The organism is Marinobacter sp. (assembly GCF_035268745.1).
Lineage (GTDB): Bacteria > Pseudomonadota > Gammaproteobacteria > Pseudomonadales > Oleiphilaceae > Marinobacter.
In genome coordinates this window covers 1-40,911 of the sequence record NZ_DATFKH010000241.1, presented here as the reverse complement: position 1 = coordinate 40,911, position 40,911 = coordinate 1, and the positions used below count along the sequence as shown (strand labels likewise).

Genomic DNA, 40,911 nt, shown 5'->3' with positions numbered 1-40,911 from the left:
CTGTTGTTACTGAGGGACCGACGCCAGTTGCGCACCCTCAGGGAGCGCCACGATGCCAACCACTACCACCGGGGCGGCTTGCTTGAGTGGCGGCGAGTTGAAGAGCTGTTCAAGGACATGGAGCGGGAGAACCAACTGATCTTGCATGCAGTGGGAGAAGGCATTTACGGCGTGGATGCGGAGGGGCGAGGCACCTTTGCCAACCCGGCGGCCGAGCGGATGCTGGGATGGCGAATTGACGAACTCATGGGGCGGGTCCTGCACCGCGTTGTGCATCATTCCCACGCGGACGGCAGCCTCTACCCCCTCAAAGACTGCCCGATATACGCCGCCTTCCGCGATGCCAGCGTGAAGCGCGTGGGCGAGGACTGGTTCTGGCGCAAGGACGGCAGCGGCTTCCCGGTGGAATACACCAGCACACCGATCCTGGACAACGGGCATCCGGTGGGCGCAGTGGTTGTGTTCCGGGATATCTCCGCCCGCCAGGAAGCCCAGAAAGAACTGCAGAAAGCGCTGGAGGAAGTGGAGACCCTCAAACACCGGCTGGAGATGGAGAACGCCTATCTGCAGGAGGAACTCAGCGCCGAGTACCACTTCCATGAAATCTTCGGCCAGAGCGGGGCCATCAAAGCCATCGTAAGCCGCATCGGCATGGTGGCGCCCACGGATGCCAACGTACTCATCACCGGTGAATCCGGCACAGGCAAGGAGCTGATCGCCCGTGCCATTCACCAGTCCAGCAGCCGGCGCGACCGCCCCCTGATTCGGGTGAACTGTGCGGCCATCCCCAAGGATCTGTTCGAGAGCGAGTTCTTCGGCCACATCAAGGGCGCTTTCACCGGTGCCGTCAGCGACCGCGTGGGCCGGTTTGAGCTGGCCGATGGCGGCACTCTGTTCCTGGACGAAGTCGGTGAAATTCCGCTGGAACTTCAGGGCAAACTGCTCCGGGTACTCCAGGATCAGCAATTCGAGCGTGTGGGCGAAAACAATACCAGGGCGGTGGATGTTCGTGTGATTGCCGCCACCAACCGGGACCTGAAAGCGGAAGTCCAGGAGAAAACCTTCCGGGAAGATCTCTATTTCCGCCTCAACGTTTTCCCCATCGAGTCAGTGCCCTTGCGCCGGCGCCTCGAGGACATTCCCATTCTCGCCCAAGAGTTTCTGAACCGGGCCTGCCAGAAGTTCAACCGGCCTCTGTTGGCCCTGAAAGAACGAGATGTTGAAACCCTGAAAGCCTACCACTGGCCGGGCAATGTGCGGGAGCTGGAGAATGTGATCGAGCGCCAGGTAATCACCGCCGACGGCCGGCTGGATCTGGATCTGCCGGGGCCGGAATCGGCAGCCCGGTCCACCACGGCAGAAGCGCCCCCCGCGAGACATTACAGCGGCGAATTGATGACGGAACAGGAGCTGCGTGAACTGGAGAAGCAGAACCTGACTCGGGCCCTCACCATGAGCAGTGGCCGTGTCTTCGGCGATGACGGCGCGGCGGCCATGCTGGGCATCAAACCGACCACCCTGACCTCGCGCCTGAAAAAGCTGAAGATCGAACCGAGAGAATTCCAGGTCAGGCCGGAGTAATGCCCACCTGGTTCAGGGCGTAGGTCACCACAATCCAGATCAGCATCACCAGCGGCAGGTAGCGACCAACCAGGTACATACGCCACTCCCACCAGCGGCTCTGGGTACCCAGCACCGTCCGGATCTTCTCGGGCGGAATAAACCAGCAGAACATGGCCGCCCCCAACACCCCCGAGAAGATGATCACATTACCTCCGGCCACCCGGTCGATCACATCCAGCACCGGTTCACCGGCGATGTTCCATTCCAGCGGCGTGAAACTCAGCGCCGAAGCCGTGCCCAGTACCAGCATGACCAGGGTGACAAGACTGACGGCTTTGCCATTGCTGAGCCGGAACTCTTCCGCCACCGCGGCGATCATCACCTTCAGCCCGGCCAGGCTGGAACTGAACGCCGCCATAAAGAACAAACCGAAAAACAGCGTGCCCACCCAGTAGCCACCAGCCATATCCTCGAATACCCGGGGCATGGTCACAAACGCCAGCTGACTGCCCTCCGTCGGCTCCATACCCAGACTGAACACAAACGGGAAGATCATCCAGCCCGCCAACAGCGCCACACTGGTCTCCGTACCTGCCACAATCAGACACGCCCGGGGCACGTGGGTCTGCCGGGGGATAAAACTGCCATAAGTCACCAGGTAGCCCTGACCAATCGCCAGAGTGTAAAACGCCTGCCCGAAGGCAAACGCCCACAGCTTGCCGTCCGCCAGCCGGCTCCAGTCCACCTGGAAAAAGAAATCCTTGGTCTGCTCCCAGCCCGGCGTGCGGCTGGCGAAGATCACCAGACCGATCATCACAATGATCAACACCGGCATCAGAATCTTCGACATCAGCTCGATGGCGGTCACATCCTTGGCCAGAATGATCGCCCCCAGCACGGTCACGGCGAAGAAATACCAGAGCGAGTTATACCCGGCGGTAAAATCCCCAAACACCCGGAGATTGTCTGTCGCCGCATCCAACGCATAGCCCAGGGTCCAGCCGGTAATCACCAGGTAATAGCTGGTAATGGCCATGGTAATGAGCACCACAAACCACCCGTACACCACCCCGAAACGATTCACCTGCCGGTAAGTCTGAACCGTACTGCCCTTGGAAAGACGTCCCGCAGACACTTCCAGAATCATTATGGGCAAAACCACCACAATCAGCGCCAGCAGATAGGCCACCACAAAAGCGCCGCCGCCGTTCTCCCCCACCATGTACGGAAAACGCCACAGGTTACCTAGCCCCACAGCGGCGGCCGCCATGGAGGCCACAAATGCAGGCTCCGAGCTCCACTGCTTGCGGGATTCCTCAATAAATTCGTGGCGCTTTCGCACGGGGATTCTTTCTCCAATGCCGGGGACGTTCAATGCATTGAAGGCTAGCAAATCATGGGTTGGGCCGCATGATTGATATCAACTTGGGGTCTCTGGGAATAGCAGACCTGCTTTCTTGGGGGATTGGCCGGCGGTGGGGATAGATATTCGGGAGTCCGTAGGTCGGATTAGCGTAGCGTAATCCGACAACATCTGTTGGATTACGCTACGCTAATCCAACCTACAAGGTCACAGGAAACCCAAGGGGGCATTCACTCGCGATCCCACCAAGGTATACCGGCCACCCCGCAGCCCGCCCCCAAACAGGCAGGCTACGTAGGGACGCTATCAAATCAATTCAATAGCAACTGCAGTCCCCTCGCCACCACCAATACACAGCGAAGCCACACCACGTTTCAGACCACGTTGCTTCAGGGCATTCATCAGGGTAACGATGATCCGCGAACCGGAAGATCCGATCGGATGGCCCAGGGCACAGGCGCCGCCATGGACGTTGACCTTGTCAGCCGGCAGTTTCAGCTCATTGATGGCCGCAAGGGTAACCACGGCGAAGGCTTCGTTGATCTCGAAGAGATCCACGTCGTCCACGGTCCAGCCCGCTTTCTTGAGCACCTTCTCGATGGAACCGATGGGCGCCAGGGTAAACTCGGCCGGCAGTCGGGCATGAGTGGCATGAGCCACGATGCGGGCCTGGGGAACCAGGCCACGGGCGTCAGCTTCGGCGGCGGAGGCCAGAACCAGCGCAGAGGCGCCGTCGCTGATGGAACTGGAGTTGGCGGCTGTCACCGAACCGTCTTTGGCAAACGCTGGACGCAAGCTCGGGATCTTCTCCGGTTTGGCGTTGCCCGGCTGTTCGTCGATCTCGACCAGGGTTTCACCCGCGCGGCTTTCAACGCTTACCGGAACAATCTCATCACGGAACCAGCCGTTCTCGATAGCGGCCAGGGATTTCTGCAGGGAGCCGATGGCAAATTCGTCCATAGCCTGGCGGCTGATGTCGTATTTATCAGCGGTGCGCTGTGCGAAGACACCCATCAGGCCGCCTTCGTAGGCGTCTTCCAGACCGTCCAGGAACATGCTGTCCATCACCTGGCCGTGGCCCATGCGCATACCGGCGCGGGCTTTGGGTAGCAGGTACGGCGCCTGGCTCATGTTTTCCATGCCGCCAGCAATCATGATGTTGTTGGTGCCGGCCTTGATCTGGTCGTGAGCCATGATCACGGCCTGCATGCCGGAGCCGCACATCTTGTTGATGGTGGTGCAGCCGGAGCTGTCCGGGATACCGGAGGCGCGCGATGCCTGGCGGGCCGGGGCCTGGCCCAGGCCGGCGGGCAGTACGCAGCCCATGATCACTTCCTGGACATCCGCCGGCTGGAGGCCGGAGCGCTCAATGGCGGCCTTGATGGAGGTGGCGCCCAGGTCCGGGGAGCGCACGGAGCTGAGGGAGCCCATCATGCCGCCCATCGGTGTTCTTGCAGATCCTGCAATGACTACGTCGTTGTTGCTCATGGTTTTCCTCACTTAATCAGGCTTTGCCCAGCACAGAGCGGGCAATAATTTCTTTCATCACTTCCGAGGTGCCGCCGTAAATGCGCTGCACCCGCGCGTCGATAAAGGCCCGGGAAATCGGGTATTCAGTGGTGTAACCGTAACCGCCAAACAGCTGCAGGCAGCCGTCGGCCACGCGGCACTGCATTTCGGTGGCGCTGTACTTGGCCATGGAGGCGGTCGGCGCATCCAGTTCGCCCAGGTCATACTGGTCAATGCACTGGTCCACGAACGCCTTATTGACCCGGTAATCGGTTTCCATACGGGCGATTTCAAAACGGGTGTTCTGCAGTTGGGCCAGTTTCTGGCCGAACAGTTCCCTTTCCTGGGCGTAGGCGATGGTCAGGTCCAGGGCGCCACGGGCGGCGGTCACGCCGAGGGCGCCGATCACCAGACGTTCCCGGGGCAGTTCCTTCATCAGGTACACAAAGCCCTGCCCTTCTTCGCCGAGAAGCGCGGAAGCCGGGATGCGCATGTCGGAGAAGAACAGCTCGGAGGTATCCCCTGAGTGCTGGCCGATCTTGTCCAGGTTGCGACCTTTGCTGTAGCCCGGCAAAGAGGTGTCCACCAGGAACAGGCTGATGCCGCGGGCGCCAGCTTTCGGGTCGGTCTTTGCGGCGACGATGACCATGTCGGCGTGCTGGCCGTTGGTGATGAAAGTCTTGGAGCCGTTCAGGATGTAGTCGTCGCCATCCTTCACCGCACTGGTGCGGATGGCCTGCAGATCACTACCGGCACCAGGCTCGGTCATGGCGATGGCGCCAACGGCTTCGCCGGAAACCAGCTTGGGAAGCCATTGTTGCCGTTGCTCTTCATTGCCCATGTGGCTCAGATAGGGGGCAACAATGTCCGAATGCACCATCACGTTGGTGGATAACGCGCCGAATCCCATGCGGGCGAGTTCTTCACCCACCACCACGGAAAACTGGAAGGGTGCTCCGATGCCGCCCCACTCTTCTGGCACATCCACACACAGCATGCCGGCGTTGCCCAGGGTGTTCCAGAGCTCACGGGGTACAAGACCGGACTTTTCCCAGGCTTCGTAATGTGGCGTCACTTCTTTTTCCAGGGCCTTGATAACAGACTCCCGGAACATCGCCAGTTCTTCTTTATCAACAGACACGGTCATGTATGTCTCCTGCAATTGAATGCTTCACTTGGGCGCCATGCGAAGCGCGCAGTCCAGACGAATCACTTCGCCATTGAGAATCGGGTTGCGCACCATCTGGTCCACCATCATGCCGAACTCTTCCGGCTTGCCGAGGCGCTTCGGGAACGGCAGCGTGGCTGCCAGGCTTTCCTGAACTTCCTCGGGCATACCCGCCATCATGGGTGTCATGAACAGGCCCGGTGCAATCGTATTTACACGGATGCCTTCGCGAGCCAGCTCACGGGCCGACTGCAGGGTTAGCGATACCACACCGCCCTTGGAGGCACTGTACGCAGCCTGGCCAATCTGGCCTTCGTAGGCGGCCACTGAAGCCGTATTGATGATCACACCGCGCTCGCCATCGGCGTTGGGTTCGCGCTGGGCCATATCTGCAGCCGCCAGGCGCAGGATATTAAAGGTGCCAATCAGGTTGACCTGAACAACCTTGCTAAAGTTCTCCAGAGGCATCACGCCCTCACGGCCCAGAATCTTCGAGGCCGTGGCAATACCAGCACAATTCACCGCAATGCCGCACGGGCCGTGCGCCTCACGGGCGGCGTTGATGGCCGCTTCGGCGCTGTCCGGGGAACTCACATCGCATTTCAGGAAGATACCGCCGATATCCGCGGCCACCTTTTCACCCTGCTCCTGCTGAAGGTCAAGAATAGCCACCTTGCATCCGGATGCCGCCAGCGCACGGGCCGCACCCTCGCCCAGCCCGGAAGCACCGCCTGTTACAATCGCTGCCACATTTTTGAATTCCATCGTTCACTCCCCTTTTCAGGATTCTGTTCGTTAAAAATCGGACCCTAAAACTACTTTACGTTTACGTAAACTTTATCTAACCTAAGTCTAAAAAGGAAATCCCAATGGACATTAAACAGACATACAGCATCAGCGAGCTCGCCAAAGAGTTCGACGTGACAACCCGGAGCATCCGTTTCTACGAAGATCAGGAACTGCTCAAGCCCACGCGGCGCGGGCAGACACGGATCTTTAGTTCAAAGGATCGCGTGCGTCTGAAGCTCATTCTTCGGGGCAAACGCATGGGCTTTTCCCTGGCCGAAACCAAAGAGCTGTTCGACCTGTGGGACGAGACCCTCAGCGGCAACGAGAAACAGCTGCTCAAGATGCTGACCATCCTGGAAAACAAACGGGCTCAGCTGGAACAGCAGAAGAACGATATTGCCCAGGCAGAAATGGAAATGGATACAGCTGAAGCCCGGTGCCGGGAAGCCCTGGCCGAGCTGCAGAAGAAAAAGAAACAGCAGGCCCCGGTAAAAGAAGAAGCCAGGCAGACCGCTGAAAACTAATGAATGACAGAAATCAAAGGTAGCCAACGATGAAATCACAATACTCAGAGCTCAACTTCGGCCTCGGCGAGACCATCGACATGCTCCGCGAGCAGATCAACGGCTTTGCGGCTTCCGAAATCGCACCACGCGCCGAGGAAATCGACCGCAACAACGAGTTCCCCATGGACCTGTGGCGGAAAATGGGCGACATGGGCCTTCTGGGTATCACCGTGAGCGAAGAATACGGCGGCTCCGACATGGGCTACCTGGCGCACGTTATCGCTATGGAAGAAATCAGCCGTGCTTCCGCCTCCGTTGGCCTCTCCTACGGTGCCCACTCCAACCTGTGTGTGAACCAGATTCACCGTAACGGCACTGAAGAACAGAAACAGAAATACCTGCCCAAGCTCGTGAGCGGCGAACACGTTGGCGCCCTGGCCATGTCCGAGCCCAACGCCGGCTCCGACGTCATCTCCATGAAACTGACCGCCAAAGACGCCGGTGACCACTACGTCCTGAACGGCAACAAAATGTGGATCACCAACGGCCCGGACGCGAACACCTACGTCATCTACGCCAAGACCGACACATCCGCCGGCTCCAAAGGCATCACCGCCTTCATCGTAGAACGCGACGCCCCGGGCTTCAGCCGCCACCAGAAACTCGACAAACTCGGCATGCGCGGCTCCAACACCTGTGAACTGGTTTTCCAGGACTGCCAGGTACCCAAGGAAAACGTCCTCGGCGGTGTTGGCAACGGCGCCAAAGTCCTCATGAGCGGCCTTGATTACGAGCGCCTGGTTCTTTCCGGCGGTCCTTTGGGCATTATGCAGGCAGCCATGGACGTAACGGTTCCCTACATCCGCGAGCGCAAACAGTTCGGCCAGGCCATCGGCGAATTCGAACTGGTACAGGGCAAAGTCGCCGACATGTACACCTGGATGAACACCGCAAAATCCTACGTCTACATGGTTGCCATGTCCGCCGACCGCGGCGCGGAAACCACCCGTAAAGACGCAGCCGGCGCGATTCTCTACTCCGCCGAAATGGCCACCAAAATCGCCCTGGACGCCATCCAGCTGCTCGGCGGTAATGGCTACATCAACGAATACCCGACAGGCCGCCTGCTGCGCGACGCCAAACTGTATGAAATCGGTGCCGGAACGTCCGAGATTCGTCGGATGCTGATCGGTCGCGAGCTGTACCTGAACAATTAAACAGCCGCTGATCACATCGATTTACGGAAGATAACTCCCTCGGTACGCCGAGGGCGTGGCGGGTGTTCCTCCCGGGAATGTCTGCGGCCATGGATGGCCGCAGTCAAGCGCACATGGACGTGCTCGTAGCGTTTCCCGGGAGGAACACCCGTCACGCCCGGATGCCCCCGAATAAGAAGGCAGGGAAAATGACCATACTCCAAAGCAAAATCAATCCGCGGTCCGAAGAGTTCCAGGCCAACCAGGAATCCATGGCCCAGGCCGTAGCCGACCTGCGGGACAAAGTTTCCACCATCCAGCAAGGCGGCGGTCCCGACTACCAGAAGCGCCACACCGACCGTGGCAAGCTGCTCCCCCGCGAGCGCATCAACCGCCTCCTGGACGACGGCTCTCCCTTCCTGGAAATCGGCCAGTTTGCCGCCTACAACGTCTATGGCGAAGAAGTCCCTGCAGCTGGCGTGATCGCCGGCGTGGGCCGTGTCTCCGGCACCGAATGCATGATCATCGCCAACGACGCCACCGTTAAAGGTGGCAGCTACTACCCGTTGACGGTGAAAAAACACCTGCGCGCCCAGGAAATCGCCCTGCAGAACCGCCTGCCCTGCATCTACCTCGTAGACTCGGGCGGCGCCAACCTGCCACGGCAGGACGAAGTCTTCCCGGACCGCGACCACTTCGGCCGCATCTTCTACAACCAGGCCCGCATGTCTGCCGACGACATCCCCCAGATTGCCGTCGTCATGGGCCTGTGCACCGCCGGTGGCGCCTACGTGCCCGCCATGGCGGACGAATCCATCATCGTCCGCAACCAGGGCACCATCTTCCTGGCCGGCCCGCCGCTGGTAAAAGCCGCCACCGGTGAAGTAGTAACCGCCGAAGACCTCGGTGGCGCCGACGTACACTGTAAAATCTCTGGCGTTGCCGACCATTATGCCGAAAACGATGCCCACGCCCTCGAAATCGCACGGCGCAGCGTCTCCAACCTGAACCGTCGCAAGCCCACCGACGTGGAAATCCGCAAGCCCAGGGCTCCGCTGTACGACGCCGAAGAAATCTACGGCATCGTCGGCACCGACCTGCGCAAACAGTTTGACGTGCGCGACGTGATCGCCCGCACCGTCGACGGCTCCGAGTTTGACGAATTCAAACGCTATTACGGTCAGACCCTGGTTACCGGCTTCGCCCATATCCACGGCTACCCGGTAGGCATCATCGCCAACAATGGCATTCTGTTCAGCGAAGCCGCCCAGAAAGGCGCCCACTTCGTCGAATTATGCTGCCAGCGCAACATCCCGCTGCTGTTCCTGCAGAACATCACCGGCTTCATGGTTGGCCAGAAATACGAATCCGAAGGCATCGCCAAGCACGGCGCCAAGATGGTTATGGCGGTGGCCTGTGCCAACGTGCCCAAGATCACCGTACTGATCGGTGGCTCTTTCGGAGCGGGCAACTACGGCATGTGCGGCCGCGCCTACAGCCCCGACTTCCTGTGGATGTGGCCAAACGCCCGTATCTCCGTAATGGGTGGCGAGCAGGCCGCCGGCGTGATGGCCACCGTTCGCCGTGAAGGCATGGAGCGCAAGGGCCAGGAATGGAGCGCCGAGGAAGAGGCTGAATTCAAGAAGCCGATCATCGACACCTACGAACACCAGGGCCACCCCTACTACGCCAGCGCCCGCCTCTGGGACGACGGTGTCATTGACCCGGCCCAGACCCGGGAAGTGGTTGCCCTGAGCCTGTCTGCCACCCTTAACCGACCCGCCAAGCCAACACGCTTCGGCGTGTTCCGGATGTAATCGGGGAGAATGACATGACAGACAACGAATCCGCAGTCCTGCTCAGACACCGGTCCGAAGGCATTGCCGAGGTGGTTCTCAACCGCCCCGACAAGCGCAACGCCTTCGATGACGTGATCATCCAGCAGCTGATCACCACTCTCACCGAGGTGAATGCCGACAACAGCGTGAAGGTCGTTATCCTGCGCTCCGAAGGCAAGCACTTCTCCGCGGGCGCCGACCTTGGCTGGATGCGCCGCATGGCCGAGAACACGCGCCAGGAGAACCTGGACGATTCCCGGGAACTGGCGCGGCTGATGAACGTTCTCAACCACCTGTCCAAGCCGGTGATCGGCCTGGTTCAGGGCGCTGCCTTCGGTGGTGCCGTAGGCCTTGCCGCCTGCTGCGACATCGTCATTGCCACCGAAAAGTCCAGTTTCTGCCTCAGCGAAGTGAAGCTCGGCCTGATTCCGGCAGTAATCAGCCCCTACGTGGTGCGCGCCATCGGCGAGCGCCAGGCCCGGCGGTATTTCATCTCTGCCGAAGTGTTTACCGCAAATCAGGCCCAGGAATACGGCCTTGTGCACATCGTCTGTGACGATGTCGACGCCATGGAAGCCCGCTGCAACGACATGCTCCAGCAACTGGCCACGAACGGGCCCGGGGCCATGAAAGCGGCCAAGGATCTGGTATTTGCTGTCAGCCACAAGCCCATCAACGACGACGTGATTGACGACACCGCACACCGCATCGCGGATATCCGGGTGGGTGAAGAAGGGCAGGAAGGGCTCAGCGCCTTCCTGAACAAGCGCAAGGCCAACTGGGTTCCGGAGGAAGAATAACAATGTTCAGCAAAATACTGATCGCCAACCGGGGCGAAATCGCCTGCCGGATCATACAAACTGCCCACCGCATGGGCATTCGCGTCGTCGCTGTCTATTCCGAGGCCGACGCCAATGCACGGCACGTGGCCATGGCCGACGAAGCCTTCCACATCGGCCCCGCGCCCAGCTCTGAGAGCTACCTGCGGGCTGAAAAGATCATCGAGATTGCCAAGAAAAGCGGCGCTCAGGCCGTTCACCCGGGCTACGGTTTCCTCTCGGAAAACACCGGCTTTGCCGAAGCCTGTGAAGCCAACAATATTGTCTTTATTGGCCCGCCCTCCTCGGCCATTGCCGCCATGGGCTCAAAGTCCGCGGCCAAGGCCATCATGGAAAAGGCCGGCGTACCCCTGGTGCCGGGCTACCACGGCGACGACCAGTCCGCAGAAACCCTGCGCGCCGAGGCCGAAAAGTGCGGCTTCCCGCTGCTACTCAAGGCGGTCGCCGGTGGTGGTGGCAAGGGCATGCGCGTTGTCGAGCGTATGGAAGACTTTGACGACGCGCTGGCCGCGGCCAAGCGGGAATCGAAGAACGCCTTCGGCAACCCGGACATGCTGATCGAACGCTATCTGACCCAGCCACGGCACGTGGAAATTCAGGTCTTCTGCGACAAGGATGGCAAGGGCGTGTACCTGGCCGAGCGTGACTGCTCCGTGCAGCGCCGCCACCAGAAAGTTCTGGAAGAAGCCCCGGCCCCGGGCCTGAGCGACGACACCCGCAAAGCCATGGGCGAAGCAGCCGTAAAAGCCGCCCAGGCCATTAACTACGTAGGCGCCGGTACCGTCGAGTTCCTGTACGACGTGGACGGTTCCTTCTTCTTCATGGAAATGAACACCCGCCTGCAGGTAGAGCACCCGGTAACCGAAATGGTCACCGGCCAGGATCTGGTGGAATGGCAGCTGAAAGTGGCCTGGGGCGAGCCCCTGCCGCTGGAGCAGTCCCAGGTGAAAACCCGGGGCCACGCCCTGGAAGCGCGTATCTACGCCGAAGACCCGGACCAGGACTTCCTGCCCGCCACCGGCAACCTGCGCTACCTGAGCACCCCGGATGAAAGCGCCCATGTGCGGGTGGACACCGGTGTGACCGAAGGCGACGACATCAGCATCCACTACGACCCGATGATCGCCAAGCTGATCGTGTGGGACGAAACCCGGGATCAGGCCATCAACCGCATGGTCCAGGCCCTGGAGCACTACCGCATCGCCGGCGTGAAGACCAACATCCGGTTCCTGCACGCCCTGGCCGACGCCCAGCCGTTCCGGGAAGCGGACCTGACCACCGGCTTTATCGAAGATCACCGGGAACTGCTGTTCCCGAAATCCCGGCTGGATACCCACAAAGCCCTGGTATTGGCCGCCGGCTTCGTACTGGAACAACGTAAATCCCGGGAAGTGATCAGCACTGATCCATGGTCGCCGTTCGGCCGCCAGAACAGCTGGCGCATGAACTCCGAATACGCCCAGCCACTGCAACTGCAGGTGGGTGAAGAGATTCACGACCTCAAGGTACTGGAGCGGGATGACCGTTATCAGGTGTATGTGGGCGACAGCGTCTACAACCTCACCGCCCGCCTGGACGACGATTATCTGCAGGCGGTCATCAACGGCCACCGCATCAGCATCCACGGCAACCTGCACAACGACCAGCTGGTGCTGTTCTATGAGGGCGACACCTTCAACTGCACGGTGTACAAGGAAAGCTACGGCTTCGAGGAAATGGCCGGCGAAGGCAGCCTGGCCGCGCCCATGAACGGGGCCATCGTCGCCGTACAGGCGAAAGTCGGCGACAAGGTCACCGCCGGCCAGAGTCTGGTAATCATGGAAGCCATGAAAATGGAACACGCCATCAAGGCCCCGGCCGACGGCGTTGTCACCGAAATCTTCTTCGCCGAAGGCGACCAGGTCTCCGAAGGCGCCGAACTGATTGCCATTGAAGTAACTGAAGAGGAGGCAGGCTGATGGCCTTTCCCAAACAGGTTCGCCTGGTTGAGATGAGCCCCCGGGACGGACTCCAGAACGAGCCCGGCCCGGTGATCGCCACCGCCATCAAAACCGGGCTAATTGACCGCCTGGCAGACAGCGGCCTGAGCCACATCGAGGCCGCCAGCTTCGTGTCCCCGAAATGGGTGCCACAGATGGGCGACGCCGCCGAAGTGATGGCCGGCATCAACCGCAAGGCTGGCGTTCGCTACTCCGCCCTCACCCCGAACCTGAAAGGGTTTGAAGGGGCACTGGCGGCGAAGGCCGACGAAGTGGCGGTCTTTGGCGCCGCGTCCGAGTCCTTCACCAAAAAGAACATCAACTGCACCATCGCCGAAAGCCTCGAGCGCTTCGCCCCGGTGGTGGAAGAAGCCCGCAAGCACGGCATCCCCGTGCGCGGCTACGTCTCCACCGTGATGGGTTGCCCTTACGAAGGTGACATCGCCCCGGAACAGGTCGCCACCGTGGCCAAAGCCCTGTACGACATGGGCTGCCACGAAATCTCCCTGGGCGACACCATTGGCGTAGGCACACCCATCAAAGCCAAGCGTATGCTCGAAGCCGTCGCCGCCCACGTGCCCATGGAAAAACTGGCCGCCCACTTCCACGACACCTATGGCCAGGCACTGGCCAACCTGTATGCGGTGTTGGAAGAAGGCGTCAGCGTTATCGATGCCTCCGTGGCCGGCCTCGGCGGCTGTCCCTACGCCAAAGGCGCCTCGGGCAACGTCGCCACCGAAGACGTGCTATACCTGCTTAACGGCCTTGGCATCAAAACCGGCGTCGATCTTGAAAAGCTTGTCGCCACAGGCGACTGGATCTGCGGCCAGCTGAACCGCCACAACGGATCCAAAGTCGGCCAGGCACTAGGCGGTAACTGTTAAAAACAGGAGTAGTCATGAGCAATAAGAATGTGGTCGCACTGGATCTGCCAATTCCCGAAATCAGCGACATGCCGGAAGACACCCAGAAGTACTTCCAGATCTGCCAGGAAAAGCTGGGCATGATCCCGAACGTACTCACTGCCTACAGCCAGAACCTCAAACAGCTGGACGGCTTCACCCGGCTCTATAACGAGCTCATGCTCGGCGAAGGCGAACTCAGCAAACTTGAGCGGGAAATGGTGGCCGTGGTGGTCTCCTCCGAGAACAAATGCTTCTACTGCCTGGTTGCCCACGGCGCCGCCGTGCGGGTGCTGAGCGGCGATCCCCAGTTGGGTGAGCACATGGTGATGAACTACCGCAGCGCCAAGCTCGACAAGCGCCAGCGAGCCATGCTGGATTTTGCGTCCCACCTTACCCGCTCGCCGGCCACCGTCACCGAAGACGACATCCAGGCCCTGCGGGATGCCGGTCTCAGCGACCGCGGCATCTGGGACCTGAGCAACCTGATCGGCTTCTATAACATGTCCAACCGCGTGGCGATTGCCAGCGATATGCAACCTAATCCCGAGTATCACAATCAGAGTCGCTAGCAGGTAAACACCCCTGCTCGCCGTCGAATACAAAAACAATGGAGGCAGAGATATGAGCAAGACTCTACCAAGCTACACCAGTGGAACCGCGGCAAAACCCCTGCTGGGCATGACCATCGGCGATATGCTCGATCGCACCGCGGAGAAATACCCGGACACCGAAGCCCTCGTGTGCCTGCACCAGGACATTCGCTGGACCTACAAAGAATTCGTTGAAAAAGTTGATGAAGCTGCCCGGGCCTTCATGGCCATCGGCGTGAAACGTGGAGACCGGGTGGGTATCTGGTCCCCGAACCGCTATGAGTGGACCGTTACCCAATTCGCAACGGCCAAGATTGGCGCGATTCTCGTCAACATCAATCCGGCCTACGGGGTGCATGAACTGCAGTACGCGCTGAACCTGGCGGGCATCACCGTTCTGGTAACAGCAGACAGCTTCAAGGCCTCCAACTACCGAGAGATGATTTATGAGCTCGCCCCGGAGCTGAAGCGCAGCGCGCCCGGCAAACTCAAGGCCGACCACGTGCCCGAACTGCGAACCGTAATTAACGTGCACGAAGACAAGCACGACGGCATGCGGACCTGGAAAGAGTTTCTCGGTTTCGCCAGCGATGTTTCACAAGCTGATCTGGAGCAGCGCCAGAATCAACTGCAGTTTGATGACCCCATCAACATTCAGTTTACCTCCGGCACCACCGGCAACCCGAAGGGCGCCACACTGACCCATCACAATATCCTGAACAACGGCTATTTTGTGGCTGAGAGTCAGCTTCTGACCGAGAAAGACCGCCTCGTCATTCCGGTGCCCCTCTACCACTGCTTCGGCATGGTGATGGGTAACCTCGGCTGTATCACTCACGGCTCCACCATGATCTACCCGGGTGAGGGCTTTGAGCCGAAATCCGTGCTCCAGGCCGTGCACCAGGAAAAAGCGACCGCCCTGTATGGCGTGCCCACCATGTTCATCGCCGAACTGGCCGAACCGGAGTTCGAGACCTACGATCTCTCCAGCCTGCGCACCGGCATCATGGCTGGCTCCATCTGCCCGGCAGAGGTGATGAAGAAGGTCAACGGCAAGATGAACATGAAAGAGGTTCAGATTGCCTACGGCATGACCGAGACCAGCCCGGTTTCCACCCAGACCAGCTCCCTGGACCCGTTCGAGAAGCAGGTGACCACCGTGGGCCGCACCCAGCCCCATCTGGAAACAAAGATCGTGGATCCGGGCACCGGCAACGTGGTCCCGCGTGGCGAGATCGGCGAGCTGTGCACCCGTGGCTACAGCGTGATGCTGAAGTACTGGAACAACGAAGAGAAAACCCGCGAAGCCATCGACGACGCCGGCTGGATGCACACCGGCGACCTGGCCACCATGGACGAAGACGGCTACATCCAGATCGTTGGCCGCATCAAGGATATGGTCATCCGCGGCGGTGAGAACATCTACCCGAAAGAAATCGAAGAGTTCCTCTACACCCACCCCGCCATCGAGGAAGTGCAGGTCACCGGCATTCCCGACGACAGATACGGCGAAGAACTTATTGCCTGGATCAAACTGGCCCCGGATGCGGAATCGGTCACCGGCGATGAACTGCAGGAATTCTGCAAGGGCAAGATTGCCCACTTCAAGATCCCAAAGAACTACAAGTTTGTGGACGAATTCCCGATGACCGTTACCGGCAAGATCCAGAAGTTCAAAATGCGGGAGATTTCCATTGAGGAGATGGGGTTGAAGAAGTAACTCTCAGCCCCTGCTTCGTTCCTGCCTCAGACCCCGGCTTTATGTCGGGGTTTGTGCTTTGTGTCAGGCTCAGCCCGGATGCGTCATCAGCAGGTCCTGCAAAACCGGGCCATGGATTTCGTGCCTGCGCTCCGCCTTTAGATTGAGCGCCGAAGGTAACGCCGATACTGCGGGCGCCAGAAATTACGCTCGATCGTCCGGCGGATGGTGTCGTCATCGGAGTGCAAGGTCACGACGCCATCCTCCTGTGCCTGCCTGGCCACATCAAAGGCGATATTGCGACTGATTTGCTGAATGTCACCCAGGGACGGCAACAGCTGTTCACCGGTTTGCTGGACAATGGGTGCCTCGTTCGCCAGGGCGTTGGCCGCGGCCATCAGCATGGTATCGGTCACTCGTGAGGCGCCGGCGGCGATAACCCCAAGACCAATACCCGGGAAAATATAGGCGTTGTTGCATTGGGCTATGGGATAAGTCTTACCATTGAACTTCACCGGTCTGAATGGGCTGCCGGTCGCCACCAGGGCTTCGCCGTTGGTCCAGGACAGGATGTCGGCGGGGGCAGCCTCCACCCGGGAAGTAGGGTTCGATAGCGGCAGCACCAGTGGCTGCGGGCAGCCGGCATGCATTGTTCTGATCACTTCCTCGGTGAACAGGCCCCGCTGACCAGAGACGCCAATCAGCACCGTCGGTTTCACGTGTTTCATCACATCGATCAGTTCCCTGCCCGACCAGCCCTTTACCCGGGCAGGATCCTGGGCCAGCGCCGACTGGAAATCCTGCAGGCCGTCGATGTCGTTGGTGAGTAGCCCACCCCGGTCGACCATGAAAAACCGTTGCCGCGCTTCATGCTCTGACAGCCCCTCGTTGGTCATTGCAACGACGATCTGCTCGGCGATGCCGCAGCCGGCAGAACCGGCGCCCAGAAACGCCACTGTCTGGTCGCTGAGCTTCTCGTTCTTGGTTTTACACGCCGCCAGCAGCGTGGCCAGACAAACCGAGGCGGTACCCTGAATGTCGTCATTGAAACAACAGGCCTGGTCACGATACCGGTTCAGTAGACGCATGGCGTTGGTCTGCGCAAAGTCCTCGAACTGCACCAGAACATTGGGCCAGCGGCGTTTCACTGCCTCCAGGAATTCCTCAACGAAGGCGTCGTATTCCTTTTGTCCGATACGCTTGTGGCGCCAACCGATGTACATCGGGTCATCGAGCAGGGCCTGATTGTTGGTGCCGACATCAAGCATGACCGGCAGCGTATTGGCCGGGCTGATTCCGCCACAGGCGGTGTACAGCGACAACTTTCCGATGGGAATGCCCATGCCACCGATGCCCTGGTCGCCCAGGCCCAGAGTACGCTCACCGTCGGTCACTACGATGACTCTGACTTTCTCCTTGGTGGAGCTGCGCAGGAGGTAATCCATGTGCTCCCGGTCCGGATAGGACACAAACAGGCCGCGATGGTTGCGGTAGATGTTGGAGAATTCCTCACACGCCTCACCCACGGTCGGGGTGTAGATAATCGGAAGCATTTCTTCGAGGTGATTCTCCAGCAGGCGGTAGAACAGGGTTTCGTTGTCATCCTGAATTGCGCGCAACGTCATGTGCCGGTCCAGGTCGGTCTTACATAACTGGTACTGCTTATAGGCGCGGTCCGCCTGCTCTTCGATGGTTTCCACGTTCTGCGGCAGAAGGCCTATCAGGTTGAAGTCCAGGCGCTCCCTCTGCGTAAAGGCACTGCCCTTGTTCAACAGCGGCATCTCCAGCAAGCTGGGCCCCGCGTAGGGTATATATAGCGGGCGTTTATCCATAGTGTTCATAGTCACCTCGTGAATCGGGCCATCTAAAAAAGGATAGCAGCTAATATCAGTTGCAACGTGATATGGAACAGGGGCAGTGTCCCGTCTGGTTAATTCGTTGACCTGCTGCGAATTAACCAGACGGACCCAGCTCATGGCGCCAGCTTCCGCTTCAATGCCCTGTTGACCGCCAACGGCAGATTCGGCAGGGCACGCAGCATCCATGGCAGTATCCGGCGCTTCACGCCGCTCAGTGACTCTGGCGTCATCACCTCGATCAGATGCGGCCCCGGCATGCTCAGGGCATATTCCATGGCTTTGGTCATATCTTCGGCGGTGTCGACTCGTACCGCGTGCACGCCCATACCCTGCGCCATTTCGGCGAAATTAAGCACCGGGCCGCGCAGGTCCAGCTGGGCTTTGGCCCTGGCGCCGGCCTGTTCCGCCCCCACCCGCTCCAGTTCAATGTTCAGCACCGAGTAGGACGCATTGTTGAAGATAATACTGGTGACGTTGAGTTCCTCGCGGGCCATGCTCCACAGCGCCTGAATGGTGTACATGGCCGTGCCATCGCCGATCAGTGCCAGCACTGGTCGATCCGGGCAGGCCACAGCGGCCCCGACCGCATTGGGCAGCCCCTGGCCGATGGCGCCGCCGGTGAGGGTGATCAGATCGTGCCGTGGCGCGCCTGCCGTCATCACCGACAGCATAAGGCTGGAAGTAATGCCTTCGTCCACCAGGATCGAGTCGGCGGGCATCAGGTGACCCACTGCCTTACAGACTTTTTCTGCGGTAAGTTTTCCCCGCGGTCGGCCGGGTCTTCTGGCGGGTTGCAGCACGGGTTCGGCCTCCGTGGCGCCGACGGCTTCATTGAGCCTGTTCAGGCTTGCAGTAATGTCCTGGTCCGGCGCCACAAGGGTGTGAACCTGGCAGGTCTCCGGTACCAGGCAGCTTTGTTTGCCGGGGTAGGCAAAGAAGGAAACCGGCGCCTTGGCGTCCACCAGTATCAGATGTTCGATATCCGTCAGTTGCACCGTGGCCAGTTCCGCCAGGTAAGCCAGGCGCTCTACCGGCGGCAGACCGGCGCCCCTTTTCATGCGGGTAGGGAATGTTTCCGCCAGCAGAATGACGCCGCTGTGGGCGGCAAGCTTTGCGGCCGCCCACAGGCCGGGTTCCCGCAGCGAATGACCGCCCATCAGCAGGGCTGTTTTCCTGCCCGAACGAATGACCGCGGCAATGGCACCAACGACGGCATCATCTGCCGGTGCTGGTACCGGGGGCGCCAGAGGCGCACTGGCGACGCCGCCCTCACCCCAGGAAACGTCCGCCGGCAGTATCAGGGTCGCTACCTGGCCGGGTGCGGTGCGGGCCGCGGCAATGGCCTCGACCGCGTCCTGGCAGAGTGTTTCCGTGCTGGTGGCGGTGCGCACAAAACCCGGTGATACATTGCGGGCAACGGTCTCGATATCCGACTGCAGCTGGGCATCGTATTTGACGTGGTAGGTGGCGTGGTCGCCGACAATGTTCACTACCGGCACCTTGCCTTTGCGGGCATTGTGGAGATTGGCAAGCCCGTTACCCAGGCCACAGCCCAGATGCAGCAGTGTGGCAGCGGGCCTGTCGGCCATACGGGCATAGCCGTCTGCGGCTCCGGTGGCGACGCCTTCAAACAGGGCGAGAACGGCACGCATCCCGGGCTCGTCGTCAAGGGCCGCCACAAAGTGCATTTCACTGGTGCCAGGGTTGGTGAAACAGACTTCGACACCGGCATCCACCAGGGTTTTCATCAGAGCGTGTGCGCCGTTTGTCATTGTTATTCTCCAGCTTTCCGGAATTCGGTTGTTCGGGGCCGATCAAGTTGGTCTGCTCCGATATCGGTAATACGGGTCACGCCGGTGAGGGTCATGGCCAGCCGCAACTCCTGCTGCCAGCTCAACAGCAGTCTGGTCAGCCCGGCCTCACCGCCGCCGGCGAGGGCAAACGCCCAGGGGCGGCCGATCATCACGCCACGGGCGCCGAGGGCCAGGGCACGAAATACATCGGTACCACTGCGAACGCCGCCATCCACGAGAACCTCGGTCTGTGAACCGATGGCAGCGACGATATCCGGCAGCTTGCCGGCGCCAGAGGCAACGCCATCCAGCTGCCGACCGCCGTGGTTGGATACCACGATCCCGTCGGCCCCTACCCGCACAGCCTGGCGGGCATCTTCCACATCGAGAATGCCCTTGAGCAGCAACCTGCCCTGCCAGTGCTTTCGTATCCACTCCAGGTCCGCCCAGGTAACAGTAGGATCAAACTGGGCATCAATCCACTCCTTGAAGGCATCAAGATTGCCGGCGTCTGGCAGTGCATCGCTCAGATTGCCAAAACTGAGAGGGCCACCGCGCACAGCGACATTCCATAACCAGCCCGGGCGTGACAACAGCTGCTGGATTTTCAGTAGTCTGGTTCGCGGACCCTTGCTGGACAGGCCATTGCGGAAATCGCGATGACGCATGCCGGGCAGTGGCAGATCGACGGTAAACACCAGCGTGCGACAACCCGCGGCCCAGGCTTTGTCGAGCAGGGCCGCTACCCTGGGGCGGTCGCGAAGCATGTAAAGCTGGAACCAGGCGGCTTCAGTGGCGGCGGCCTGCACTTCTTCCACGGCACAGATGCCGACCGTGGAAAGCGTGAAAGGAATGCCCACGGCGTTGGCGGCGCGTACCGCCTGAACTTCACCGCGCCGCGCCATCATGCCTGCCAACCCCAGGGGTGCCAGTACCACTGGCATGGAACAGGTCTGCCCGACCAGGGTGGTGGTGGTATCCACATTTTCGACATTGACCAGAACCCGCTGGCGCAGGTTTATGTTGACCCAGCCGGTTTCGTTGGCGCGAAGGGTTTGCTCGTCTGCCGCGCCGCCATCAAGGTAATCAAACAGGAATCCGGGCAGGCGGGCCCGGGCCTTTTCACGGTAGTCGTCAGTGGTGACCGGGTAGCCAAACTTCGGCTTCATGGCCGTCAGCCTCCTGCCACAATGGATCGCACCGCTGCCCGGGCCGTCATGATGCAGGCGGGCAGGAAAGTGCCCTCAAGCGAACGTTTGCCGTTGGCACCTCCGCCGCCAAAGCCGGCGGCTTCACCCACACAGTACAGGCCTTTAATGGGAGCGCCTCCTGCATCGAGTACGCGGCTTTGCAGATCGGTTTGCAGACCGCCGAGGCTTTTGCGGGTGATCAGTTGCATGCGGATGGCAATGTAGGGTCCGGCCCCGGGCTTCTGCAGCGGCTCCGGTTTGCAGGTGCGCAGGCGGTCCGGTCGCCATTGCCGGGCATGCTGGATCAACCGGATCTGAGGGTCGTTGTGCAGTTGGGTGCCGGCCCTGAAGTTGGCATCGAAGGAGTCCGCAGTGAACTGGAGTGTGGCGGGATCGATATCATGGGAACAGGTCAGCGCGTTCATCCTGCCCGCCAGGTCCTGCAGGCTGTCCGCCACCAGGAAGTCGCGGCTTTCACGCTGCATCTGGCGAACCAGCGGGTGGTTGCCCAACAGCAGTTCTTTCACGAACAGGGGGAATTGTTTGTCTCTGATCCGGGCATTGTGCTCGGCGCCGGAGATGGCAAATTCTCTGGCGGCGATGCGCCAGTTGAGCAGGTGCCAGGTCCAGGGTTTTTCCTGTTCCGCAACCCGTTGGCACAGCCAGTGAGTGTCGAACCCGGTGACCAGGGGCTCCGGGCCGATGCGCTCGCCCCGGTGGTTCAGCCACAGAGCGGATTTGCAGGGAATGGTGGAAAGCCCATGGCCGGGAAAGTGCGGGTAAGGATGCGGGAAACCAGCGGCGTAATTCCACATTTCCCCGGCGTGGGTGATCTGGCCACCGAGGCTGTCAGCAACCCAGTGATGCATGTGGCCATCGGCGCAGGGGTGTGCCCCGTTGAGCATGCTGGACGGTTGTGGGCGGCCAGCCGGCCAGTTGGCGCGGCATTCCTGGTGGCTGCCATTAATGCCGCCGGTGGCCAGCACAACGACCGGGGCTGTACACCGGATCTGCTCGCCATTGTCTTCGTTAATCGCAGTTGCGCCACAGACTTTACCGGCTTCATGATCCAGTCCGGTGATGCGGTGCCGGTGCAGCAGCTTAAGCCTGTCGGCCCTGTTTTCGCGATGCAGTGCCTTCAGCAGGCACAAGACCAGCTCCCGGGCGGTACCCCAGATGATATGGTAACGGGGCACACGGTTACCATCACCGAAGCGGCCACGCTCCACCCAGTTTACCGCCGGAAGGAATTTGATGCCCTGATCGCTCAGCCAGTCATAAACCTCGGTACGGGAATGCTCGACGTAATAGCGAGCCCATCGCAGCGGCCATTCGTCATCGGCGGCCACCTCACCAAAGCTGATCCAGTCATTCAGGGCAATCTCCGGCGAATCCGTAATTTTCATACGCTGCTGCTGCGGCGTATCCACCAGCATCATGCCGCCAAAGGCCCACAGAGCCAGGCCGCCCATGCGTTCAGGCGTGTCCCGGTCGACCAGGGTGACGGTTTTACCGGCTCGCAGGGCTTCCAGCGCCGTGACAATTCCTGCCAGGCCCCCGCCAGCGACCAGAATATCTGAAGCAATCCCCTTGACCATAACGCGCACCCGAACTGTTAGCACAGAGTTTTCTGAAGCAAAGATATACCGGTGCAATGGCTTTTAAAAGCAGGCCTTCAGCGGGGGCGCCAGGCGGTTGAATCCGGTTACCACCCGTTCACCTGAAATTCTTCTTAACAAACTTCTGGATCTCACCAACGATACCGCTGCGGAACGACAGCACCGTGATCACAAAGATGCCACCGAGGATCGGATCGACCCAGTCCCGCAGCGGACCCTGGGAGAGCTGATACTCGATGTTGACCACGAAGGTTGCGCCCACAACCGGCCCGAGCAGGGTACCCATGCCGCCCAGCAGGGTCATCAGAATGACTTCACCGGACATGTGCCAGTGGGCATCATTGAGGGAGGCCAGCTGGAACACCACCGATTTCATGGAGCCGGCAAGTCCGGTCAACGCCGCAGAAATGACAAAGGCGAGTATTTTATAGCGGTTGACGTTGTAACCCAGCGATATGGCCCGTGGCTCGTTCTGCTTGATGGCTTTCAGCACCTGGCCATAAGGGCTGCTGACAATCCGCTGCACCAGCAGATAACAGCCGAGGAAAACAGCCAGCACAAAGTAGTACATGTTGTAGTTGTCAGACAGGTCGATAACGCCAAACAGCTTGCCCCGGGGAATGCCGTGCATGCCGTCCTCGCCGCCGGTAAATTCGGACTGGACCAGGAAGAAGTACACCAGCTGCGACAGCGCCAGGGTAACCATGGCAAAGTAGATACCCTGCCGGCGGATTGATAATAACGCAAACCCCAGGCCCAGGGCAGTCGCCGCAGCGGTACCGGCTATGATCCCCATTTCGGTGGTCAGGCCGGAAAAGTTGCTCAACAGATAGCCGGTGGTGTAGCCACCGGTGGCCAGGAAAGCTGCGTGGCCGAACGACAGCAGGCCGGTAAACCCGAACAGAAGATTGAAAGCCACCGCGAACAGCGCAAAACACAGGATCTTCATCAGGAAGACCGGATACATGACAAATGGCGCCGCGAGCAAAAGCAGCAGCAGGACACCGTTGAGCAGCATTTTTTTCCGGTTGTCGGCGTTCTGCTCTGCCAGAATCGCTTTCTGGATATCGGTCTGATTGACAGGCTGGGTCATGGTTATGCCTCCTTACCAAACAGGCCGCTGGGGCGGAACATCAGAACGACCACCATGACCAGGAAGATTACCGCGGACGAAGCAGGCGGATAAAAGGTTTTGGTCAGGCCTTCAATGATACCCATGAGGACACCGGTGATAATCGCGCCACCGATGGAACCCAGACCACCAATGACCACCACCGCAAATACCGTAATCAGGATGTGAGATCCCATGACCGGTGTAACCGAATAGATAGGCGCTACCAGAACTCCGGCAAAAGCCGCGAGCATCACGCCAAATCCGTAAGTCAGGCTGACCAGCAACGGCACGTTGATACCGAAGCCCTGCATCAGTTGTGAGTCTTCAGTGCCGGCGCGCAGATACGAGCCGAGTTTGGTCTTTTCGATCATGAACCAGGTGCCAAAGCACACCAGCAGGGCGATCACAATAACCCAGGCACGATAGTAAGGCAGGAACATGAATCCGAGATTCATCCCGCCCTTGAACACCTCGGGCATGGGGTAACGGAGCCCGGAGACACCGAAGATGTTGGTCAGTACACCCTGCAGGAGCAGGGCCACGCCGAAGGTCAGCAGCAGGCTGTAGATGTGGTCCTGGCCTGCGATTCTGCGCAGCAGAAAGTATTCGATCAGCACTCCCAGTGCACCCACAAGCAGCGGTGCCATAAACAGTGCGACCCAGTAATTGACGCCCAGGTAGTCGAACAGGATGACGGTAATCATGGCGCCAAGCATGTACATGGCGCCGTGGGCAAAGTTGATTATCTTGAGCAGGCCGAAAATAACCGCCAGCCCCAGACTCAAAAGCGCATAAAACGCACCGTTAATGATGCCGATCAGCAGCTGACCAAACAGTACAGCAAGCGGGACACCGAAAATCATGGACATTTTGCTTACTCCAAACGCAGCGCAAACCCGCTACCGGGAATCATCGTTGCAAATTCCCGGGGCCCCTGCCCGCTGGCAGGCAGGCCCCGAAGATAAGGCTCTCTGCTTTGCCTGTTATTTGCTGGTCACCAGCGGGCACTTGCTTTCGGAGAGCGGACGATAGGCCTCTTCAGCCGGGATGGTGCGAAGAATCTCGTACAGATCCCATTCACTCTCTGACTCGGCGGGGGTTTTGACCTCTGCCAGGTACATGTCGTGCACCATGCGGCCATCGACACGGATTTTGCCATTGGTGGCGAACATGTCGTTGATCGGGGTATCCATCATCTGCTGGCGCACTGTCTGGGAGTCGTCGGAACCGGTGGCTTTCACCGCGTTCAGATACTGCATGGTGCTTGAGTAGATCCCGGCGTGAACCATGGTCGGGCGTACTCCGGTTTCAGCCATGAAACGGTCCGACCAGGCGCGGGTTTCTTCGTTCATGTCCCAGTACCAGCCGGTCGTCAGCTGGATGCCCTGAGCGGCATCCACGCCCAAAGCGTGTACGTCGGTGAGGAACAGCAGCAGCGCGGCCAGGGTCTGGCCTGACTGGGTTACGCCAAACTCACTGGCGGTATTGATAGCGTTGGTGGTATCCGCCCCGGCATTGGCCAGCGCAACCACATCGGCTCCGGAGGCCTGGGCCTGGAGGATGAAAGAGGAGAAATCAGGGGTGGGGAACGGATGCCGCAGGGTGCCAATGATCTCGCCACCGTTGGCCTCGACAACGCGGGTTACATCACCTTCAAGGGCATGACCAAAAGCGTAGTCGGCCGTCAGGATGTACCAGGTCTTGCCACCTTCTTTTACCACGGCGCTGGCGGTACCATTTGCCAGCGGATAGGTGTCATACACATAATGAATGTGGTTTGGTGTGCAGTGCTCGTTGGTAATGCTGGAGGCCGCAGAGCCGGAAACAATACCCAGTTTGTTGTTTTCTTCAAGAATGTCACTGACCGCGATGGTGACAGAGGAAGCCACGAGACCGGCAACCAGATCGACATTGTCGTTTTCGACCCAGCGCCGAACGGTACTGGAGGATACGTCCGGACTGTTGCGGTCATCCGAGCTCACCACTTCAATGTTGACACCGTTCACCTTGCCACCGAAATCGGCAACCGCCATTTCCAGCGCTTTCAGGCCATTGGGACCAGCCAGGTCCCGGTAGGTACCGGACATATCCGCCAGATAGCCAATCTTTACCACGTCGTTCGAGATCTGTGCCTGGGCGCCGGCCGCCATCATGGTCGAGGCGACGGCTGAGGTCAGAAGCTTTTTCATGATTGTCATTGTTATTTCTCCGCTACTGTCGTGCGTTGGTTGTTCGGGTTGTTGTTGCCGTTCTAATTGTTGCTGTTGTGATTGTTGCTTTTTTCTATCCAGTGTCAGACTCCCAGATAGTCGTTCAGCAGCGACTGCTTGGCTTCAAGCTCGTCGGCGCTTATTTCTTCCACAATCTGGCCATGCTCCACGACATAGTGGCGGTCGGCCAGCGGCGCGGCAAAGTGGAAATTCTGCTCCACCAGCACAATGGTCAGGCCCTTGTTCTTGAGCTTGATCAGCACTTCGCCAAGCTTTTCGACAATGACCGGTGCCAGGCCCTCGGTGATTTCGTCGAGCAGCAGCATGTTGGCGCCGGTCCTGAGGATGCGGGCCATCGCCAGCATCTGCTGCTCGCCGCCTGACAGTTTGGTGCCCTGGCTGAAGCGGCGCTCGTAGAGGTTAGGGAACATGGAGTAGATTTCTTCCAGGCTCATGCCGCCACTACGTACCACCGGCGGCAGGGTGAGGTTTTCCTGGACGTTGAGCGCGGAAAAAATGCCCCGGTGTTCGGGGCAATACCCGACTCCCAACCTTGCAATGTGGTGCGGCGCACAGGACATGGTCTCTTCACCATTGATCATGATTGACCCGGTACGGCGTCCCACCATATTCATGATGGCCTTGAGCGTCGTGCTGCGACCGGCACCGTTGCGACCAAGCAGAGTCACCAGCTCGCCGCGGTTAACCACCAGATCGATGCCGTGCAGGATGTGAGACTCGCCATAAAAAGCATGGAGGCCGGACACACGTAACTGTTCATATTCTCTGTCCGCACCCTGGCTCATTCTGCTGCCCCCTGCGTTGCCGGCGCCGTATCGTTGGCAGTGCCCATATAGACCTCCCGCACCCTCGGATCAGCAGACACCTCACTATAGTCACCCTCGGTCAATACCGAACCCTGGGCCAGCACGGTAATACGGTCACAGAGCTTGCTGACCACGCCAAGGTTATGTTCCACCATCAGCACAGTGCGGCCCTCGGCTGCCTTGCGAACAAGCTCGACCACGCTTTCTACGTCTTCACCGCCCATGCCCTGGGTCGGCTCGTCAAGCAGAAGCAGTTCCGGCTCCATGGCCAGGGTGGTGGCCAGCTCCAGTGCCCGCTTCTGGCCATAGGCAAGCTCCACGGTTATGGAGTTGGCGTACTCGGCAAGGCCCACCGAATCCAGCAGTTCCATGCAGCGCTGGTTCAGTTTGTTCAGCGAGGTACCGGATTTCCAGAAACGGTAGGAGCCGTTTTCTCCGGCTTGCAGGGCAACCCGGATATTTTCCAATGCGGTCATGTGAGGGAATACCGCGGAAATCTGGAATGAACGGATAACTCCCTTGCGGGCAATGGCGGCGGATTTCATCGAGGTAATATCCTGCCCCTTGAACAGAATCTGTCCGCGGGTCGGAATGAGGAACTTGGTAAGCAGGTTGAAGACCGTGGTCTTGCCGGCGCCATTGGGACCGATCAGGGCATGAATATGGCCTTTACGAATCTTCAGATTGACGTCGTCGACCGCAACAAAGCCCTTGAATTCCTTGACAAGGTTACGGGTCTCCAGCACGTACTGTTCACTCATGAGCAAACCTGCCTTTGTTATTGTTGTACCTGTTAACACAACCACAGAATAGATTGACGTATACGTAAACGTCAACAATTAATTATGATTTTTGATTACATTCTGATCACCCAGGAAATCGCACACCAGAGCCAGGACCCGCTCTTTTCTCTCCAGGTGGGGCGAGTGGCCGGTATCCTCCAGAAAAACCTCCCGCGCGCTGGCACCAATGCCGCCGGCAATACTGGTCACCTGCTCCGGCACTCCGTATTCATCGTTTTCCCCCTGAATGACCAGGGCCGGACAGGCAATGGCTGCCAGCCAGTGACTGAAGTCCAGCGCAGCGTGGAACCCTTCATCGAGCCAGACCCCTCGCCAGGCGTTGAACAGATCATCGGTGCGGTTGCCATGATATCGCTTCAGGCGCTCCCGGAAATCGGTTTCCTGATAGCGGACAGTCATCTCCTCAATGCCCGCCACTGTCAGATGATCAGCGTAGGTATGGCCGGCCATGGTGACAAGCGCCTGCACCCGGCTGCCCATGGCGCCGGATGCTATTAACGCAATGGAGGCGCCATCACTATGACCGATCAGCACGACCTCTTGAATGGCCAGCCTGTCAAGCAGGCGCGGGAGCCAGACGGCACCCGCTTTTTCCTGATAATCGTAGGGGCGCGGCAGAACCTCATCTGTGGAGCGGCCGTAGCCCTGACGGTTATAGATCAGGGCATTGCAGCCGGTCGCGTTGGCCAGCTGTTCCGGAAACCTGCGCCACAGGGCAATGCTGCCCAGGGATTCGTGCAGGAACACCAGAACCGGCCCCTGCGGATCGGGATGAAGTAATTGCCTGACCTCCAGTTCAACGCCCTCACCCACCGGCACCATCGCATCTCTTATCTGCATGGCATCAGCGTTCAGGGGGAATGGAATAGGTCATGGTGGAGTGGGCCACGGGTTCTTCCACGCCTTGGGAGTAAACGAACACTTCACCCACACCCATGGTACGGCCAACTTTCAGCATGGTTGCCCGGGCCCGGATCGGCTGATGCGCCTTCGGCTTGCGCAGGAAATTGATATTGAGGTTGGTGGTTACCGCCAGTGGCACCAGGCCAATCTTGCTGAGCAGCGCCGCATAAAGGGTGACATCGGCCAGTCCCATCATCGCCGGGCCGGATACGGTACCCCCTGGCCTCAGATGCTCTTCATCCACCTCCAGTTTCATTTCTGCCCAGCCATCACCCAGCTCCTCAAGGGTGCCGTAACGGACACCCTGGGGAAACTGTTCGGCAAGAAAAGCCTGCAGCTCAGCAAACGTCACGACCATATATTCTTCTCTTCTTTTGCCTGGTTACGCAGAACGAAACGCTGGATCTTGCCGCTGGGAGTCTTCGGTAACTCATCGACGAATTCAATTTCCCGCGGGTAGGCATGAGCAGACAGACGGTGGCGAACCAGTTCCTGCAGTTCCCCTCTCAGGGCATCTTCGCTCTCCGGCTCCTGATCGCTCTTGATCACCACATAGGCCTTGATAATCGAGCCCCGCTTTTCATCGGGCTTGGCCACCACCCCGGATTCGGCAACAGCCCTGTGTTCCAGCAAGGTACTCTCCACATCAGCCGGACCCACGCGATAGCCCGCAGTGGTGATGATGTCATCGTCGCGACCACTGAAAGAAAAGCTGCCATCGCCGTGACTGACCACCATATCGCCGGTGAGATAATAACCGTTCACGAACGGGTCTTTCTCGCCCCAGGTATAGCCATCGAAGTGGAACAGCGGGGACGCTTTGACATCCACCGCGACCTGGCCGATTTCACCCTCACCCACTTCCTCATTCTTCGCGTTCAGCGCAACCACCCGGTGGCCGGGGGAGGAATAACCCATGGAACCCGGGCGGACCGGATGCTCCAGACCGTGGAAGTTGCAACAGGTCATGCCGGTCTCGGTCTGGCCGTAGTGGTCCTTTACCGGGCAGAAATGCCGTTTCTCCATCCAGCTCACCACTTCCGGGCTCAGTGGCTCGCCGGCACTGCTGGCCACCCGCAAGCCCAGGTTCTCAACCTCAGGCAGGACATGGTCGTTGGCTTTCAGTAACCGGTAGGCCGTAGGGGCAGCCGCCAGGTTGGTTATGCCGTATTTGCGGATCATGTCGTAGGTGGTTTCCGGGGTGAAGGCGCCCGGGTTGAAATGGGTCGCATGGCCCATCAGCAGGGGACCAATGACGGCGTAATAAAGGCCATAAGCCCAGCCCGGGTCGGCGACATTCCAGAACACGTCGTCGTCCCGCAGGTCGATGGCGTACTTCATATAGACATAGAATGCCAGCAATGCTCTCGCCGGCACTGCCACACCCTTGGATTTGCCTACGGTTCCCGAGGTGAACATCTGCAGGAACGGGTCATTGCCGCTGATCAGTACCGGTTCGAACTGGTCAGACTGCTGGGCCAGGGTGTCGTCGAAGTCGGGAATATCGCCATTCACTTCCACGGCATTCACACAGACCACCGGCGGGCAGGCCTTGACCTCGAGCAGCTTGGGATAGTTCACGGGGTCAGTGACCACCAGTTTCGTGCCGGCGCGCTCGAAGCGGTATTCAATGGCGCCGGGGCCAAAAGCGGTAAACAGCGGCTGATAGACAGCGCCGGCTCTCAGGGTACCGGCGATAACCACGAGCAACTCAGGGCCGCGAGGCAACAGTGCGGCAACCCTGTCGCCTTTTGCAATTCCCCTCGACTTGAGGTAATTCGCGAAACGGGCAGATTCTTCCTTGAGCCGGGCAAAGGTGAGTTTGCCGGAGCCACCGTCCGCTTTTTCGTAATACAAAGCGACCCGATGAGTGTCGTCCGCCCATTTGTCACAGATTTCAGTGCAGACATTCAGGCCAGCATCCAGGCTGCCCTCAAGGACCTCCGACTCAAGACTGGCGGCATCGAAATTGTTGTAGACCGATTGGTATTCCGGAAGGCTCATATCCCAGTCCTTTTATTGTTGTGGGCGATTTCTGGATTCAATTTCTAGCATAAGCTAAAGTTTACGTAAAGGTAAACCTACAGATCAAAAATAAACGCCTTCGGAATCTGGTGGCATCAGTGTGAAACCTGCCGCTGATCCTGAAGGCGCTGTCTGCTCAGCTTTATTTGCGGTAGTAGAATTTCTGGATGCTGGAGAAGTCGAGTCCACCGTTCCCTTCGTTGGCGTGGAGCGCAAACAGGTTGCGGGCCAGTGAGCCCATGGGAATTGGCGCCTTGTTCCTGACTGCATTATCGAAGGCCAGACCCAGGTCCTTGTTCATCAGGTCAACCAGGAAACCGCCCTCGTAATTACGTGACGCCGGCACGCCTTCCATCACTCCCGGCCAGGGGTTGTAGACGTTCAGTGCCCAGTTGCCGCCCGAGCTCTGCTTCATGATTTCCGACAGCACGGCAGGATCCAGGCCGTTCTCCACTCCCAGGGCGAGGGCCTCGCTGGTGCCACTCATCAGGATCGCCAGCAGCATGTTGTTGCAGATTTTGGCAATCTGCCCGGCACCGTGAGGACCGGCGTGAAAAATGTTCCTGGCCATGCCGTCAAGGATTGGCCTGGCACGTTCGAATGCGTCGGCTTCGCCTCCACAGATAAACGTCAGGGTGCCTGCCTTGGCACCACCGACACCCCCGGAAACCGGCGCGTCCATAAAGCTGATGCCGGCCTCAATCGCCGCTTTGGCCACACCCTTTGCGGTTTCCGGTGCAATAGTGGATGAATCAATGACCAGGGTGGTGGACGCCAGTTGTTGCAACAGGCCGTTGTCTCCCAGGTAGACCGATTCCACATGCTGCCCCGCCGGCAACATTGAAATCACCACCTCTGCCCCTTCCACTGCTTCCTGGATCGTCGCTGCGGACTTCGCGCCTTCGCTGGTAACCGCTTTCACCGCCTCGGGGGACAGGTCGAACACCGTCAGCTCGTGACCTGCCTTGATAAGGTTGATCGCCATCGGCCCACCCATGTTACCAAGACCGATAAAGGTAATAGTTGCCATATTATTGTTCTCCGTTATTCTGCCCAGATTTGGTGTGTTCGGTTTCACTCAAAGAACTGCTCGATCCAGTCCGGATCCACGCTCTCCAGGTCTGGAAAGTGCCAGCGTGGTTTCCGATCCTTGTCAATCAGCAAGGCCCGGACGCCCTCGGCAAATTCACCCATCTTCAGGCTGTTCAGGGATAGCTGCAATTCCCTGTCAAACACCTCGGCCAGGCTGTCGTGCGCACTGCGGTGATAGTGCCGCCAGTGCAGCGCCAGCGATGTGGGTGATGCCTTGGCGACGTTTTTCACAGCCTTCATCAACCACTCGTCATCACCGGCATAAGTGGCCAGATTGTCCACCACTTCGGTCAGGGAATCGCCGTCGGTGAGCGCCTGAATCACGTCGTAATGCTCGCGCAGGGCAGATGCAGGTTTAAGCGCCTCACCGCCCCGCTCGAATCGTCGCAAAACCTGGCTTGCGCCTGCATACGGGTCCTGCCTCAGGTCTTTTGCCAGTATCGCGCCCATTACATTGGACTTTTGTTCATGGGGAATAAAACGATCCGCCAGCCCCACAAACAGGGCATCTGCAGCGTTCATCGGGACGCCGGTCAGGCCCAGAAAAAGCCCGGTCCGTCCCGGCATCCGGTTGAGAAACCAGCCCGCTCCCACATCCGGATACATACCGATAGCGACTTCCGGCATCGCCAGCCGGGACTGTTCGGTGACGACCCGGTGGGAACCGCCGGCCATCACCCCGAGGCCACCACCCATGACTATGCCATTACCCCAGATTACAACAGGTTTGGGGAAGGTATGAATCTGGTAGTCCAGCTGGTATTCGTCGCGGAAGAACTGCTCGCCCTCACTTGTGGTGGACCCTTGCTGTCCGCTTTCGGTCATGGAGCGGTAAAGCGCCACAATATCGCCACCGGCGCAGAAGGCTTTATCGCCGGCCCCCTCGATCCAGACTGCGGCGACCTGATCGTCATTGGCCCAGTTTTCGAGCTGCGGCTGAAGCCGGTGAATCATATCGAGCGACAGGGCGTTCATGGACTGGGCGGCGTTCAGCCGCACAACCCCCAGTTTCCAGCCACCGTGGGCCCTGTGCTCTTCAAACAAAACAGAAGTGTCTGACATAGGCTATCGGCTCACCGGTTTTTCCATTGCGGGGTGCGTTTTTCCAGAAAGGCATTGACCCCTTCCTGCTGATCTTCGGTTCTGAACAGGTCCACGAACAGCTCCCGCTCCATGCGCCAGCCATCATCATGACTACGGCCGTCCCGGGCACTCATTACCAGGGTTTTGCAGCGGGAAACCGACGACGGGCTCTGTCTGGCGGTCATCTCTGCCAGTTCCAGGGCCTTGCCCAGAGCAGTGCCGGAAGCCACGACTTCTTCCACCAGGCCAATGCTGAGCGCCTTATCGGCCCTGATGCGCTCGCCGCAGAGGATCATGCGCTTGGCCCAGCCCTCGCCTACCAGCCAGGGCAGGTTCTGGGTACCACCGGCACAGGGCAGCAGCCCGACGGTCGCTTCGGGCAGGGCCATCTGGGCATGTTCCTCGGCAATGCGGATGTCGCAGGCCATGGCACATTCAAGCCCACCGCCCATGGCGTAACCGTTCATTGCCGCGATGGATACGCCGCGGAAGCGGCTGAGAGCAATGAATGCCCGGCCAAAGGCCTTGCCCATCAGCTCTGCGTTGGCGATATCACCATCGGCAAAGCTCTTGAGATCGGCGCCGGCGGAGAAGAATTTCTCGCCCTGGCCGGTCACCACCAGGGCAAAAATGTTGCGGTCCGCATTCAGAGCCTCAATGGCCTCTTCCAGCGCATTCAGGGATGCCAGCGTCCAGGTATTCGCCGGCGGGTTATTGATGGTGAGAATCGCGGTGTGGTCGCGTTTTTCTAACTGAATCAGTTCGCTCATGGAAAGTTCCTTGTTATTGAATCGCCTCGGCGACGCCCGGCTCCAGCAGCCGGCGGGCCATGATCAGCCGCATGATTTCGTTGGTACCCTCGAGTATCTGGTGTACCCGCAGGTCGCGCACGTATCGCTCCAGCGGGTATTCGCGGATATAACCGTAACCACCGTGGAGTTGCAGTGCCTCATTGCACACCTCGAAACAGGCATCGGTAGCGAAGCGCTTGGCCATGGCGCAGTGCAGCGTGGCCTCATTGTTACCCTGGTCCAGCCGGTAGGCCGCCAGACGTACCATCTGCCTGGCAGCTACCAGGTTGGTGGCCATGTCCGCCAGCTTGAACTGGAGAGCCTGGAAGCCGGCCAGTGCCTGGCCAAACTGCTGGCGCTCATGCATGTAATTGCGGGCACGAAGCAGCGCGGCCTGGGCACCACCAATGGAACAGGTGGCAATATTGAGGCGACCGCCATCCAGGCCTTTCATGGCAATCATGAAGCCCTGACCCTCTTCACCCAGTCTGTTATTGAGAGGCACCCGGACATTCTCGAAGGTGATCTGGCGGGTTGGCTGGCTGTTCCAGCCCATTTTTTCCTCGGCCTTGCCGTAGTGAATGCCATCACTGTCGGCGGGCACCACAAAGGCACTGATACCTTTGGCACCGCTATCGGGCTCACCGGTACGCGCCATGACCACCAGCATCTGGGTGGCACCAGCACCGGAGATGAATACCTTGCTGCCGTTAAGCAGGTAGCTGTCGCCGTCCCGGGTAGCCCTCGTGCGCAGATTACCGGCATCGGAGCCAGCACCCGGTTCCGTAAGACAGTAGGAGCCCAGCCACTCACCGCTGGCCATTCTCGGCGCGATCTGTTTGCGGATATCGGCACTGCCGAACTGCGCCACCATCCAGGTGGCCATGTTATGGATGGTGATGTAGGCGGCAGTGGAAGGGCAGGCCGTTGCCAGCTCCTCCACGATCACGCTGGTGTCGAGTCGGGACAGGCCCATGCCACCCTCGGTTTCCGGCGTATAGATGCCGCAGAAGCCCACTTCGCCCGCTTCGCGAATCACCTCCACCGGGAACAGGTGGTCTGCGTCCCATTTCGCCGCGTGCGGCGCCATGGCTTTTTCCGCGAATGCCTTGGCAGCCTCGCGGAAGGCCACCTGGTCTTCCGTCAGGTCAAAGTTCATGGGTTCCCCTTACCGCATGCGGATGGAGAAGTTGGTTTCGGCAACCGCGTCGCTACTGAACCAGCGCGCGGTAATGGTCTTGGTTTCGGTGTAGAACTTCACTGCCTGCTTGCCGTAGGCATGCTGGTCACCGTAGAAGGACCCCTTCCAGCCGGTGAATGAGAAGAACGGCAGAGGAACCGGAATAGGCACGTTAATGCCTACCTGACCCACTTCGATTTCATGCTGATAGCGGCGTGCCGCACCACCGGAGCTGGTAAAAATGGAGGTTCCGTTGCCATAGGGGTTGGCGTTCACCAGGGCAATAGCATCCTCCAGGGTGTCCACTTCCATGCAGGAAAGCACCGGGCCGAAAATCTCTTCCTGGTAAATATCCATATCCGCCTTGACGCCGGAGAACAGGGTCGGGCCAACCCAGTTTCCGTTCGGCAGGCCGTCCACGGTGCAGTTGCGACCGTCAAGCAAAAGCCTGGCGCCCTCTTCCTCACCGCGGGTAATCAGGGTTTCCACCCGCTCTTTGGCTTTCTGGCTGATGATCGGGCCATAGCTGGCGGACTTGTCATTCCAGGCACCTGGCCTGACTGCGGCCAGGGCTTCTTTCACTTCCGCAATCCACTCCTGGGCCGCGCCCACGAAAACCGCCACGGAGATAGCCATGCAGCGCTGGCCGGCGGCGCCCACTGATGCCCCGACCAGGGCCTTGACCACCTGATTCTTGTCGGCATCAGGCAGCACCACCATATGGTTCTTGGCACCGGCGAAGCTCTGTACCCGTTTCATGTGGCGGGTACCGGTTTCGTATATGTACCGGCCGACCGGCACGGAACCAACGAAAGACACCGCCTTGATGGCCGGGTCGGTCAGCAGCACGTCGACCTGCTCCTTGCCACCATGAACCACCTGCAGCACACCCTTGGGCGCGCCGGCCTGTTCAAACAGCTCGGCGAGTTTCATCGGCGTCAGCGGGTCCTGCTCGGACGGCTTGAGGATAAAAGTGTTGCCGCAGGCAATGGCCATTGGAAACATCCACAGCGGGATCATCGCCGGGAAGTTGAACGGGGTGATGCCGGCGCAGACACCCAGGGGCTGGGTGTAGGAATAGGTGTCGATCTCACGGGCCACGTTCTCGACGGTTTCGCCCATCATCAGGGACGGAATATTGGCAGCGTGCTCGACCACCTCGATGCCCCGCCAGACGTCGCCTTTGGCATCCTCGAAGGTTTTACCGGTTTCGCTGGAGAGAATCTCCGCAATTTCATCGTGATGCTCTTTTAACAGCGCCTGGTAACGCATCATCACCCGGGCCCGCTCGGATACCGGGGTTTCCTTCCAGGCCTTGAACACTTCACCGGCGTTGTCGATGGCACGGCGCATTTCCGAGGCTGTGGTGCAGGGCGCGCGGGCAATCACTTCATTGGAGGCAGGATCAGTGACGTCGATCCACTGGTCGGTCTGGCTTTCCACGAACTCACCAGCGATATAGAGAGGTACGGTTTTCATAGCGATATTTCCTGTCATTGTTGTAGGTATCGGAGGTCAATGCCCTCAGGATTGCCTCAAGCCTAGCACAGCCCCCGGCGGTTTCATGATTGACTAAGTTTCGACCATGATGGATTATCTTTCGATATGTTAAAAATAAAGCAACGTCTATGACCAGAACTTCCCAGTGGCCGGTACCGCCGGACAGCGTACGTTATGTCATCCCCAACCCGGTTATACGCAGCCTGTCGCGGCATCCGCTGACCCGTGACCTTTACCCGCTGGCGTTTGGCCACTATCGGCGGGCAGCAGGCCATCACATGCACAGGGAGCAGCACGGCGACGATCTTCTGATCCACTGCACCGAGGGGGAGGCGTATCTCAGTGTCGAGGACGAACCCTGCCTGGTCAGCGCCGGTGACCTGGTACTGATACCTGCCGGAGCAGCCCACCGCTATACCGCCGCCCCGGAGAATCCATGGACTATCCATTGGGTGCACTATGCTGGCCCACTGGCGGCGCACTTTCGTGAACACATGGGATTTACCGGGGGTATCCGGGTACAGCATATTGGCCGACAGCCCAGGTTACTGGTGGACTTCAACGGATTACTGTCGGTCAGGCAGACCGGCTTCCGCAGTCCGGAACTGGTGCACGTGGCCAACCGCCTGCGGCAATTGCTGGCGGCGGTTCCCCTGAGCGCCGGCAAAGCCGGGCATGCGCAGCAACCGGACCTGGAGACAATCCATAAATTCATGCACGAACATTTGAGCGAGCGTATTTCCCTGGGCCAGCTTGCCAACCTGACCGGCCTCTCACCCTCACATTTTGCCACCCGCTACCGGGCCATGACGGGGGTGTCCCCCATCCAGCACCTGCTACACCTGAAAGTCGAACAGGCCTGCCAGATGCTGGACACCACTGATCATTCCTTTACCCGTATCAGTAGCATGCTAGGCTACGATGACAATTACTATTTCTCCCGGTTGTTCAAAAAAGTTATGGGTCAGGCGCCGAGCGATTACCGCCACAGTCATCGACACTAGCAGGCGCCGGCCCGACTGGCGCCGGCAAAACCGAATCCACATCGACGATAAAGGAAAACAGGCATGGCGAATGCAAAAGGCTACGCAGCTGAATCCGCCGAATCCGGACTGGCGCCCATCAGCTTTGAGCGCCGGCAACCGCGCCCGGACGACGTCTCCATCGAGATCGATTACTGCGGCGTTTGCCACACCGATATCCATTTCGTGCAGAACGACTGGGGTGTCACCGAGTTTCCGGTGGTACCGGGCCACGAGATCATTGGCCGGGTGACCGCTGTCGGGCCAGAGGTTAAGAACCATAGCGTTGGCGATACTGTCGGTGTTGGCTGCATGGTGGATTCCTGCCGCACCTGCCCGGCCTGCGAGTCCGGCCTCGAGCAGTATTGCTCCGAAGGCATGACGGCCACCTACAACGGTGTTGACCGGCACGACGAGAGCATTACCTACGGCGGCTACTCGGACAGGATTGTCGTCAGCGAGCGCTTCGTGGTGAAGGTCCCTGAAAAACTTGACCCGGCGGCTGCCGCGCCAATTCTGTGCGCCGGCATCACCACCTATTCACCGCTGCGCCACTACGGCATAAAGCCAGGCGATAAAGTCGGCGTCATCGGTATGGGCGGCCTTGGCCACATGGGGGTGAAATTTGCCAGGGCACTGGGCGCGGAAGTCACCCTGTTTACCCGCTCGGAAAGCAAGGTTGCCGAGGCCAGAAAGCAGGGCGCTGACCACGTGATTATCTCCACCGACCGGGCCCAGATGAAAGCCGCCAGGGAAACCTTCGACTTCATGCTGGATACAGTGCCGGTCCAGCACGACCTGAACCCCTACCTGAGCGCCCTTAAATTCGATGGCACTCATATCCTGGTTGGACAGCTGGACCCCATTGAACCGCCGCTGCAGGCCGGTGCTCTGGTAGGCAGGCGTCGTGTGCTGGGCGGTTCCCTGATCGGCGGCATGCCCGAAACCCAGGAAGTGCTGGATTTCTGCGCCGAACACGACATCACCTGCGACATAGAGATGCTGGATATCAGAAACATCAACGAAGCCTACGAGCGCATGAAACAGGGCGACGTGAAGTACCGCTTCGTGATTGATATGAAGACTCTCAGAGCAGTGTAAATGAACAGACCCGGAGAGCCTTCATGAGACTGGTCTGCATATCCGACACCCATAGCATGCATCGCCAGATTGCGGTGCCGGACGGCGACGTTCTGATCCACGCCGGGGATTGCCTGGGGGCAGGCACGGTTGCCGAACTGGAAGATCTCGACAACTGGTTCTCCGAACAGCCGCACCGTCACAAGATCCTGATCGCGGGCAACCACGACTGGTGCCTTCAGGATGAGCCGGCAGAGGCCGAAGCACTGCTCAGAAACGCCATTTACCTGCGGGATTCCGGCATCGCGATTGAAGGCCTCAGTTTCTGGGGCAGCCCCTGGACACCGGTGTTCTTCGACTGGGCCTTCAACCTCACCCGCGGCCCCGCCATTGCCGGGCGCTGGGAGCAGATTCCGGGCGATACCGATATCCTGATCACCCATGGCCCTCCCGCGGGCATTCTCGACCAGGTAGTCACAGCGACCCACGCCGAGTCGGTGGGATGCGACGATCTGGCCCGGGAACTGGAAAGGCTACGGCTGAAAATGCACGTGTTCGGGCATATTCACGAAGGCCATGGCCAGCAGCGCCTGGGTGATTGCCTGTTCGTCAATGCCAGCACCTGCAACAGCGCCTTCAGGCCACTGAACCCGCCGATTGTGGTGGATCTCTGAGGCGCCGGTTTCAGCGCTCGGCAACCACCCGCTCAACCACACTGCGAAGCTCCGGGGAATCCGGCTTTACCCGGCTGGGAAACGCCCCCACAACCTCGCCCCGGCTATTCAGCACATATTTGTGAAAGTTCCAGCGGGGCTGGCTACTCTGGCTGTTAATGCCCTGGAACACCGGATTGGCGGCGTTTCCGGTCACGGCGGTAGGCGCAATCATGGTGAAGGTCACGCCATAATTCTTGAAACAGACACTGGCCGCTTCAGCTTCGCTGTCTGCTTCCTGGCGAAAGTCGTTACTGGCGAAGCCGACCACCACCAGGCCCTGGTCCCGATACTCCTGGTGGACCTGCTCGAGGCCATCGAACTGGCCGGTGAAACCGCAGCGGCTGGCGGTATTGACGACCAGCATGGGCTTGCCAGCGGCCATGTCACAAAGATTGACCGACTCCGACGAATGCAGCTTGCGCAGGTCATGGTTGAGGTAGGCCGGGCACTCGGCAGCCAGAACCGACGCCGAGGTCAACATTAAGGTCAGGGCAATCAGGGCTCGCATATCGGCTTCTCCATAGGGCATCATCATTGCTCAGTCTATAGTTTACGTTCGAGCCGGCAAAACAGTTTCCATGACACCCGCAGCAACCCGACATTCCGCTCTCCCCGGCACCGCCGACCTGGACAATCCGCTGTACTACCTCGAAAACTTCGAGACAGTGGTGCGGTGGGTGCGAGAGCACCACAGTGATTTGCTGACAACCCTGGAGACCGGGCATATAGACAGCCTTGTGGCGCTGAACCAGCCTGAACGGGCATTGCTGGCACGACTGGTCATGCGCACCGGCGAGCTGTTCCGGGTGGAAAAGCTAAATTACCCCGAGCTCGGGCTGTCAGCGCAGAACGCCGCGAATGCACTGGTGCGCCATGGCTGGATTGATGACAACCCGGAGGTCCCTCTGGCCGAGCTCTTCCGCCTGTTCACTGTTGCCGAACTTCGCCCTGCCCTGACCGGGCAGATCGCCGCTGCTGGCCTGCCAGTCACCGCAGCAAAGGGGCGGCTGAAAGAGGTCCTGACACCGCTGAATCCCGACCCCGTTCCGGTAGACCACTGGTTGCCCGGTATCCAGACCCGGGTCATTGGCCTCAACCACATGGAGCTGTTTGACCGCCTGCGGCTGATGTTTTTTGGCAACCTGCGCCAGAGCTGGTCCGACTTTGTGCTGGTGGAACTGGGCCACCAACAGTATGAGCAGGTCGTTATTTCACCCCGATCCCGGGCCTTTGACACCCGCGATGATGTGGACCGCTACCTGGTCATGCACCGCTGTCGGGAGCGCCTCGACGACGGTGAATCACCGGCGACGGTATGGCAGGACCTGCCTCCGGCCAATGCCAATGCCTGGCTGGAAAGCCGGCGGGGACGGTTGCTGTTCGAGCTGGGCAAGCGGGCGGAACGTAGCGGCAATACCGGGCTCGCGTTGTCCGCCTACAGCGCCAGCGGTCATCGTGAAGCCCGCCTGCGGCAGCTGCGGCTGCTGGAGCGCCTCAGGCGCCACCGCGAGGCCTGGGATCTGGCCCGGGCCGGCGCAGCCGAAGCAGGATCGGGAATGGATCAGAGAGGGCTTGAGCGCATCCTGTCACGATTGGCGAAAAAGCTGGGCGAAGCCGTGCCCCCGGCCTCTGCACGCCCGGCACTCCTGAGCTTTACCCTGGCGCTGGAAAATCCGGAGGGACATTCAGTGGAGTGGGCGGTCGGGCAACACCTGACACGGCCACAGGCTCCGGTGGCCTACGTCGAAAACACCCTGATCAATGGCCTGTTTGGCCTGCTGTGCTGGCGCGCCCTGTTCGCGCCCGTGCCCGGCGCGTTTTTCCATCCGTTCCATAGCGGCCCCGCGGATCTGTACCGGGAAGATTTCGTGGCACGCAGGCAGACACTGTTCGAGGACTGCCTCGGCGCCCTCGCCACCGGCGATTACACAACCCGCATCCGTAACACCTGGCGTCAGAAGCAGGGTCTTGCCTCGCCATTCGTGATCTGGCCGGCACTGCCGGAGGACCTGCTGGAACTGGCCCTGGAGTGTATTCCGGCACGTCATCTCGAGCTGATGTTCCGCCGCCTGCTGGACAACCTGCGGGAACACCGGAGTGGTTTCCCCGATCTGATCCGTTTCCAGCCAGACCAGGCTGACCCCGACCGGCGCTATGAAA

The 40,911-nt window shown here is 59.6% G+C and carries 35 protein-coding genes; 13 read left to right on the top strand and 22 right to left on the bottom strand.

Annotation, left to right across the window (positions count from 1 at the left end; genetic code table 11):
• The coding region (locus tag VJ956_RS15810) for a sigma-54 interaction domain-containing protein (protein ID WP_324086004.1) at positions 1 to 1,581 on the top strand (1,581 nt) is incomplete at its 5' end.
• Here VJ956_RS15810 and VJ956_RS15805 read toward each other — a convergent pair.
• The 4 genes from VJ956_RS15805 to VJ956_RS15790 all read right to left on the bottom strand — a co-directional run bounded on the left by VJ956_RS15805 (position 1,568) and on the right by VJ956_RS15790 (position 6,368).
• Complete coding sequence (locus VJ956_RS15805; protein ID WP_324086003.1) at positions 1,568 to 2,905, bottom strand: sodium-dependent transporter; 1,338 nt, start codon at positions 2,903 to 2,905, stop codon at positions 1,568 to 1,570. The genes VJ956_RS15810 and VJ956_RS15805 overlap by 14 nt on opposite strands.
• Before the next feature lie 327 nt (positions 2,906 to 3,232).
• On the bottom strand, positions 3,233 to 4,414 hold the full coding sequence (locus VJ956_RS15800) for an acetyl-CoA C-acyltransferase (RefSeq protein WP_324086002.1): 1,182 nt from the start codon (positions 4,412 to 4,414) through the stop codon (positions 3,233 to 3,235).
• Positions 4,415 to 4,430: 16 nt separating this feature from the next.
• Positions 4,431 to 5,582 carry an acyl-CoA dehydrogenase family protein gene (locus VJ956_RS15795; RefSeq protein ID WP_324086001.1) on the bottom strand — a complete coding sequence of 384 codons (1,152 nt, stop codon included), beginning with the start codon at positions 5,580 to 5,582 and terminating at the stop codon, positions 4,431 to 4,433.
• Positions 5,583 to 5,606: 24 nt separating this feature from the next.
• A complete protein-coding gene (locus VJ956_RS15790) occupies positions 5,607 to 6,368 on the bottom strand; it encodes a 3-hydroxyacyl-CoA dehydrogenase (protein ID WP_324086000.1) in 762 nt (253 codons plus the stop codon).
• A 104-nt stretch (positions 6,369 to 6,472) separates the two neighbouring features.
• Between VJ956_RS15790 and VJ956_RS15785 the strand changes: the two genes are divergently transcribed.
• The 8 genes from VJ956_RS15785 to VJ956_RS15750 all read left to right on the top strand — a co-directional run bounded on the left by VJ956_RS15785 (position 6,473) and on the right by VJ956_RS15750 (position 15,965).
• On the top strand, positions 6,473 to 6,916 hold the full coding sequence (locus tag VJ956_RS15785; RefSeq protein WP_324085999.1) for a MerR family DNA-binding transcriptional regulator: 444 nt from the start codon (positions 6,473 to 6,475) through the stop codon (positions 6,914 to 6,916).
• A gap of 29 nt (positions 6,917 to 6,945) precedes the next feature.
• Positions 6,946 to 8,115: an isovaleryl-CoA dehydrogenase gene (locus VJ956_RS15780; RefSeq protein WP_324085998.1), complete on the top strand. Its 1,170-nt coding sequence runs from the start codon at positions 6,946 to 6,948 to the stop codon at positions 8,113 to 8,115.
• Between the two features lie 188 nt (positions 8,116 to 8,303).
• The gene (locus VJ956_RS15775; protein WP_324085997.1) at positions 8,304 to 9,911 is read left to right on the top strand and encodes a carboxyl transferase domain-containing protein; all 1,608 of its coding nucleotides are present in this window, start codon (positions 8,304 to 8,306) and stop codon (positions 9,909 to 9,911) included.
• A 14-nt stretch (positions 9,912 to 9,925) separates the two neighbouring features.
• Positions 9,926 to 10,732, top strand: coding sequence for an enoyl-CoA hydratase-related protein (locus VJ956_RS15770; RefSeq protein WP_324085996.1), 807 nt, complete (start codon positions 9,926 to 9,928; stop codon positions 10,730 to 10,732).
• A gap of 2 nt (positions 10,733 to 10,734) precedes the next feature.
• Positions 10,735 to 12,729 carry an acetyl/propionyl/methylcrotonyl-CoA carboxylase subunit alpha gene (locus VJ956_RS15765; protein WP_324085995.1) on the top strand — a complete coding sequence of 665 codons (1,995 nt, stop codon included), beginning with the start codon at positions 10,735 to 10,737 and terminating at the stop codon, positions 12,727 to 12,729.
• Positions 12,729 to 13,634 carry a hydroxymethylglutaryl-CoA lyase gene (locus VJ956_RS15760; protein WP_324085994.1) on the top strand — a complete coding sequence of 302 codons (906 nt, stop codon included), beginning with the start codon at positions 12,729 to 12,731 and terminating at the stop codon, positions 13,632 to 13,634. The genes VJ956_RS15765 and VJ956_RS15760 overlap by 1 nt, the downstream gene beginning before the upstream one ends.
• Positions 13,635 to 13,648: 14 nt before the next feature.
• Positions 13,649 to 14,224, top strand: a complete 576-nt coding sequence (locus VJ956_RS15755) for a peroxidase-related enzyme (protein ID WP_324085993.1) — start codon at positions 13,649 to 13,651, stop codon at positions 14,222 to 14,224.
• A 52-nt stretch (positions 14,225 to 14,276) separates the two neighbouring features.
• On the top strand, positions 14,277 to 15,965 hold the full coding sequence (locus VJ956_RS15750; RefSeq protein WP_324085992.1) for an AMP-binding protein: 1,689 nt from the start codon (positions 14,277 to 14,279) through the stop codon (positions 15,963 to 15,965).
• A 137-nt stretch (positions 15,966 to 16,102) separates the two neighbouring features.
• Here the strand turns inward: VJ956_RS15750 and VJ956_RS15745 are convergent, their stop codons facing one another.
• The 17 genes from VJ956_RS15745 to VJ956_RS15665 all read right to left on the bottom strand — a co-directional run bounded on the left by VJ956_RS15745 (position 16,103) and on the right by VJ956_RS15665 (position 35,912).
• Positions 16,103 to 17,785: an NAD-dependent malic enzyme gene (locus tag VJ956_RS15745; RefSeq protein ID WP_414674452.1), complete on the bottom strand. Its 1,683-nt coding sequence runs from the start codon at positions 17,783 to 17,785 to the stop codon at positions 16,103 to 16,105.
• Between the two features lie 131 nt (positions 17,786 to 17,916).
• On the bottom strand, positions 17,917 to 19,575 hold the full coding sequence (locus VJ956_RS15740; RefSeq protein WP_324085991.1) for an acetolactate synthase large subunit: 1,659 nt from the start codon (positions 19,573 to 19,575) through the stop codon (positions 17,917 to 17,919).
• Between the two features lie 2 nt (positions 19,576 to 19,577).
• On the bottom strand, positions 19,578 to 20,765 hold the full coding sequence (locus tag VJ956_RS15735) for an L-lactate dehydrogenase (RefSeq protein ID WP_324085990.1): 1,188 nt from the start codon (positions 20,763 to 20,765) through the stop codon (positions 19,578 to 19,580).
• A 5-nt stretch (positions 20,766 to 20,770) separates the two neighbouring features.
• Positions 20,771 to 22,384, bottom strand: a complete 1,614-nt coding sequence (locus VJ956_RS15730) for an FAD-dependent oxidoreductase (protein ID WP_324085989.1) — start codon at positions 22,382 to 22,384, stop codon at positions 20,771 to 20,773.
• Between the two features lie 118 nt (positions 22,385 to 22,502).
• Complete coding sequence (locus VJ956_RS15725) at positions 22,503 to 23,498, bottom strand: branched-chain amino acid ABC transporter permease (RefSeq protein ID WP_324085988.1); 996 nt, start codon at positions 23,496 to 23,498, stop codon at positions 22,503 to 22,505.
• Between the two features lie 2 nt (positions 23,499 to 23,500).
• Positions 23,501 to 24,388, bottom strand: coding sequence for a branched-chain amino acid ABC transporter permease (locus VJ956_RS15720; protein ID WP_324085987.1), 888 nt, complete (start codon positions 24,386 to 24,388; stop codon positions 23,501 to 23,503).
• 114 nt (positions 24,389 to 24,502) lie between these two features.
• Positions 24,503 to 25,717, bottom strand: coding sequence for an ABC transporter substrate-binding protein (locus VJ956_RS15715; protein ID WP_324085986.1), 1,215 nt, complete (start codon positions 25,715 to 25,717; stop codon positions 24,503 to 24,505).
• A 95-nt stretch (positions 25,718 to 25,812) separates the two neighbouring features.
• Complete coding sequence (locus VJ956_RS15710) at positions 25,813 to 26,535, bottom strand: ABC transporter ATP-binding protein (protein ID WP_324085985.1); 723 nt, start codon at positions 26,533 to 26,535, stop codon at positions 25,813 to 25,815.
• A complete protein-coding gene (locus tag VJ956_RS15705) occupies positions 26,532 to 27,317 on the bottom strand; it encodes an ABC transporter ATP-binding protein (RefSeq protein ID WP_324085984.1) in 786 nt (261 codons plus the stop codon). Before VJ956_RS15705 ends, VJ956_RS15710 begins: the two co-directional genes overlap by 4 nt.
• 78 nt (positions 27,318 to 27,395) lie before the next feature.
• On the bottom strand, positions 27,396 to 28,199 hold the full coding sequence (locus tag VJ956_RS15700) for an alpha/beta hydrolase (RefSeq protein ID WP_324085983.1): 804 nt from the start codon (positions 28,197 to 28,199) through the stop codon (positions 27,396 to 27,398).
• Between the two features lie 4 nt (positions 28,200 to 28,203).
• Entirely contained in the window at positions 28,204 to 28,620 is a 417-nt protein-coding gene (locus tag VJ956_RS15695; protein ID WP_324085982.1) for a PaaI family thioesterase, read from the bottom strand.
• Complete coding sequence (locus VJ956_RS15690) at positions 28,611 to 30,266, bottom strand: AMP-binding protein (RefSeq protein WP_324085981.1); 1,656 nt, start codon at positions 30,264 to 30,266, stop codon at positions 28,611 to 28,613. The genes VJ956_RS15695 and VJ956_RS15690 overlap by 10 nt, the downstream gene beginning before the upstream one ends.
• Before the next feature lie 163 nt (positions 30,267 to 30,429).
• A complete protein-coding gene (mmsB, locus tag VJ956_RS15685; RefSeq protein ID WP_324085980.1) occupies positions 30,430 to 31,317 on the bottom strand; it encodes a 3-hydroxyisobutyrate dehydrogenase in 888 nt (295 codons plus the stop codon).
• A gap of 44 nt (positions 31,318 to 31,361) precedes the next feature.
• Positions 31,362 to 32,441: an enoyl-CoA hydratase/isomerase family protein gene (locus VJ956_RS15680; RefSeq protein ID WP_324085979.1), complete on the bottom strand. Its 1,080-nt coding sequence runs from the start codon at positions 32,439 to 32,441 to the stop codon at positions 31,362 to 31,364.
• Positions 32,442 to 32,452: 11 nt separating this feature from the next.
• A complete protein-coding gene (locus VJ956_RS15675) occupies positions 32,453 to 33,232 on the bottom strand; it encodes an enoyl-CoA hydratase (RefSeq protein WP_324085978.1) in 780 nt (259 codons plus the stop codon).
• 13 nt (positions 33,233 to 33,245) lie between these two features.
• The gene (locus VJ956_RS15670) at positions 33,246 to 34,412 is read right to left on the bottom strand and encodes an acyl-CoA dehydrogenase family protein (RefSeq protein ID WP_324085977.1); all 1,167 of its coding nucleotides are present in this window, start codon (positions 34,410 to 34,412) and stop codon (positions 33,246 to 33,248) included.
• Positions 34,413 to 34,421: 9 nt separating this feature from the next.
• On the bottom strand, positions 34,422 to 35,912 hold the full coding sequence (locus tag VJ956_RS15665; protein WP_324085976.1) for a CoA-acylating methylmalonate-semialdehyde dehydrogenase: 1,491 nt from the start codon (positions 35,910 to 35,912) through the stop codon (positions 34,422 to 34,424).
• Positions 35,913 to 36,061: 149 nt separating this feature from the next.
• Between VJ956_RS15665 and VJ956_RS15660 the strand changes: the two genes are divergently transcribed.
• The 3 genes from VJ956_RS15660 (at position 36,062) to VJ956_RS15650 (ending at position 38,709) form a co-directional block, all read left to right on the top strand.
• Positions 36,062 to 36,937: an AraC family transcriptional regulator gene (locus tag VJ956_RS15660; RefSeq protein WP_324085975.1), complete on the top strand. Its 876-nt coding sequence runs from the start codon at positions 36,062 to 36,064 to the stop codon at positions 36,935 to 36,937.
• 63 nt (positions 36,938 to 37,000) lie between these two features.
• Entirely contained in the window at positions 37,001 to 38,056 is a 1,056-nt protein-coding gene (locus VJ956_RS15655) for an NAD(P)-dependent alcohol dehydrogenase (protein WP_324085974.1), read from the top strand.
• A 23-nt stretch (positions 38,057 to 38,079) separates the two neighbouring features.
• Positions 38,080 to 38,709, top strand: a complete 630-nt coding sequence (locus VJ956_RS15650) for a metallophosphatase domain-containing protein (RefSeq protein ID WP_324085973.1) — start codon at positions 38,080 to 38,082, stop codon at positions 38,707 to 38,709.
• A gap of 10 nt (positions 38,710 to 38,719) precedes the next feature.
• Here the strand turns inward: VJ956_RS15650 and VJ956_RS15645 are convergent, their stop codons facing one another.
• Positions 38,720 to 39,283, bottom strand: a complete 564-nt coding sequence (locus tag VJ956_RS15645) for a glutathione peroxidase (protein ID WP_414674453.1) — start codon at positions 39,281 to 39,283, stop codon at positions 38,720 to 38,722.
• A 46-nt stretch (positions 39,284 to 39,329) separates the two neighbouring features.
• Between VJ956_RS15645 and VJ956_RS15640 the strand changes: the two genes are divergently transcribed.
• A partial coding sequence (locus VJ956_RS15640) for a VRR-NUC domain-containing protein (RefSeq protein ID WP_324085972.1) occupies positions 39,330 to 40,911 on the top strand: 1,582 nt, incomplete at its 3' end.

Excerpts from the sequence above, each read along its gene's own strand:
- VJ956_RS15800 (WP_324086002.1), bottom strand. The coding sequence starts at position 4,414 with ATGAGCAACAACGACGTAGTCATTGCAGGATCTGCAAGAACACCGATG.
- VJ956_RS15795 (WP_324086001.1), bottom strand. The coding sequence starts at position 5,582 with ATGACCGTGTCTGTTGATAAAGAAGAACTGGCGATGTTCCGGGAGTCT.
- VJ956_RS15790 (WP_324086000.1), bottom strand. The coding sequence starts at position 6,368 with ATGGAATTCAAAAATGTGGCAGCGATTGTAACAGGCGGTGCTTCCGGG.
- VJ956_RS15785 (WP_324085999.1), top strand. The coding sequence starts at position 6,473 with ATGGACATTAAACAGACATACAGCATCAGCGAGCTCGCCAAAGAGTTC.
- VJ956_RS15780 (WP_324085998.1), top strand. The coding sequence starts at position 6,946 with ATGAAATCACAATACTCAGAGCTCAACTTCGGCCTCGGCGAGACCATC.
- VJ956_RS15775 (WP_324085997.1), top strand. The coding sequence starts at position 8,304 with ATGACCATACTCCAAAGCAAAATCAATCCGCGGTCCGAAGAGTTCCAG.
- VJ956_RS15770 (WP_324085996.1), top strand. The coding sequence starts at position 9,926 with ATGACAGACAACGAATCCGCAGTCCTGCTCAGACACCGGTCCGAAGGC.
- VJ956_RS15765 (WP_324085995.1), top strand. The coding sequence starts at position 10,735 with ATGTTCAGCAAAATACTGATCGCCAACCGGGGCGAAATCGCCTGCCGG.
- VJ956_RS15760 (WP_324085994.1), top strand. The coding sequence starts at position 12,729 with ATGGCCTTTCCCAAACAGGTTCGCCTGGTTGAGATGAGCCCCCGGGAC.
- VJ956_RS15755 (WP_324085993.1), top strand. The coding sequence starts at position 13,649 with ATGAGCAATAAGAATGTGGTCGCACTGGATCTGCCAATTCCCGAAATC.
- VJ956_RS15750 (WP_324085992.1), top strand. The coding sequence starts at position 14,277 with ATGAGCAAGACTCTACCAAGCTACACCAGTGGAACCGCGGCAAAACCC.
- VJ956_RS15745 (WP_414674452.1), bottom strand. The coding sequence starts at position 17,785 with ATGAACACTATGGATAAACGCCCGCTATATATACCCTACGCGGGGCCC.
- VJ956_RS15740 (WP_324085991.1), bottom strand. The coding sequence starts at position 19,575 with ATGACAAACGGCGCACACGCTCTGATGAAAACCCTGGTGGATGCCGGT.
- VJ956_RS15735 (WP_324085990.1), bottom strand. The coding sequence starts at position 20,765 with ATGAAGCCGAAGTTTGGCTACCCGGTCACCACTGACGACTACCGTGAA.
- VJ956_RS15730 (WP_324085989.1), bottom strand. The coding sequence starts at position 22,384 with ATGGTCAAGGGGATTGCTTCAGATATTCTGGTCGCTGGCGGGGGCCTG.
- VJ956_RS15725 (WP_324085988.1), bottom strand. The coding sequence starts at position 23,498 with ATGACCCAGCCTGTCAATCAGACCGATATCCAGAAAGCGATTCTGGCA.
- VJ956_RS15720 (WP_324085987.1), bottom strand. The coding sequence starts at position 24,388 with ATGTCCATGATTTTCGGTGTCCCGCTTGCTGTACTGTTTGGTCAGCTG.
- VJ956_RS15715 (WP_324085986.1), bottom strand. The coding sequence starts at position 25,717 with ATGACAATCATGAAAAAGCTTCTGACCTCAGCCGTCGCCTCGACCATG.
- VJ956_RS15710 (WP_324085985.1), bottom strand. The coding sequence starts at position 26,535 with ATGAGCCAGGGTGCGGACAGAGAATATGAACAGTTACGTGTGTCCGGC.
- VJ956_RS15705 (WP_324085984.1), bottom strand. The coding sequence starts at position 27,317 with ATGAGTGAACAGTACGTGCTGGAGACCCGTAACCTTGTCAAGGAATTC.
- VJ956_RS15700 (WP_324085983.1), bottom strand. The coding sequence starts at position 28,199 with ATGCAGATAAGAGATGCGATGGTGCCGGTGGGTGAGGGCGTTGAACTG.
- VJ956_RS15695 (WP_324085982.1), bottom strand. The coding sequence starts at position 28,620 with ATGGTCGTGACGTTTGCTGAGCTGCAGGCTTTTCTTGCCGAACAGTTT.
- VJ956_RS15690 (WP_324085981.1), bottom strand. The coding sequence starts at position 30,266 with ATGAGCCTTCCGGAATACCAATCGGTCTACAACAATTTCGATGCCGCC.
- mmsB (WP_324085980.1), bottom strand. The coding sequence starts at position 31,317 with ATGGCAACTATTACCTTTATCGGTCTTGGTAACATGGGTGGGCCGATG.
- VJ956_RS15680 (WP_324085979.1), bottom strand. The coding sequence starts at position 32,441 with ATGTCAGACACTTCTGTTTTGTTTGAAGAGCACAGGGCCCACGGTGGC.
- VJ956_RS15675 (WP_324085978.1), bottom strand. The coding sequence starts at position 33,232 with ATGAGCGAACTGATTCAGTTAGAAAAACGCGACCACACCGCGATTCTC.
- VJ956_RS15670 (WP_324085977.1), bottom strand. The coding sequence starts at position 34,412 with ATGAACTTTGACCTGACGGAAGACCAGGTGGCCTTCCGCGAGGCTGCC.
- VJ956_RS15665 (WP_324085976.1), bottom strand. The coding sequence starts at position 35,912 with ATGAAAACCGTACCTCTCTATATCGCTGGTGAGTTCGTGGAAAGCCAG.
- VJ956_RS15660 (WP_324085975.1), top strand. The coding sequence starts at position 36,062 with ATGACCAGAACTTCCCAGTGGCCGGTACCGCCGGACAGCGTACGTTAT.
- VJ956_RS15655 (WP_324085974.1), top strand. The coding sequence starts at position 37,001 with ATGGCGAATGCAAAAGGCTACGCAGCTGAATCCGCCGAATCCGGACTG.
- VJ956_RS15650 (WP_324085973.1), top strand. The coding sequence starts at position 38,080 with ATGAGACTGGTCTGCATATCCGACACCCATAGCATGCATCGCCAGATT.
- VJ956_RS15645 (WP_414674453.1), bottom strand. The coding sequence starts at position 39,283 with ATGATGCCCTATGGAGAAGCCGATATGCGAGCCCTGATTGCCCTGACC.